The 57,671-nt window shown below is 44.2% G+C and carries 50 protein-coding genes and 1 pseudogene (2 of these 51 only partly in view); 27 read left to right on the forward strand and 24 right to left on the reverse strand.

The genetic code is table 11. The features are described from left to right. Positions 1-633 carry the 5' portion of a DUF3334 family protein gene (locus OCV29_RS07960; protein ID WP_073605888.1) on the reverse strand. Its footprint begins 48 nt before the window's first position, so only the first 633 of its 681 coding nucleotides appear in the window; it begins with the start codon at positions 631-633; its stop codon lies beyond the left edge, outside the window. Positions 634-927: 294 nt separating this feature from the next. On the opposite strand from OCV29_RS07960, the gene ydiJ reads away from it, so the two are divergent. The 4 genes from ydiJ (at position 928) to OCV29_RS07980 (ending at position 7,370) form a co-directional block, all read left to right on the forward strand. Beyond that, the gene (gene ydiJ / locus OCV29_RS07965) at positions 928-3,969 is read left to right on the forward strand and encodes a D-2-hydroxyglutarate dehydrogenase YdiJ (RefSeq protein ID WP_073605889.1); all 3,042 of its coding nucleotides are present in this window, start codon (positions 928-930) and stop codon (positions 3,967-3,969) included. Positions 3,970-4,788: 819 nt separating this feature from the next. Further along, positions 4,789-6,690 carry a glycoside hydrolase family 44 protein gene (locus OCV29_RS07970; RefSeq protein WP_073605891.1) on the forward strand — a complete coding sequence of 634 codons (1,902 nt, stop codon included), beginning with the start codon at positions 4,789-4,791 and terminating at the stop codon, positions 6,688-6,690. A gap of 53 nt (positions 6,691-6,743) precedes the next feature. After that, positions 6,744-6,902 carry a hypothetical protein gene (locus tag OCV29_RS07975; RefSeq protein WP_175561607.1) on the forward strand — a complete coding sequence of 53 codons (159 nt, stop codon included), beginning with the start codon at positions 6,744-6,746 and terminating at the stop codon, positions 6,900-6,902. A gap of 6 nt (positions 6,903-6,908) precedes the next feature. Then, positions 6,909-7,370, forward strand: a complete 462-nt coding sequence (locus OCV29_RS07980; protein ID WP_073605892.1) for a methyltransferase family protein — start codon at positions 6,909-6,911, stop codon at positions 7,368-7,370. Positions 7,371-7,458: 88 nt separating this feature from the next. Here the strand turns inward: OCV29_RS07980 and OCV29_RS07985 are convergent, their stop codons facing one another. The 3 genes from OCV29_RS07985 to efpL all read right to left on the reverse strand — a co-directional run bounded on the left by OCV29_RS07985 (position 7,459) and on the right by efpL (position 9,246). Then, on the reverse strand, positions 7,459-8,187 hold the full coding sequence (locus OCV29_RS07985) for a DUF3581 domain-containing protein (RefSeq protein WP_073605893.1): 729 nt from the start codon (positions 8,185-8,187) through the stop codon (positions 7,459-7,461). Positions 8,188-8,355: 168 nt separating this feature from the next. Continuing rightward, positions 8,356-8,676 carry an HI1450 family dsDNA-mimic protein gene (locus tag OCV29_RS07990; protein WP_073605894.1) on the reverse strand — a complete coding sequence of 107 codons (321 nt, stop codon included), beginning with the start codon at positions 8,674-8,676 and terminating at the stop codon, positions 8,356-8,358. A gap of 3 nt (positions 8,677-8,679) precedes the next feature. Then, a complete protein-coding gene (gene efpL / locus OCV29_RS07995) occupies positions 8,680-9,246 on the reverse strand; it encodes an elongation factor P-like protein EfpL (protein ID WP_073605895.1) in 567 nt (188 codons plus the stop codon). Positions 9,247-9,358: 112 nt separating this feature from the next. On the opposite strand from efpL, the gene OCV29_RS08000 reads away from it, so the two are divergent. Next, on the forward strand, positions 9,359-10,126 hold the full coding sequence (locus tag OCV29_RS08000; protein ID WP_073605896.1) for a nucleotidyltransferase domain-containing protein: 768 nt from the start codon (positions 9,359-9,361) through the stop codon (positions 10,124-10,126). A gap of 12 nt (positions 10,127-10,138) precedes the next feature. Here the strand turns inward: OCV29_RS08000 and OCV29_RS08005 are convergent, their stop codons facing one another. Next, positions 10,139-12,517 carry a DNA polymerase II gene (locus OCV29_RS08005; RefSeq protein ID WP_073605897.1) on the reverse strand — a complete coding sequence of 793 codons (2,379 nt, stop codon included), beginning with the start codon at positions 12,515-12,517 and terminating at the stop codon, positions 10,139-10,141. A gap of 154 nt (positions 12,518-12,671) precedes the next feature. On the opposite strand from OCV29_RS08005, the gene OCV29_RS08010 reads away from it, so the two are divergent. From OCV29_RS08010 to pgsA, 4 genes are all read left to right on the forward strand, one after another. Continuing rightward, on the forward strand, positions 12,672-12,965 hold the full coding sequence (locus OCV29_RS08010; RefSeq protein WP_073605898.1) for a hypothetical protein: 294 nt from the start codon (positions 12,672-12,674) through the stop codon (positions 12,963-12,965). A 484-nt stretch (positions 12,966-13,449) separates the two neighbouring features. Continuing rightward, positions 13,450-14,094, forward strand: a complete 645-nt coding sequence (gene uvrY, locus OCV29_RS08015; RefSeq protein WP_073605899.1) for a UvrY/SirA/GacA family response regulator transcription factor — start codon at positions 13,450-13,452, stop codon at positions 14,092-14,094. Then, positions 14,094-15,929 carry an excinuclease ABC subunit UvrC gene (gene uvrC / locus OCV29_RS08020; protein WP_073605900.1) on the forward strand — a complete coding sequence of 612 codons (1,836 nt, stop codon included), beginning with the start codon at positions 14,094-14,096 and terminating at the stop codon, positions 15,927-15,929. The genes uvrY and uvrC overlap by 1 nt, the downstream gene beginning before the upstream one ends. Before the next feature lie 47 nt (positions 15,930-15,976). Then, entirely contained in the window at positions 15,977-16,534 is a 558-nt protein-coding gene (gene pgsA, locus OCV29_RS08025; protein ID WP_073605901.1) for a CDP-diacylglycerol--glycerol-3-phosphate 3-phosphatidyltransferase, read from the forward strand. A gap of 168 nt (positions 16,535-16,702) precedes the next feature. Here pgsA and OCV29_RS08030 read toward each other — a convergent pair whose 3' ends face one another. The 7 genes from OCV29_RS08030 to pspF form a co-directional block, all read right to left on the reverse strand. Next, positions 16,703-17,497: an ABC transporter permease gene (locus tag OCV29_RS08030; protein ID WP_073605902.1), complete on the reverse strand. Its 795-nt coding sequence runs from the start codon at positions 17,495-17,497 to the stop codon at positions 16,703-16,705. A gap of 12 nt (positions 17,498-17,509) precedes the next feature. Further along, entirely contained in the window at positions 17,510-18,307 is a 798-nt protein-coding gene (locus tag OCV29_RS08035; RefSeq protein ID WP_073605903.1) for a peptide ABC transporter ATP-binding protein, read from the reverse strand. Between the two features lie 2 nt (positions 18,308-18,309). Next, entirely contained in the window at positions 18,310-19,299 is a 990-nt protein-coding gene (locus OCV29_RS08040; protein ID WP_073605904.1) for a peptide ABC transporter ATP-binding protein, read from the reverse strand. A gap of 1 nt (position 19,300) precedes the next feature. After that, positions 19,301-20,188 (reverse strand): ABC transporter permease subunit, encoded by an 888-nt coding sequence (locus OCV29_RS08045; protein WP_073605905.1) that lies wholly within the window; start codon positions 20,186-20,188, stop codon positions 19,301-19,303. Beyond that, a complete protein-coding gene (locus OCV29_RS08050) occupies positions 20,175-21,137 on the reverse strand; it encodes an ABC transporter permease (RefSeq protein WP_073605906.1) in 963 nt (320 codons plus the stop codon). Before OCV29_RS08050 ends, OCV29_RS08045 begins: the two co-directional genes overlap by 14 nt. Further along, positions 21,137-22,759 (reverse strand): ABC transporter substrate-binding protein SapA, encoded by a 1,623-nt coding sequence (gene sapA, locus OCV29_RS08055; protein ID WP_261887384.1) that lies wholly within the window; start codon positions 22,757-22,759, stop codon positions 21,137-21,139. Before sapA ends, OCV29_RS08050 begins: the two co-directional genes overlap by 1 nt. Before the next feature lie 311 nt (positions 22,760-23,070). Then, positions 23,071-24,084: a phage shock protein operon transcriptional activator gene (gene pspF / locus OCV29_RS08060; protein WP_073605909.1), complete on the reverse strand. Its 1,014-nt coding sequence runs from the start codon at positions 24,082-24,084 to the stop codon at positions 23,071-23,073. A gap of 211 nt (positions 24,085-24,295) precedes the next feature. Here pspF and pspA point away from each other — a divergent pair, with 211 nt between their 5' ends. From pspA to pspC, 3 genes are read left to right on the forward strand one after another with little or no spacing between them, the layout of a single operon-like run. Then, positions 24,296-24,964: a phage shock protein PspA gene (gene pspA, locus OCV29_RS08065; RefSeq protein WP_073605910.1), complete on the forward strand. Its 669-nt coding sequence runs from the start codon at positions 24,296-24,298 to the stop codon at positions 24,962-24,964. Positions 24,965-24,988: 24 nt separating this feature from the next. Next, entirely contained in the window at positions 24,989-25,219 is a 231-nt protein-coding gene (gene pspB / locus OCV29_RS08070; RefSeq protein WP_073605911.1) for an envelope stress response membrane protein PspB, read from the forward strand. Then, the gene (gene pspC, locus OCV29_RS08075) at positions 25,213-25,602 is read left to right on the forward strand and encodes an envelope stress response membrane protein PspC (RefSeq protein WP_139281705.1); all 390 of its coding nucleotides are present in this window, start codon (positions 25,213-25,215) and stop codon (positions 25,600-25,602) included. Before pspB ends, pspC begins: the two co-directional genes overlap by 7 nt. 70 nt (positions 25,603-25,672) lie before the next feature. Here pspC and OCV29_RS08080 read toward each other — a convergent pair whose 3' ends face one another. Next, entirely contained in the window at positions 25,673-26,872 is a 1,200-nt protein-coding gene (locus tag OCV29_RS08080) for a cystathionine beta-lyase (protein WP_073605913.1), read from the reverse strand. A 203-nt stretch (positions 26,873-27,075) separates the two neighbouring features. Then, on the reverse strand, positions 27,076-28,530 hold the full coding sequence (cls, locus tag OCV29_RS08085; protein WP_073605914.1) for a cardiolipin synthase: 1,455 nt from the start codon (positions 28,528-28,530) through the stop codon (positions 27,076-27,078). A gap of 409 nt (positions 28,531-28,939) precedes the next feature. Here cls and OCV29_RS08090 point away from each other — a divergent pair, with 409 nt between their 5' ends. The 3 genes from OCV29_RS08090 to OCV29_RS08100 all read left to right on the forward strand — a co-directional run bounded on the left by OCV29_RS08090 (position 28,940) and on the right by OCV29_RS08100 (position 32,081). Next, positions 28,940-30,283 (forward strand): sodium-dependent transporter, encoded by a 1,344-nt coding sequence (locus OCV29_RS08090; protein ID WP_073605916.1) that lies wholly within the window; start codon positions 28,940-28,942, stop codon positions 30,281-30,283. Between the two features lie 105 nt (positions 30,284-30,388). Beyond that, entirely contained in the window at positions 30,389-31,078 is a 690-nt protein-coding gene (locus OCV29_RS08095) for a TIGR01621 family pseudouridine synthase (protein WP_073605917.1), read from the forward strand. 70 nt (positions 31,079-31,148) lie between these two features. Further along, on the forward strand, positions 31,149-32,081 hold the full coding sequence (locus OCV29_RS08100; protein WP_073605986.1) for a class I SAM-dependent methyltransferase: 933 nt from the start codon (positions 31,149-31,151) through the stop codon (positions 32,079-32,081). Between the two features lie 66 nt (positions 32,082-32,147). Here the strand turns inward: OCV29_RS08100 and OCV29_RS08105 are convergent, their stop codons facing one another. Further along, complete coding sequence (locus OCV29_RS08105; protein ID WP_073605918.1) at positions 32,148-32,588, reverse strand: META domain-containing protein; 441 nt, start codon at positions 32,586-32,588, stop codon at positions 32,148-32,150. A gap of 144 nt (positions 32,589-32,732) precedes the next feature. Between OCV29_RS08105 and OCV29_RS08110 the strand changes: the two genes are divergently transcribed. Further along, complete coding sequence (locus OCV29_RS08110) at positions 32,733-32,981, forward strand: DUF1289 domain-containing protein (RefSeq protein ID WP_073605919.1); 249 nt, start codon at positions 32,733-32,735, stop codon at positions 32,979-32,981. A 15-nt stretch (positions 32,982-32,996) separates the two neighbouring features. Here the strand turns inward: OCV29_RS08110 and OCV29_RS08115 are convergent, their stop codons facing one another. The 3 genes from OCV29_RS08115 to OCV29_RS08125 form a co-directional block, all read right to left on the reverse strand. Then, the gene (locus tag OCV29_RS08115; RefSeq protein WP_073605987.1) at positions 32,997-33,230 is read right to left on the reverse strand and encodes a hypothetical protein; all 234 of its coding nucleotides are present in this window, start codon (positions 33,228-33,230) and stop codon (positions 32,997-32,999) included. A gap of 645 nt (positions 33,231-33,875) precedes the next feature. Further along, positions 33,876-34,154 (reverse strand): 50S ribosomal protein L25, encoded by a 279-nt coding sequence (gene rplY / locus OCV29_RS08120; RefSeq protein WP_073605920.1) that lies wholly within the window; start codon positions 34,152-34,154, stop codon positions 33,876-33,878. A 114-nt stretch (positions 34,155-34,268) separates the two neighbouring features. Beyond that, positions 34,269-36,038: a DEAD/DEAH box helicase gene (locus tag OCV29_RS08125; RefSeq protein WP_073605921.1), complete on the reverse strand. Its 1,770-nt coding sequence runs from the start codon at positions 36,036-36,038 to the stop codon at positions 34,269-34,271. Between the two features lie 86 nt (positions 36,039-36,124). On the opposite strand from OCV29_RS08125, the gene rsuA reads away from it, so the two are divergent. The 3 genes from rsuA to OCV29_RS08140 are packed head-to-tail and all read left to right on the forward strand — an operon-like array spanning position 36,125 to position 38,694. After that, a complete protein-coding gene (gene rsuA / locus OCV29_RS08130) occupies positions 36,125-36,820 on the forward strand; it encodes a 16S rRNA pseudouridine(516) synthase RsuA (protein WP_073605922.1) in 696 nt (231 codons plus the stop codon). A gap of 14 nt (positions 36,821-36,834) precedes the next feature. Then, the gene (locus OCV29_RS08135; RefSeq protein ID WP_073605923.1) at positions 36,835-38,040 is read left to right on the forward strand and encodes a Bcr/CflA family multidrug efflux MFS transporter; all 1,206 of its coding nucleotides are present in this window, start codon (positions 36,835-36,837) and stop codon (positions 38,038-38,040) included. Then, the gene (locus OCV29_RS08140; protein ID WP_073605924.1) at positions 38,041-38,694 is read left to right on the forward strand and encodes a DUF2913 family protein; all 654 of its coding nucleotides are present in this window, start codon (positions 38,041-38,043) and stop codon (positions 38,692-38,694) included. 14 nt (positions 38,695-38,708) lie between these two features. Here OCV29_RS08140 and OCV29_RS08145 read toward each other — a convergent pair whose 3' ends face one another. Then, complete coding sequence (locus tag OCV29_RS08145; RefSeq protein ID WP_073605925.1) at positions 38,709-40,157, reverse strand: DUF2867 domain-containing protein; 1,449 nt, start codon at positions 40,155-40,157, stop codon at positions 38,709-38,711. Between the two features lie 338 nt (positions 40,158-40,495). On the opposite strand from OCV29_RS08145, the gene OCV29_RS08150 reads away from it, so the two are divergent. The 6 genes and pseudogenes from OCV29_RS08150 (at position 40,496) to nspC (ending at position 50,941) form a co-directional block, all read left to right on the forward strand. Continuing rightward, positions 40,496-41,167: an ABC transporter ATP-binding protein gene (locus OCV29_RS08150; protein WP_073605926.1), complete on the forward strand. Its 672-nt coding sequence runs from the start codon at positions 40,496-40,498 to the stop codon at positions 41,165-41,167. After that, positions 41,148-43,568 carry an FtsX-like permease family protein gene (locus OCV29_RS08155; protein ID WP_073605927.1) on the forward strand — a complete coding sequence of 807 codons (2,421 nt, stop codon included), beginning with the start codon at positions 41,148-41,150 and terminating at the stop codon, positions 43,566-43,568. The genes OCV29_RS08150 and OCV29_RS08155 overlap by 20 nt, the downstream gene beginning before the upstream one ends. A gap of 386 nt (positions 43,569-43,954) precedes the next feature. Further along, positions 43,955-45,105 (forward strand): annotated as a pseudogene (nhaA, locus tag OCV29_RS08160) (Na+/H+ antiporter NhaA). Between the two features lie 454 nt (positions 45,106-45,559). Next, on the forward strand, positions 45,560-48,433 hold the full coding sequence (locus tag OCV29_RS08165; RefSeq protein WP_073605928.1) for a pyridoxal phosphate-dependent class III aminotransferase: 2,874 nt from the start codon (positions 45,560-45,562) through the stop codon (positions 48,431-48,433). 16 nt (positions 48,434-48,449) lie between these two features. Next, on the forward strand, positions 48,450-49,694 hold the full coding sequence (locus OCV29_RS08170; protein WP_073605929.1) for a carboxynorspermidine synthase: 1,245 nt from the start codon (positions 48,450-48,452) through the stop codon (positions 49,692-49,694). A gap of 113 nt (positions 49,695-49,807) precedes the next feature. After that, a complete protein-coding gene (gene nspC, locus OCV29_RS08175) occupies positions 49,808-50,941 on the forward strand; it encodes a carboxynorspermidine decarboxylase (protein ID WP_073605988.1) in 1,134 nt (377 codons plus the stop codon). A 71-nt stretch (positions 50,942-51,012) separates the two neighbouring features. Here the strand turns inward: nspC and OCV29_RS08180 are convergent, their stop codons facing one another. Further along, positions 51,013-52,623 carry a methyl-accepting chemotaxis protein gene (locus OCV29_RS08180; RefSeq protein ID WP_073605930.1) on the reverse strand — a complete coding sequence of 537 codons (1,611 nt, stop codon included), beginning with the start codon at positions 52,621-52,623 and terminating at the stop codon, positions 51,013-51,015. Between the two features lie 203 nt (positions 52,624-52,826). Further along, a complete protein-coding gene (locus OCV29_RS08185; protein ID WP_073605931.1) occupies positions 52,827-53,339 on the reverse strand; it encodes a glycine cleavage system protein R in 513 nt (170 codons plus the stop codon). Positions 53,340-53,710: 371 nt separating this feature from the next. On the opposite strand from OCV29_RS08185, the gene OCV29_RS08190 reads away from it, so the two are divergent. Together OCV29_RS08190 and OCV29_RS08195 are read left to right on the forward strand one after the other, a co-directional pair. Next, positions 53,711-54,952 (forward strand): CinA family nicotinamide mononucleotide deamidase-related protein, encoded by a 1,242-nt coding sequence (locus OCV29_RS08190; protein WP_073605932.1) that lies wholly within the window; start codon positions 53,711-53,713, stop codon positions 54,950-54,952. 245 nt (positions 54,953-55,197) lie between these two features. Further along, the gene (locus OCV29_RS08195; RefSeq protein WP_073605933.1) at positions 55,198-55,452 is read left to right on the forward strand and encodes a 30S ribosomal protein S6 modification protein; all 255 of its coding nucleotides are present in this window, start codon (positions 55,198-55,200) and stop codon (positions 55,450-55,452) included. A 67-nt stretch (positions 55,453-55,519) separates the two neighbouring features. Here OCV29_RS08195 and yfaE read toward each other — a convergent pair whose 3' ends face one another. The 3 genes from yfaE to nrdA form a co-directional block, all read right to left on the reverse strand. Continuing rightward, complete coding sequence (gene yfaE, locus OCV29_RS08200; protein WP_073605934.1) at positions 55,520-55,804, reverse strand: class I ribonucleotide reductase maintenance protein YfaE; 285 nt, start codon at positions 55,802-55,804, stop codon at positions 55,520-55,522. Then, positions 55,804-56,937, reverse strand: a complete 1,134-nt coding sequence (gene nrdB / locus OCV29_RS08205; RefSeq protein WP_073605989.1) for a class Ia ribonucleoside-diphosphate reductase subunit beta — start codon at positions 56,935-56,937, stop codon at positions 55,804-55,806. Before nrdB ends, yfaE begins: the two co-directional genes overlap by 1 nt. Positions 56,938-57,045: 108 nt before the next feature. Continuing rightward, positions 57,046-57,671: the end of a class 1a ribonucleoside-diphosphate reductase subunit alpha gene (gene nrdA / locus OCV29_RS08210; protein WP_073605935.1), read on the reverse strand. The gene runs 1,657 nt beyond the window's last position; 626 of the gene's 2,283 nt are visible here — the last part of the coding sequence; its start codon lies off the right edge, out of view; its stop codon occupies positions 57,046-57,048.

A 57,671-nucleotide genomic window follows, 5' to 3' on the forward strand; every position in this document is an offset into this window, starting at 1 on the left:
TTCACTTTCAGGCGCCGGACCTGCTAATTCTTTTCTCGCCGACTCCAGAATTGAATCCGGGCTTTCATCTTCTGAAATTTCGAATTCTTCTAGCTGGATAAACTCTGTTTTATCCATAGCAAGCTCCAGATAAAAGATATTATTTTTCGCTGTGGAAAATGTCACCCGACGGGCCTGTGGACGATCAAGGTTGGTATCCACGGAGAGGAGGACCTGTTTATTCAGGGATAACATTTTAGGTTGATTCTGGGTAATATTCGTCTGCAACTCTTTACGGATTTTGTTTGTAAAATCACCTACCAGCTGGTTCATGAGTTCTCCAAGCACATCGCCAACCTCATCTGAGGTATGCAGGACGGCAAGTTCATCCTCGGGCATCCCCATATTTTTCATATAACTGCTGTAGAGCTCAAGCGCGGCTTTCGAGGTAAAGTTGATAACGACCAAACCTGAGAAGCCGCCGTCAAAAAGCACAAAACAACCGAAATCGGGTTTGAGTGATGTCTTGTTAATCTTTTGTACCATTGCAGAATAAGTGACCTGCGTTGACGTTGCTGCACTCAGAACGCCGGAAACGGACTGACAAAGTTTCAGTAATATATCTTCGGTGGTGATAACTCGGTTTTTTTTCATGTGCTCGTCCATTAAAGAATTGGCTGTCAGGCATACTTCATCATGAAGTACCCATGTGTACAAATTATACGGAGATAATATCCGTATTGACATCCGGTCATCTGTTTTTTATTGACAGTTTATCCGGTGCCAGAACCTGAGTTCAAACAACAACACTTGCTTTATTGTTGCACTGAGATTCTGTTTTGAACACTCTCCTAAATGTTGTAAAGTGACTTCAATCAAAGATCAAGAATAAAAATATGAATTCACTCAGTTGATGCAGCGGGGTGAGTCCAGATAAGCAGGAAGCACATGTTACCAAAACTTCAATTTCAATCAGATATTGAACCAGTGGTTTTAGATTATTTAAAAGAACTTGAATCACAAGGGTTTACCGGAGATATAGAAACGTCTTATTCCAGCCGGCATGCAGTCTCTACTGATAACAGTGTTTATCAGCAGCTCCCTCAGGCCGTAGTTCATCCTAAATGTACTGAGGATGTTGTTCTTATCGGAAAAGTGAGCGCCAACCCGGCTTACCAATCGGTCACTTTTTCTCCCAGAGGAGGAGGAACCGGCACCAATGGACAGTCATTAACCAGAGGAATTGTGGTTGATTTGTCCCGGCATATGAATCAGGTGTTAGAAATTAATTCTGAAGAAGGCTGGGTACGTGTTCAGGCGGGGGTGATTAAAGATCAGCTGAATGATGCGGTCCGTCCGTATGGTTTCTTCTTTTCTCCTGAACTTTCAACCAGTAACCGGGCTACACTTGGCGGAATGATCAACACGGATGCCTCCGGTCAGGGGTCATTGAAGTACGGGAAAACATCCGATCATGTTTTATCACTTCAGGCTGTGTTTGCTGATGGCTCCCTGCTCGAATCGGATATGTCCGCCGGAGAGCCTGCGGCCGGTACTTATGCGGCGCAGGCGATGACGGTGACAGAGGCCGTCTGCCGTGATAACCGTCAGCAAATTTTGGATAAATTCCCGCCATTGAACCGCTTTCTGACGGGTTACGATATCAAGAATGCGCTGAATGAAGATGACGGCTCGTTCAATATAACCCGGGTATTATGTGGTGCGGAAGGCTCTCTGGCTTTTATTACTGAAGCCAAACTCAACCTGACGCCCATACCGGCTGTCCGGGTTTTGGTCAATGTAAAATACGACAGTTTTGATGCGGCACTGCGAAATGCACCTTTGATGGTAGAAGCTGACGCATTATCAGTCGAAACCGTGGATTCCCGGGTGTTGAATCTGGCGAAAGAAGATATTGTCTGGCATAGCGTGAAGTCATTACTGACTGATGTCCCTGGCAGAGAGATGCAGGGAATTAATATTGTTGAATATGCAGGCCAGGACTCAGAAGAAATTAGTGCGAAAGTTCAGGCACTGACCGCCAGACTCGATGTCATGATGGATCAGTCCGAAGCCGGAATTATTGGCTATCAGGTTTGTGAAGATTTATCTGGTATTCAGCGTATTTATAATATGCGAAAAAAAGCAGTTGGATTACTTGGGGCAGCTAAAGGGCATGCAAAACCGGTCCCGTTTTCGGAAGATACCTGCGTTCCTCCGGAAAATCTGGCCGACTTTATTGCTGAATTTCGTGCTTTACTGGATTCCCGGTCTTTGGATTACGGCATGTTTGGACATGTCGATGCGGGGGTGCTGCATGTTCGTCCGGCGCTTGATCTGTGTGATCCAAATCAGGAAATTCTGATGCAGGAAATTTCCGATGAGGTGGTGAAGCTGGTAGCAAAATACGGCGGCCTGATGTGGGGAGAACATGGTAAAGGTTACCGCTCAGAATATGGTCCTGAATTCTTTGGTGACGGGCTTTTCACGGAGCTAAGGCGGATTAAGGCGGCATTTGACCCAAATAATAAAATGAATCCGGGGAAGATCTGTACGCCGCTCGGAAGCGATTTTGAACTGGTTAAAGTTTCAGATGTGAAACGCGGTTATTTTGATCGTCAGATTGATGTGGAAGTCCGCGACAGTTTTAAGCAGGCGATGGAATGTAACGGAAATGGTCTGTGTTTCAACTATGACGCCAGTTCTCCGATGTGCCCGTCGATGAAAGTGACTGCTGACCGGCGTCATTCTCCTAAAGGTCGGGCAGGTCTGGTTCGTGAATGGCTGCGTCAACTGACGGAGCAGGGGATTGATATTCTGGATATAGAGCATCAGACACTGAGTTCGGCTTTACCTGTGAAGGCTTTGATTGACCGGATTCGCCATACATGGAATAAAAAACATGAGTATGATTTTTCTCATGAAGTGTATGAAGCGATGAATGGTTGTCTGGCTTGTAAAGCTTGTGCCAGCCAGTGCCCGATTAAAGTCGATGTGCCCAGTTTCCGGGCTCGTTTTCTGAATTTGTACCACACGCGTTATCAGCGCCCGGCAAAAGATTATCTGGTTGCTAACATTGAGACGATGTTGCCTGTGATGGCTAAAATGCCGGTTATCGTCAATGGGATACTGGCACAGAAATGGACGCAAAGTCTGACTCAATCGCTTCTGGGATATATCGACACACCACTGCTCAGTGTTCCGACACTTGCAAAAAGAGTGACAAAGAAAGCTTTGATTCCGTTTAGTCTGGAAGGCTTGGCTGAAGTTCCGGCAGCACAAAAGCAAAAATATGTCATTATTGTTCAGGATCCTTTTACATCATATTACGATGCGGGTGTGGTTGACGATTTCATTTCACTGGTCGTGAAGCTGGGGATGCATCCGGTGTTGTTGCCATTTAAACCGAATGGTAAAGCTCAGCATATCAAAGGCTTTTTGAAGCAGTTTTCATCCACTGCAAAATCAACCGCTTCATTTTTGAAAGCAGTTGCTTCACTGAATATTCCGATGGTAGGTGTAGACCCGGCGACAGTGCTGTGCTATCGCGATGAATATCAGGAAATGCTGGGTGATGAGAGAGGGGACTTTGATGTGCTGTCGGTGCATGAATGGTTACTTCCAAGGTTGTCTGATACAGACTTTTCTGAAGTGGTTGCGGATGAATCTCCCTGGTACTTGTTTGCTCATTGTACCGAAAAAACGAAATTGCCCAATTCTGAAAAAGAGTGGTGTGAAATTTTTGAGCACTTTGGTGCCCGTCTAAAACCGGTTTCTGTTGGCTGTTGCGGTATGGCAGGGACATTTGGTCATGAAGCGGATAAGTACCAGATGTCGGAAGACATTTATGCATTAAGCTGGCGCGGAAACCTCGCCCAACTGCCGGCGGAACGCTGTCTGATCACCGGTTATTCTTGCCGGAGTCAGGTCAAAAGGTTTGAAAAGATTCAACCAAAACATCCGTTACAGGCATTGCTTTCATTATTTTAGAAAAAAATTCAGAATAAATTCAATGTGGGTGAAGTCATCTGGCTGAGCCCTGTTGACCATGGGGGCACGGATAACTTTCAACGCAGAGCTGCGATGTTAGCCAATCGGTGCCTGACTCAATTATCAACTCTCGCTGCATCTCTGTTCTGGCTCCGTATGAGGTGAGTCTGTTCCCTGAAGATAAATACGCTCTGGTGCCGCGTGCTCTTCTTTCTCCGTTATTGATTCATAAACCTTCAAAAATCATTGTCTTGTTATGATCAGACAAAATATTACCATTCTATTATTGCAACTTATCAATTGAAAAATGATCGAAATGAGAGCAGTTAAACAGATTGAAAAGAATTATGTTGTTTGCTTTATGAACAATTTTAATGTGCAATTTGTTGTATTACTATGATGCATGTTTATTTCTGTTTGTGTCATATAACATGCGTGATAACGGCAAGGTAACTAAAACAGGTTTGATTAAGATGTGTGCAAGACGGGTCGTCTTTTTCGGTCATCTGACCCTGATAATATCTGTATACCCGAACAAACTCACCCGCTGGGCGTCAGCCGAAACGCACATTTTTGCGTCAGGTGAATTTGACAGGAGTTTACATGCCAGCATTCACCGCCCTTGAATTGCACGTTTCGGCTGGCGCTGAATCATGCATTTTCAGGTCGTTTGATGAGTGAAGCAAAAATAAATAAAAAATGAAACCGCCATATCAAGCTGATTTTGTAGCGGAGATTTTGTGCCTGAGTCACAGGGAAGCGTGAGTGACTGTAAGCCCGTGGCGGTAAAAGAATAAATTTAAAAGGGGACTACCTGTTATGAATGGATTAAGCCGCTTCAGTTTTTTGGCAAAACCCAACACTTTATCATTGTTCATCAGTGCAGCGCTGATGAGTTGTGGTGCTTATGCGCAAATCAGCGTTGATTATTCAATTTCTCCCGATGAACAGAATCATGCCATCAGTGATTTGATCTATGGAACAAATCACCGGATGAAAATGACCGGGAATGAAAACTTTGGTTTTTACCGGTTAGGCGGGAACAGAACAACTGGCTATAACTGGGAAAATAATTACTCGAATGCCGGTGAAGACTGGAAACACTCCAGTGACACCTATATGGTCCCGGATGGTGCAGATGAAACCGTTCCCGGTATCACCATGACTGATTTTATCGACAATGATGTTGCTGCTGGTGCCAAAGCCATGGTCACTTTGCAGATGGCTGGATATGTTTCAGCAGATAAGAATGGTACGGTGGAAGAAGGCGAGGTTGCACCATCCGCGCGATGGATTCCTGTTGTTGCCAAAAAGGCCGGAGATTTTTCATTAACTCCGGATTTAACGGACAATGCCGTTTATATGGATGAAATGGTGAATTTTCTTGTGAAACGATATGGCAAAGCTGAAGATGGTGGTGTTTTTGCCTACTCACTCGATAATGAACCTGCTTTGTGGTCACATACACATCCCCGTATTCATCCGGAACAGGTCAAAGCAAAAGAGTTAGTGGATCGCTCTGTGGCACTTGCATCTGCTGTGAAAAGTGTCGACCCGGGTGCAAAAATATTCGGGCCGGCATTATACGGTTTCAGTGCTTATGTTTCTTTACAGTCCGCACCTGACTGGTCAGATTATTCTGATACCTATCACTGGTTTATTGATTATTATCTGGCTCAGATGAAAGCTGCACAGTCTGAATCAGGTCAAAGGTTACTTGACGTGCTGGATCTGCACTGGTACTCATCAGCAACTGGTGGTACAGGTATCACCTCAAATGATGCGACTTCGGATAAGGATAAAGTCGCCCGTATGCAGGCACCCAGAACGTTATGGGATGCTGATTATAAAGAAAACAGCTGGATTGCTCAGTGGAATTCTGCTGAATTACCATTGATTCCGCATATTCAAAAGTCGGTTGATACTTATTACCCCGATACGAAAATAGCTTTTACCGAATATAGTCATGGTGGGGGAGATGATATCTCCGGCGGGATTGCTCAGGCAGATACCTTAGGTATTTTTGGTAAGTATGATATCTATGCGGCAAACAGCTGGATATTGAATAACGCAGATGATTATCTTGCCAGTGCCTACCGGCTTTACCGGAACTACGACGGCAGCAATAGTACATTTGGTGATACCAGTGTAAAAGCAACCATGAGCGATAAAGAGAATAGTTCTGTTTACGCGTCTGTCGATTCAAAAACCGGAGATTTACATGTCATTGTATTGAATAAAAATATGAGTGATGCCATCAGTGGCTCATTCACTATTGATTCTTCCAGGGTTTATCAATCAGGTCAGGCATATGCGATGACATCTGCATCCACTGATATTAAGCCGGTTGGCGGGGTCGATATCTCAAATAACCAGCTTCAGTATGATATTCCTGCTTTATCTGCCTATCACTTTGTGTTGACTACCTCGGGTTCAGGCGGGGAAACGCCTGAACCCGGAGAAGAAACCGGCGTGACAGCCAGCGTTGATATCCCTCAAGATGGAAACACTTCCTATTGCACCAATGTTGTGGTGACAAATAACGGCACTGAGGCGATTGAATGGAAAGTCTCAGTAGATATCGAAGGCACTGTCAGTAAGCTCTGGAATGCTGAATGGACACAGGAAGGCAGCAAGTTGACACTTCAGGGCGTTGAATGGAATAAAACACTGCAACCCGGAAAAAGTACGGATTCCATTGGTTTTTGTGCGAACCGGTAGTCGTCAATTTTTTAATGATGAAATCAATCCCTCAGCTATCTGAGGGATTTTTTATGGTTGAACATGTGTGTCAAAGGCCGGTGACACAAAAATACCCTGATAAAGTACATTTATTCTTGTTTGTCTGTATATTCTTAATCCACGGTGAATTAAAACATGGTGAATTAAAAGATGTCGAATCAACGGATATCGATCCTGTCCGGGTCGTGTAAAAGAATATGAATAAACTATTTTTCAGGGTGACACCAGTTGCGGTTTTCCTCACCGCTGCCGGGTTGATTTGGGGATGCTCAGTGTGTTGTGTCTGGGCTGCGATTGATTTACCTTTCCGGATTTATGTTGCCGCATTGAGTTTGCTGTCATCCGGATATTTCGGATTAAGTGCGTTATATCGGTTTTTCAGAGCCAAAACAACAATCAATCCGCTACAACCAGAAAGAGCCAGTGCCTTTGTTTGTGAGGGTGTTTATAAAGTATCCCGTAATCCTATGTATTTGGGGTTGTGTATTTTACTGGTGGGGTTTGCATACTGGCAGGAAAACCTTGTCGGCTTTGTTTTTGTGCCCGGCTTTGTGATTTATATGAATCACTTTCAGATTCGGCCTGAAGAGCAGGCACTGAAAACTTTATTTGGTGAGGAATATCTTATTTATAAAGCTCAGGTCCGTCGCTGGCTCTGAAGGAAACATGTATCTAATCATGTGAAATCAGGGATTTCACATGGAAGATTCAGGAGTTTGGAGCAGTAAATAAAAAAACAAATAGTGCTCAGGCAACTTCCGGAGCGAACTGAGCCATAAATCGGGTTTTGTGATCATCCAGCTTTTGTATCAGTGCGTCTATCGACGATTGGTTATATGGACGAAGACCGCTGACAACCATACGTTTCACGCCTTTACCAACGAGTTGTCCTTCGTTCTTAAACTGAAAGTTCAGTTCAACAGCTCCGCGTTTGCCCTCAACATCAAATGTTGTATCAGCAAGTTCTACTTCAGGCCGGGACAGATCCAGATGCTCAAGGTCAATATCCATACTCTCATAGATGACGAGAGGGCGTTCACAGTTAATCATGACCTGTTCTTTTTGCATGAGCGGCACAAGAATATACGGGAAATTCATTCCGGAAAACTGAACATAGCTGGTCACCAGATGCTGAATGAGTTCCTGATTTTGGGTCATTTCACCTTCTCTGCGCATATGCAGATATTCTTTGCCATTTTCATCAATCACAGCACTCTCTTTATCGTTTTTTTTCTCGATTTTAAGCGCAGTGTTTGCATTCACCATACCGGAAAAGTTGAATGACATCCTCTGACTGATCCCTTCTTTCTTGAGTAAGACTGCGAATAGCAAATCTCCGGGTACACAAAAGCGTTTATTATCTTCATCGTGAATAGGATTAAAATCACCCGCGATTCTTTTAGCAAAGTGGCTTGCCTGCTGTCGTGTGAATTGAAACTGATGTTGAGAAGTTGAGAAATAGGGCGCTAAAAACATATAAGGTCTGTTGTCTGATAGAAAATTTTGAACGATATTATAACGAACATTCTTCAGTAAATGGTCGATCCAGTCTGAAGAAATATCCGGGTTTCATTTATAACCTGGTTAATAACAAATAATCTGGTAAATAATAAACTGGCCTCTGCAAATCAGGCCAGTTTGACTTTAGTCTCTTTTCCAGAATATATGGCAAAATTTCTGCGATGGATCCCGGCTGACAAGCATCCGTGCAAAAATATCATCGAGTGCGTCACTTTCTTCATTGACAAGGCCAATGTGAATTTCAGCATACGTCGTTTTGTCAACGTCAAAGCCAACTTCGGATGACCAGTCATCCGCCACTTCGACCAGTTCAGCTGCACCCCGATCATCAAATTGCGCAGTAAAAATCAGGACATCAGCTGGTTCAAGGTTATCGGCGGCCATTTCGAGAAAAATATCGTAGGCAGTGTCGATGGTTTCATCATAGGAAAGAAGCTGCGTCATAGTTTACGCCCGGCTCATAAATTTACGTTCAGTCGTATTGATAATAACGCGCTCACCTGTTGCAATATACTCAGGTACCTGGACAACCAACCCCGTGGCGAAGTGAGCGGGTTTTGTTCTTGCAGAAGCTGACGCGCCTTTAATTGACGGATCGGTTTCTGAGATAACCAGTTCGACCGACGCAGGCAATTCGATTGCGGCAGCATTATCGTTGATCAAAATAACATGAAGCCCCTGAGTTTCTTCATTAATGAAAAGCAGGTCATCTTTGATATCTTCTTCTTTGAATGTATATTGATCAAAATTTTCAGAATCCATAAAGATATAGCTGTCACCATCAATATATGAAAATGTCACAGCGCGCTTGGTCATCGCAACAGTTTCCATAACATCATCTGATTTGAAACGCTCATCGACTCTGGAGCCGGTTGCTAAATCAGAACAACGGAATTTGTAGATTTTAGCGCCACCTCTGCCACCTGGAGTTGTAATTTCAATATCTTTCACCAATAGAGTCTTACCATTAGATTCAATTGCAAAACCTTTTTTTATTTCACTTGCCTTTGGCATCTACTATATCCTTTGTTGTAAATCTTCGTGTATTATACCGAAAGCATTCAAAGAAAAGGAATATTTTGAAGTATTCTCGGAGAGAAAGGTTCCATTTCAATAACGGTTGTCTATGCAATTACCTGTAATTAATCCAAAAACACCATTTCAGAATCATTATCAGCCCGCAATCAAATCTTTGGTTGCCTATCTGACGGCAGGGCTGGGTGATAATTTACACAGTATCTATGTTTATGGCAGTGTTGCCCGGAAGACAGCGCGACCTGAGTATTCTAATCTGGATATTGTTGTTGTATGCCATCAACCATTTGATGACCGGAAAACAACCGTTTTCAATACACTGCGCTGGCGGTTTCAGAAGTCATTTCCTTTTATCACAGATATCGATATTAAGTCGGCCTTAGTCAGTGAGGTTGCATCGCTGGACAGCCTTTTTTCATGGGGTTTTTTGCTACGCCACTGTGCTGTTTGTATATACGGCGAAAATCTTTCAGAGTGCTTTGGTAATTATGAAACCAGCTGGGAGATCGCAAAATACTGGAATATGGATATTGAAGAGCGGATTGTCTATTTCAGAGACCGTCTGGCAAAAGCGGGACAAGAGTCTGAACAGATGAAGATTCAGACGATGCTGGCAAAAAAGCTCTTGCGGGCAAGCTACGGTTTGATTATGTACAAGGATAAATGGTGGTTTGATGATCCGGTTGAGTGTGGGCAGCATTTTCTGAAGTATCATCCGGAAAAAGAACAGGATGTTGCCCGTCTGAGCATCCTGCTCAGACAGAAAGTGATTCCTAAGCGCTCCGTGATTGGTCTGCTGGATGATTATGGCCCATGGCTTGCGAAGCAATATAAAAAAACAGAGTTTCGCATTGGTTAAATGGTCAGAATATCAGAACAGACCCAGCTGCGGCTTTGTCAAATCGTCAAACTGACAACCGATAAAAGGCAGAATTGCATCTGCGACCGGTTTGAGCTGTTTATCAATATAGTGTTGGTAGTCTAATAAGCTGACCCGGAACTCCAATGGTTCCGGGCCATTTATTGTCATGACATATTCAATCGTACCTCTGTTTTGGTAGCGCAGTGGTTTTCCCATGCGCCGGTGTTGCTCGTCAGCAAGTCTCGCAGCCCGGACCTGAGGCGGAATATTTTTCTTATATTCATTCAACCGGCGTCTGAGCCGCTTTCGGTAGACCAATTCATGGTCAAATTCACCTGCGAGTGTTTTCTCAACAAAAGTCCGGACATAGTCTGACGGGTTTTCATCATGAAATATCCGGTGATAGAGTTGTTTCTGAAAGCGCTGTGCCAGCGGTGTCCAATCGGTTCTGACACTCTCAAGCCCTTTAAATATCATCTGCTCTTTATCTCCGGAGCCTGTTAGCCCGGCGTAACGTTTTTTGGAGCCGGTTTCTGAGCCCCGGATAGTTGGCATGAAAAATTTTCTGTAATGGGTTTCGTATTCGATTTCCAGACAACTTTCCAGGCGATATGTCTCTTTCAGATGTTGTTTCCACCATTGATTAATCGAGTCGGTCAACAGGCGACCGGTTTCATCCGCTTCCGCTGCTGTGTAGTTTTTTTCCAGAGAAACGAATGTTGAGTCGGTATCACCGTAAATAACCTTATAACCACTCGCTTCAATGAGTTGCCTTGTCTGTTTCATGATCTCATGGCCGCGCATGGTAATACTGGATGCTAAACGCGTATCAAAGAAACGACATCCTGAAGATCCAAGGACACCATAAAATGAATTCATAATGATTTTGATTGCCTGAGAAAATGCCGCTTCCCGGTTTTTTTTTGCAATATCTCTGGCCTGCCAGAGGGACTCAATCATTTTTGGCAGAAAGTGGCGGGTTCGGTGGAACTGGCCGCCACGAAATCCGGGGACCGCCTGATCATCTTCTTTTCCGGCAGTCAGTTTCAGGCCTTCGATCAGTCCAAGTGGATCAATCAGGAAGGTTCGGATAATGGATGGATACAGGCTTTTAAAATCAAGGACAATCACTGAATCATACAGGCCCGGGACGGAGTCCATCACATAACCACCCGGACTGGCTTGCCAGTTTTCAGAAACAAGACTGGGTGCAATGTAACCTGCACGATGTAGTTGTGGCAGATAAAGGTTGGTAAAGGCGGCGACTGAGCCCCCGATACGATCTAACTCCAACCCTGTTAGCTTCGAGCGCTGAATCATAAAATCTAACAGGTGAGTGTGAGCAAAAATGCGCCGGACTAACTGGCAATCTTTCAGGTTATAAATGGCCAGACTAATCTTGTCATGTTTGAACATGGTGTTAATTTCTTCCATCCGGTTGTGAACATTGTGAATGGCTTTCCCTTCATTCAGTAAGGCTTGAGAGACGGATTCCAGTGACCATGAACTGAAATGATAAGTTGCTGTTTTCAAAGCGTCAATACCGTCTAAAACGACCCGGCCGGGTATGTAGACGAAGCTTTTTTGTGACTGACCTGATGTGCGAAAAGACATGGTTTGCTGATCTCTGCCCAGTCGCAGTTTTAGATGATGTTTTTCAGCGCGCTGGTTTAATAGCCGTAAATCGAAATCAACCACATTCCAGCCAATGATGATATCGGGGTCATAGATGTTGAACCAGTGGTTCAGCGCCTGCAAAAGTTCTGCTTCATCTGAGACCCATTCGATATGAAAGTCACAGGGAACCTGAGAGATTTCACCCGGAGAGCCAATCATAATCACCCGTGCATCATTATCACAGTCCAGGCCAACGGAGTAGAGTTCCCCTTTTTCTGAACATTCAATGTCTAAAGAAACCGATCGTAAATCCGGATGGAAATCACCTTTCCGGCATTTTGCCTGAGTGACCATCCGGTGTGACGCTTTCTGTGTGATTGTGCCGGTAAATTCCAGACTGCCACAGATAAAACGTTCCATCAAGTAACGATCAGGAAGACGAATATCATTTTCTAAAACTTCAATATTTTCCTGCCGGCATTGTTCACAGAAGTTTTGCGCTGCCCTGAGTGTAGGCAGATAACATGCGGTTACAGGCGCTGAATTAAAGTCTCTGAGCGGCAGGTCTTTGTATGTGACATTGTCACATTGATTTGAAAGCGCCTGCTGAAGTCTGTCCTTGTCAGATCGGGTGATGAAACATACGGGTTGCTCATCATCAATTAAAATCCGGACGGGACCCTGCGTAGTAGAAACCCAAAGCTCGATGCGCGTTTTGTCGCCATAATCTCTGGAATGGCGGGTAAGAAGAAAGCCCTTTTCTATCGTCAAGGTGAAGTACTCGTTTTACTTTTTTTTGTTGAGGTTATTTCATCAATTAATCTAATCCAGATCAATCTTCATGATAGTTTTGCCACTAATACCGCCTCCGTTATCTACACTATAGGTGGGAGTCTGAAGTAAGTAAGCATGTCTGGAGGGCAGTATGATCACAGTTCACAGAAACTACTTTATGCATGATCAAAATCATAATAAGGCACATTTTCAGGTGAATCCGGTTGGTCATCTTGATATTGATATTATAGGTCGTAATAAGTTCTATCACTGTGAATTAGAGAATGTTTTCTTTGAATCACAGGGCGAAAGGACAAAAGTGACCGGACGTGAACCAGGTAAAAGAACCTGGCATGTTATGTTATCAACTCGGGATGCCGCTGAGCTGACACATCTGATTGAAGATGCTCATGAACAATTTGAAGTTTTAATGAAAGATTTGTAGTGTCTGACCACTGTGACAGTTTTACTGTATAATAATAGTTGGCTGGTTATCATGCGATGATTTGTGATAGCTCGGTTTTTCGGGTAAATCTGCCGCGTTTGTGGTTTAGCATTATAAAGTTTCTTAAACCAATTGAAAATGTTACTTTTATCATCCGGATTGACAGCCAGTTGATAAAAGTACTTTCGTTTTGACGCCTGTGTCTCTGCCATTATTTCAGATTCATGGGCGATTTATTTTTTGTCTGCTTTTTAAACATATTGATAAACGATATATTTGTTTTTATGTAAAATGAGAGCCTTAATGATAATTTATGTCGGGAAAATCTTGTAACTGAATGAATTATCTTATAAAACGTCTATCCGGAAAGAAATACTTGCGAAAGTTTTTATTTAGGCTCATAGTCAGAGGATAGTCAAAATTTAGACTTGAGTGAAGACTCGGCGAGAGTCGTGTTGAGCCAATTGATTGTGGAGATACAAGTTTGATTAGTGTATTCCTTGTAGATGATCATGAGCTGGTTCGCACAGGGATTCGGCGTATTATTGAAGACGTCCGTGGAATGAATGTAGCAGGGGAAGCTGACAGCGGTGAAGAAGCTGTAAAGTGGTGTCGTAATCATCATGTTGATGTTGTTTTGATGGATATGAACATGCCGGGAATCGGTGGTTTGGAAGCAACAAAAAAAATATTACGATACAATCCTGACATTCGTATCATCGTATTAACTGTACATACTGAAAATCCATTTCCGACGAAAGTGATGCAGGCCGGAGCCGTTGGTTATTTATCTAAAGGTGCAGGGCCTGATGAGATGGTCAATGCTATTCGGGTTGTGAATAGCGGTCAGCGTTATATTTCACCCGAGATAGCGCAGCAAATGGCTTTAAGCCAATTTTCTTCTGCTTCTGAAAATCCATTCGCTGATTTGTCTGAACGTGAGCTGCAGATCATGATGATGATTACGAAAGGACAAAAAGTAACGGATATTTCGGAGCAACTGAATTTAAGCCCCAAAACAGTGAATAGCTATAGATATCGCTTATTTGCAAAGTTAGATATTAATGGTGATGTCGAGTTAACCCATTTAGCCATCCGGCATGGAATGTTAGATACTGAGACTTTGTAGTGGTATCAACAACATTTGACTCTTCTGCTTTTTTAGCAACAGTAACGAATCAGCCTGGCGTTTATCGCATGTATAACGTTGAGGCTGAAGTCATTTATGTGGGAAAAGCAAAAGATTTAAAGAAGCGTTTATCCAGTTACTTCCGAAAAAAGCTTGATAATGAGAAAACCAGAGCGCTGGTAAGTCATATTTGCCGGATTGATGTGACGGTCACTCATACTGAAACTGAAGCATTAATCCTGGAACATAACTACATTAAGCAGTACCTCCCGAAGTATAATGTACTTCTGCGGGACGATAAGTCCTATCCATATATCTTTATGAGTGCCCATCAGCATCCCCGGATCTCTGTCTATCGCGGTTCTAAAAAGAAAAAAGGTGAATATTTTGGTCCTTATCCCGATGCCAGCGCTGTCCGGGAAACGCTGCACCTGATACAGAAAATATTTCCGGTCAGGCAGTGTGAAGATTCTGTCTATGCACACCGGACACGCCCGTGTCTGATGTATCAGATTGGTCGTTGTGCCGGACCTTGTGTCAAAGGCATTATTTCTGACGGGGATTATAAAGAGCTTGTCGATTATCTGAGGCTTTTTTTGCAAGGGAAAGATCAACAGGTTGTTTCAACCATGGTTGAGAAAATGGAACAGGCCAGCCAGGCATTAAGATTTGAAGATGCTGCGAAATATCGTGACCAAATCCAGGCGATTCGCAGGGTTCAGGAACAGCAGTTTGTCTCTGAAGATAGTGATGATGATATTGATATTCTGGGATTTGCCCAGGAAAACGGTATCGCCTGTATTCATATTCTGATGGTCCGGCATGGCAAAGTATTGGGAAGCCGGAGCTTTTTTCCAAAAATACCCGGAAATACAACGCATCAGGAAGTTTTTGAGAGTTTTGTTAAGCAATATTATTTGTCTCATAACGGTTCGCAGGCATTACCTTCCCGGGTGATAGTGAATCAGGGGATGATTGAGGATAAATCGCTGTTTCAGTCTCTGTTAAGTGATTTAGCAGGCAGAAAAGTGTTGTTTATGGTTGAACCATCTGGTTCAAGAGGACGTTACCTGAAGTTGGCAAATACCAATGCCCTGACAGCAATTACCACGAAACAAAATCATAAAATGACTGTTTTTCAGAGGGTTAAAGAATTACAGGAATTACTTGACCTTTCTGTATTACAGAGAATGGAATGCTTCGATATTTCCCATACGATGGGGGAGAATACGATCGCTTCCTGTGTCGTATTTAATCAGGAAGGTCCGGTAAAAGCTGAATACCGGCGATATAATATTTCAGGTATTACCGGTGGGGATGACTATGCAGCAATGGCTCAGGTTTTAGAGCGGCGCTATTCGAAACAACTCGATGCAGATAAGATTCCTGATATTATTTTTATTGATGGTGGAAAGGGGCAGCTGTCCAGAGCGTTTGAAATTGTTTCTCAATACTGGGACAACTGGCCTAAAGTGCCGGTTATGATTGGTGTGGCAAAAGGGGTGACCCGAAAGCCTGGTTTAGAAACATTAATTATGACAGACGGTGAAGAGTTTCACCTCGAGAGTGATGCTCCGGCTTTACATCTGATTCAGCATATCCGTGATGAAAGTCATAACCATGCAATTACCGGACATCGTAAAAAACGGGGAAAGGCTCGCAGAACCAGTGCACTTGAAGGCATAGAAGGCATTGGCCCCAAGCGTCGGCAAGCATTATTGAAATACATGGGAGGACTTCAGGAATTAAAGCGGGCAACTGTCGAAGATATCGCCAGAGTGCCGGGAATCAGCTATTCATTAGCAGAAAATATTTATCAGGCATTGAAACAATAAAAAAAATACAGCAACATAGTCACGCGACCTACAAGAGCGAATCACATATGCGTTTAAATATTCCTAATATTCTTTCCCTTATCAGACTTTTTTTAATCCCTGTTTTTGTGATTGCTTTTTACTTGCCTTACAGCTGGTCCCCATTTGCTGCTGCCGTTGTATTTTGGGTTGCCGGTGTGACAGATTGGCTGGATGGAATGCTTGCCAGAAAGCTGAAGCAGACTTCACGTTTCGGAGCATTTATTGATCCTGTTGCTGATAAAGTACTTGTTGCAACAGCTTTAATCCTCATTACTGAGCATTTTCATAGCTTTTGGATTACTGTGCCTGCGGTGACGATGATTGCCAGGGAAATTATTATTTCTGCGCTGCGTGAGTGGATGGCTGAAATTGGTAAAAGGGCTAGTGTCGCCGTATCCTGGGTTGGCAAAGTGAAAACAATGACACAAATGCTGGCTTTGTTTGCTTTGATCTGGCGCTATGATGACTGGATGATCTGGCTGGGTTATGTTGCTATTTACATTGCAACGGTTCTGACTTACTGGTCAATGGGGCAGTACCTGATTGCTGCGAAAAGTGATTTACTCAGCGCTGATAACCAATAATATCTCCAAAACTTACACGAATTTTCAGGTCGTTTGGGCATGCCAGAATCATTCGGCTGGATAAAAATCAGTGTCGTATCAGTAAAAGAATCAAACTTTCCGCAACTTATCCACATTTTCTGTGGATAAGGTGTTTTAAATTCGGTGAGTAATCAACGTGATGCCTTCTCAGTTGTGAGATTTAAACCGCGTCAGAACACGTCCTTCCTGATTAACAATGACTTTAAACAGGTACTCCACAGAGAATACCATTGAAAGATTAAGCACAACGAAAATTGCAATCATCATGACAAACTGATATTTGATCGCAATGATAGGAGAGGTTCCTCCGAGAATTTGTCCTGTCATCATACCGGGAAGTGTGACTAGTCCAATTGTTGTCATGGACGCAAGAATAGGAGCACTGGCTTTTTGCATAGCACTTTTGATAAATGGTCTGGCAGCATACCGGGGGGAAGCGCCCAGCGAAATAGCCGCTTCATATTCGTCCTTTCTTTCCTCAAATGCAGTGAAAAGATTCTGCAGTACAATAATATTTCCGCTTAATGAATTACCCATCAACATTCCTGCCACGGGAATCATATACTGGGCACTGTACAAAGGAACGGGTTTGACAATAAACACGCAAAATATGAGCAGAACGGGTAGCAGTCCCTGAAGAAGCGCAAGAAACAGTGGAAGTATGAGACGTGAATGGGGAAGCTGTGCTCTGGATAAAATTGAGCTGGCACCAATGAAAACAATCAGAATGAGCCAGAGCGTATTGACCACCAAATTATTCAGGCCAAACAGATATTCCAGATATAACCCAACAAGAAATAATTGTATCCCCATTCTTATCAGAGCAATGATAATTTCTTTTCCGAGATATAAACGATAGTGTGAACTGATATAGAGCGGGATCAGAGCCATCAGACTAAACATACCAAGCTGAAGCCATCCAATATCAATGACACTATTCATGTCAATATTCCTTCAGGTGTTTGTTTTAAAAACAGGTGTCTGATGAAAATGACTTTCCACCATGCGTTGTGTGACCGGGTGAGCGGGAGAAGATAAAACTTCTTCTGTATGACCTGATTCAACGACCGATCCTTCATGCATGACGATGATTTTGTCAGTGATGTGTTTAATGACCCCAAGGTGTTGAGAAACATAGATAAAAGAAACGCCCATTTCTTCCTGTAATTCCAGGATCAAATTAATAATCTGCGAGCGCATCGCCATATCAAGACCATTCAAAGCTTCATCAGCAACGATAATCGATGGCTGAAGTACCATGGCACGCGCGAGACAAACTCTCTGCTTTTGACCTGTTGCCAGCATTTGAGGATAAAAATAGGCATGCTCTGGCAGTAAGCCAACCCGGACCAATGTATCTTTTACCCTTCGTTGCCGCTCTTCAGGTGTCATTTCGGTATTTCTTTTCAGGGGACCTTCAAGAATACGACCAATCTGGATTCTTGGATTCAGTGAGGTATTCGGGTCCTGAAAAATCATCCGGATTAATTTGCACCGGGTTGCGTAATCTTTATGCTCCAGTTTTTCACCATTGACTTTGATCTCTCCGGTGGTTGGTTCGATGACACCCGCTAACATTTTGGCAAGTGTTGATTTACCAGAACCATTTTGTCCGATGAAGCCAAGTGTTTCTCCTGTTTCAAGATGAAAGCTGACCGGCTTTACTGCGGATGTCAGCTTTTTTTTGAACAGGCTTGCCCGGTTGACAAACGTTTTTGATAGATCGGTTACTTCTAAAAGAGAAACACTCACGATTATCCCTCCATATTCAGTGGATAGTGGCAGGAAAATTTGTGATTTTTAATCCGGCATGAACGGGGTACTTCCACACATTGTCTTTGTGCATAAGGACATCTGGGACCCAGGCGGCAGCCAATGGGAAGATGTTGTAACGGCGGAATAGAGCCGGGCAGTGACAGTAATTTTTGTTTATGAGGTATTGAGGAGCTGAAATCCGGAATAGCGGTCAGCAATGCTGATGTATATGGATGTTTTGGTGCTTTCAGAATATTTTCTGTTGGTGCTGATTCAACTGACTGTCCACAATACATCACCGTAATCCGATTGGCCCATTGAGTGATCATTGTCAGGTCATGTCCAATTAAAAGGACCGTGGTGTTGTTAAGTTGATTTAACCTGCTGATTAACCGGAAAATCTGTGATTGGGTAATTGGATCCAAATCATTTGTCGGCTCATCTGCGATCAGCAGCTTCGGTTTGGCTGCAATCGCCATAGCAATCATGACTTTCTGACATTCTCCATCTGTAATTTCATATGGATAACTGTTCATAATACGTTGGTGATCTTTAATGCCGACTTTGTGCAGCAAAGCAATTGCCTGTTTTTTTCGCCAGGAAAATCTTTGCCACCATGCCCCCTTAAATGAGTGAGCCGGAATAGCTTCAATCAGCTGCTCACCCACTTCATCGGATGGATCAAGACAAGTGGAAGGTTCCTGAAATATCATTGCAATATCCCGTGCAATGATACGCCGGCGTTCTCTGGCCGTTAGCTGGAGCAGGTCAACATTACCAAGTCTCAGCCTGTCAGCCGTGATTTTCCAGTTCTCTTTACAAACTCCGACAATGGCTTTGGCAACCAGGCTCTTTCCTGAGCCGGATTCACCAACAAGACCGCGGATTTCGCCTTCTGTCATTGTCAGATTCATCCGATCGACTGCTTTTACAAGTCCTTGAGGGGTATCGATTTCAATCGTCAGATGACGGATATCAAGCATCGGCATATTATTCGATTCCTGCGTTTAAGGCCTGTCTTGCACCTTCGCCAACAAAATTAATGGTAATCACAGTGAACATAATGGTTAATCCCGGCAGGGTCACAGTCCACGGCGCCAGGTAGAGAAGCTCCAGTGAGTCACCAAGAATAGCCCCCCATTCTGAGCTGGAGGACTGGGCACCCAGTCCAAGGAACCCAAGTGCGGTTATATCCAGAATCGCAATGGTCAGGGCAAATGTCACTTCTGCAACAATAACCGTCAAAATATTAGGCAGAATCGAATTCCATAACAAATAGATGTCTCTGGCACCATCAAGCCGGGCTGCAATGATGTAATCCTTCTCCATTTCCGTATTGACAGCTGTGTAGACGGAGCGAATAAAGCGGGGAGTGAGTGCAAGACATATTGCAATCAGAACGTTGAATTCACCCGTTCCGAGAAACGCAACAAAGATGATAGCCAGAAGCAGTGAAGGAATTGACATGACTGTATCGAGCAGGTGATTCAGGGTGCTTGAAAGTAGTCCGGAAGTCATGCCTGCCAGTACACCGATCGAGCAACCGGTTGTCATCGCCAGAAATGTAACAATCAGGGCATAACCAAATGAGTGCCGGGTACCGTCAATTAAACGAGAGAGAATATCCCTGCCTAAATCATCAGTACCAAAGAAGAAATCGACACTGCCGGATGGATCCCATGAAGGCGGTAAGAGTAAATTTCCTGAATGTTCCAATGGATTATATGGCATCAACCATGGAGAAAGAATGGTAATCAGTGTGAGAAAACCAAGGCACCATAATCCAAACATGGCCAGATTGTTGGTTCTGAAACTGCGCCAGAAGCGTTCAAACTGGGTTGGAATACGCTCTTCCTGATAGACACTATTCGTGAGCATACCAAGTTTTCCTTACTAATGGGTTAACCATGGCACCAATCAGATCCGAAAAAATATTGGCTGTCAGTACCAGAGACGCAACGACGATGACACCAGCCTGTATTGATACCAGATCCTGTTTTGCCAGCGCATCAAGCAGCCAGCGGCCAATACCAGGCCAGTTAAAAATCGATTCAGTGATAATGGCACAGGTAAACATCGTGGACAGCTGTACACCAAATTTGGGAATGATGGGTGGGATTGCGTTGCGTAACACATGTTGTGCAATGATCTGATAGTGAGACAGACCTCTGATACGTGCCACCCGAATGTAGTTTTGATTAATCACTTCAGCAACTGAAGCCCGCATCAGCCGGATAACCTGAGTGGTCGGGGAGAGTGCCAGTACAATACAGGGTAAAATCAGATGTTCGACAACACTTTGTAAAATCTGTGTCCGGTATGGACTGTTTGACAAAAAGGCATCCAGAAGAGCAAAACCAGTGACGGGTTTGAGTTCATACAAAAGGTCATATCTGCCCGAAACAGGAAAAAGCTGATACTTCAGGGACAGAACCAGAATCAGGATTAAAGCGACCCAATAAATTGGAGCAGAGTAACCACACATGGATACAAATGAAATCAGCGTATCAGACCATTTTCCCTGTTTCATGCCCGCTATGGTACCAATCGGAATCCCTACAATCAGAGAAATAAGAAAAGCGAACAGACAGACTTCAAGGGTTGCCGGAAAGACAACCATTAACTCATCAGCGACAGGAATACCCAGCCGGTTTACCCCAAAGTTTAAATGGGTGAGATTCCGGACATAGCTAATCCAGCCCGTCCAGAAACTTTCCATCGCCCAGTGTGAGCTGGGATCAAACCTGAGAATGTTATATCCGACTAATGTCAATATAAGCAATGTAATGATAAACAGATTAAATTTACGAATCGCATAGATAAACATTAATGTGTCCTCTCAACCGTATTGAAGGGTTGAACATTAAACGGACTCAGCCGGAATCCCGTCAAACTGTCACTGAAGGCTTTAAATTGCATGCCATGTGCAACCGGAATTACAGGGAACTCCTGATTGATAATATTCTGTGCCTGTTTATACAGATTTAACCGATAACGTTGCCGGTCAACTTCGAGTGCCAGATCCAGCAGAAAATCAAAATCTTCATTACACCAGTTTGACAGATTAATGCCTTCACGAACGGCATCGCAGGACAGGATGGGGCGTAAAAAACTATCAGGATCGCCTGAACGGCCTGACCACCCAGTCAGATATAAATCGACATCCATCCGGGATAATTTATTCTGCCTTTCGATTTTTTCTTCGGGTATCAGATGGAGCTTAACCCCGATATCTTTAAAATTCGCCTGAATTAACTCAGCGGTTTTATGTGGGCTGGGGTTATAAGCCGTTGGTTCCAGAGGCACCAGCATCGAAAGCTCCAGACCATTTCTGAAGCCTGCATCCCGCAGCAAGCCCAGTGCATAGTTTTTGTCATAACGAACCTGAACCGGATCTTTCTGATAAGCCCAGGAAGTGGGTGGCAATACATTGTAAGCAATGCTGCCGGTCCCATAGTAAACCGAGTTGAGGATATTTTTTCGGTTGATGGCAAAACTAAGCGCGCGGCGAATCCGTGTATCGCTAATCACCGGATGAGCGGTGTTTACAGCAATGAAGGAGACATTCATTGCGGGCGTTGACTTCAGAACGATATGCTCATGCTGTTCAATAATGGGGATTTGACTTGATATCGGTGTACTCAGAACATCACATTCATTCCTGAGTAATTTTGCCAGTGTTCCGGTTCCCCTTTGCGCAATATCAAAGACAACCTGTGATAATTTGGGGCGACCTTTCCAATAATTGTCATTTCTTTTGAGGCGGATAAAGTCGCCTGCCTGCATTTCATCTAAATAAAATGGTCCGGTGCCGACAGGGTGACTGTCCAGCATCGATTTATCACCGGCAAGAATGAGTTGATCTGCATATTCTTTAGACAGGATGACAGAATGTGTTGTGGCGATATTTGCCAGAAAACTGTTATCAGGCCGGTTTAATACAAACTGAATGGTATAGTCGTCGGTGGCTTTTATGTCCCGAATCAAGTGTCCGAAATTGATACCGGCAAACCACGGATAACTGCTGTAACCGGTATTATGAAAAGGATTTTCCGGGTTAATGATACGATCAAAGCTGAAAACCACATCCCGTGCATTTAAGGTGCGGGACGGTGTAAACCATGCGGTTTTTTGAAAAGCAATATCTTTGCGCAGATGCAGCGTATAACGGGTACCCTGATTATTTACTTCCCAGCGGGTGGCAGGATTAGGTGACGGGCGTTGCGTTTTTGGATCGAGTATCAACAGCGTGTCAAAAATTTGTGGGCCGAGCGCTTCAGCCACAAGTCCGCTATCGACTAGTTGTGGATTAAACGTATCCGGGTTTCCCTGACCACAATAGACAAAACCAGTCTTTCTGATTTCATTGTGAGCCGATGAATTGTCATTGCAGCCAACAATAAAAGGCAGGCAACCAAGACCCAGAATAAGTTGTTTCAGTATCTTCATATAGAAAGCGAAATCTGCAGCGAGGTATTAAGTATGTCTGTTCACCCCAATAACGCGCTAATTTATCATTTTTAAATTAGTGAACCAATGGAAAACACTATTTAAATAATTATTTATACTCAGGCAGCCTGAAAATTTGGTGTTCAGTGATATTTGTCCGGGCCTGAGACAACCCCGACTGTCAGGTGTCTGCCGAAACACGTATTTCTGCGTCAGGTGAATTTGACATGTTTTTACCATACCGGCATCCACTTTTCCCGGAATGAACCTTTCGGCTGATGCTGAATCATGCATCTTCTGATCGTTTGGGGTTATCCGGGTTTATTGATTAAAATCTGATACTTTCTGATCAAACCTCTTAACTGATGATAGCTCAACCCCAGTAATTCGGCCGCATTTCTCTGATTATATTTTGCTTGTTGAAGTGCCTGATGAATGAGTTGTTGCTCCTGCGAATCGAGCCAGTCTTTGAGGTTTACCGGGAGTGTTGGTTGTTCCTTTTCTCCGTTGTCAACATTTTCCGGCTCAGGGCTTTGCTGTGATGTTTTGTCATCTGCCCAAATGGATTCAAAAGGATTTAAAATCAGTCCGGGAATCGGTTCCTGCTCAGACTGGTGCTGGCATACGGCTCTTTCCACGACATTTTTCAGTTCCCTGATGTTACCTGGCCAGTGATAACTGAACAGTTGTCGTAAAGCGTTATCACTGAAGCCCGGAAAACAGGAGAGCTGCATTTCGCGGGACATACGAATGGCATAATGCTCTGCCAGCGGAAGGATATCTTCATGACGGGCTCTGAGTGGAGGCAAATGAATTACATCAAAAGCCAGCCGGTCAAGTAAATCAGCACGGAATTTTTGTTGTTCAGCCAGTTTTAATAAATTTTCATTGGTTGCACAAATCATCCGGACATTGGCTTTCAGTGTTTGACTGCCACCTACGCGTTCATATTCGCCATACTCAATGACTCTTAACAGCTTTTCCTGAACATTCAGCGGTGCATTTGCCAGTTCATCTAAAAATAAGCTGCCGCTTTCAGCCCGCTCAAATCGTCCGCGATGGCGTCCTTTTGAGCCGGTAAATGCGCCGGATTCATGGCCAAACAATTCAGAATCGATGACACCTTCAGAAAGAGCACCACAGTTCATGGTTATCATGGGCTTTTCCCATCTGGATGATAAGTAGTGTAGCCGTTGAGCAATGAGTTCCTTCCCTGTTCCTCTTTCTCCGGTAATCAGAACAGGGCGTTCTATCGGTGCAAGCAGGGAAACTTTGTCCAGCACAGCCAGAAATTCAGCTGATTCGCCAATAAGGTCATTTTTCATACAATGTGTTCCGGGGCTCTATTGGGTTGGTTAAATTAACCAAATAATGGCTAAAAATACAAATTCATCACCAGTGAATTGAAAGTTTATTTTTTAACTTATTGATTTTTAATGAATAAAAAACTTGGTATGGAACTTGTTATACATCATACATAGCATGTCATTATCACACATTGTTTTTATCAAATTGTTTATATAAAGGAGTCATGTGATGGGTATTTTTTCTCGGTTTGCAGATATTGTGAATTCCAACATTAGCGCATTACTGGATAAAGCAGAAGATCCGGAAAAGATGATTCGGTTAATCATTCAGGAAATGGAGGATACGCTGGTTGAAGTCCGGAGTCAGTCAGCTAAAGTGATTGCAGATAAAAAAGAACTTTCAAGGAAAATTGAGTCACTGGAACATCAGCAGCAGGACTGGGCTGAAAAGGCAACGCTGGCTTTGTCCAGACAAAGGGAAGACCTGGCTCGTGCTGCACTGATCGAAAAACAGAAAGTTCAGAGTATCGTTCAGAGCCTGAAAGAAGAGTATGCTTTAGTTGAAGAAACGATCGGTAAGCTGACGGGGGAGATTGCCAAACTTGAATCTAAAATTACGGAAACCCGCGCAAAGCAAAAAGCCATGATGATCCGGACTGAAACCGCCGGTAACCGGCGTAATGTGCAACGTCATTTACACCGCGCCCGTACCGAGGAAACTGTGGCAAAATTCGAGCAGTTTTCCCGGAAAGTGGATGAACTTGAAGCGGAGGCTGATCTGTTTGAAAAAACCGGAGCAGGGAAATCACTGGAGCAGGAGTTTATGGATCTTAAAGCTCAGGATGAAGTCGAACAAGAACTTGAGAAATTAAAAAAACAACTTGAAGAACGTCAGTAATGGTAAGCAACAAGGAGGGCATCAATGTCGGTTATGCTTATTACAGTTCCGCTAATTATTTTTATGGTCGTTGTTGCACCGTTGTGGCTGGTTCTCCACTATCGAAGCAAGCGACACTCAGATCATGGATTGAGTGAGGATGATTTTGAGCGGCTTCAGTCGCTTTCGGCAAAGGCTGAAGCACTGCAGGAGAGGATTCATACTCTGGAGAAAATCCTGGATGCTGAAACACCGACCTGGAGGTCAAAATCATGAGTCGTCATCTATACCGGGCAACAGAGAATAAGCGGATTACGGGTGTCTGTGCAGGTCTGGCAAATTATTTTGGCTGGGAAGCATGGCTGGTCAGAATGATTGTTGTATCAGCAACACTGCTTGGTGCCGGCGGACTGACCATCATGGCTTATATTGCTTTGAGTCTGATGCTGGATAAGCAGCCCGAGAGTTATGAGCAGACTGTGGAGAAACAAAGGGCGCATAAACTGAAAAGCCGTCCCTGGGAACAGGGACAAGCCCCCGGACAGTTACTGGCACATATTGAGCAGGAGTTTTCGGCGCTCGAAAGTCAGGTGTGCAGGATGGAAGCTTATGTGACGTCAGAATCATTCCGGGTAAACAAAGCATTCAGAGATCTGTAACGGTGGAAAACAAGACAAGTGGTGATTGCCGCCACTTATCTTGTTTGGGGTGTTTAAAGAGAAAGAATGATTATTTTTCCTCTTCTTTCAGTATTTCCTGATAGCGTTGCAGGCCTTGTTCCAGATCTTCAATCAAATCATTGACATCTTCCAGACCGGTGTGAAGCCTGATCAGCGTGCCCTGAAAGCCGGGATTTGATACGGTCCGGAGGGCATTAAAACTTTTTGGTTCATTCGCCAGAATCAGACTTTCAAATCCGCCCCAGGAATATCCCATACTAAAATGTTTCATGCCATCAAGCAGCGCCGTTGTTGCCCGTGGACAGCTATGTTTCAGAACAAAAGAAAACAGGCCATTGCCACCTGTGAAATCACGTTTGAAAAATGTATGTCCCGGACAACTTTCGAGTTCGGGGTGACGCACATGATCGACCAGAGGATGTTTTTCCAGCCATCTGGCAATGAGCAGACTGCTTTCCGCATGTTGTTTTAAGCGGACATCCAGCGTCCTCAATCCCCGAAGGCCGAGATAGGCATCGTCTGGAGAGACGCATTGTCCCATCAGGTAACTTTGTTCCCGGAGTTGATCCCAGTATTTTTCATGCGTAACAGCTGTGCCAAGCATGACATCACTATGCCCGACAATATATTTGGTTGCTGCCTGCACAGAAATATCGACGCCATGTTCGAATGGAGAAAAGTTGACTCCGGCACTCCAGGTATTATCCAGCATCACAATGATGTTATGTTCATGGGCGATAGTGGCAAGTGTCGGAATATCCTGAACTTCCATGGTGACCGAGCCAGGAGATTCGGTGAAGAGTATTTTTGTTTCAGGCCGGATCAGTGTCCGGATGTCTTCACCAATCAGGGGATCATAGTAAGTGGTTTCCACCCCCATTTTTTTCAGAATAATCTCGCAGAAATCTCGTGTTGGTTCATAACAGGTGTCAACCATAAGCAGATGATCGCCTGCCTCAACAAAAGACAAAATGGCATTGGTAATTGCGGCTGTTCCGCATGGATAAAGTGCACAACCAACTCCACCTTCTGTTTGTGTCATCGCATCCTGAAATGCAAAATGTGTTGTTGTACCTCTGCGGCCATAAAACAGTGTTTTGTCTGTTCGCTTTAGCATGGCCTGGTGTTTGTCTGCGACGGTATCAAATACGATGGTTGATGCTCTCTGGACCGGTGGATTCACGCTGCCGTGTGTCCACTCTTTGTTACGTCCTGCATGTATGAGCGTCGTCTTTTTATTTTCTGACATAATTGGTCCTTGTAAACAGATACATTCCCTGTATGAACAATGTACGGGTAGGGAATCTCCATACATCATGATGGATATTACAGATTGCTTAGATTGTGGTGCATATACTGGCGCTCAACGTTATCAAAGGGACGCGTCGAACGCAATTGTATCCGAACGCAATTGTATCCGAACGCGATTGTATCTTTGCGCAGCGGGGTTGCTCAGAGCAAAGGATTAAACAGATAGTACATCCGTTCCAGTGCCCGGTTATAAATCGGACGCATTTGCCATGACTGATAATCTATTTTTATTGCCTGCTGAATATATTTTTGCTGAAGCTCATACAACTGCTGTGTAAATTCAATATCGTCAACTGCCAGTGTGACTTCAAAATTCAGCCAGAGACTTCTCATATCCAAATTCACGGTTCCGACCAGACAGAACTGTTCATCGATCACCACTGATTTCGTATGAAGCAGACCGCCGTAAAATTCGTAAATGGCAACACCAGCATCGAGTAAGTCGCCATAGAATGACCGGGAAGCCCATTTGACCATCAGTGAATCATTTTTCTGTGGAATGATTAAATCAATATGAATACCACGTTGTGCCGCTGTTTTTAATGCGGAGAGTAAATCAGCACTGGGGACAAAGTAGGGGGTTGTTATGCGGATAGAATGGTTGGCCTGATGGATCGCCAGTATTAATGCCTGAGATATCATGTTCTCTGGCATTCCCGGGCCAGATGGTACCACCTGAATCGGATGTTTGGGTAATTCATCTTCTGGATTACATAACGGAACAAGAGGAAGTTCCCTTTCTCCGGTTTCAAATTCCCAGTCCCAGCTGTGAATGGCCGCCAAAACATTCACTGTCGGGCCAACAATCCGGACCATGATATCAATCCACTGTCCGACGCCGGAATCCCGCTTAAAATACTCAGGATCGACCATGTTCATCGAGCCGGTATAGGCAACAGAATCATCGATGACAATAATTTTTCTGTGCTGACGAAGATCAAGCCGGCGCAGAAATATCCGCCATGGACGAACTTCCAAAGCCTGCACCACATGAACACCTGAATTCACCATCAGGGTATACCAGTGACTTTTCATAAATTTGTTACTGCCCGCTGAGTCAAGCAGCAATTTGACATTGACGCCCCGGTTTGCCGCTTTGATCAGGCTGGAGGCGACTGAATCTGCCAGCCCGCCCGGGTGCCAGATATAAAAGACCATCCGGATTGAGTAGCGGGCTTGTTCTATGTCCCGGATGATTGATTGCAGAATTTGCTGAGGGGAGTATTGCAACGAGAGCTGGTTACCGCTTAAAGCCGGAATTCCCATCCGGTGGTTGCAAAGCTGATCAATTTTATAAATGTGAGCGCCCATTGTTTCCGTGATATGAGCCTGACAGTGATTGAGCTGGGTAAACCAGTCTGTAAAAGAGGTTAACATCTGTTTTGCTCTTTCTGCTCTCCTTCTGCCAAGATTTAATTCACCAAACAGGAAATAACAGAATACACCTAAAACCGGGAGGATATAGATAATCATTAACCATGCAAGGGAGACACTGACGGCTCTTTTCTTAAATACAACCCGGAAAGTGACTGTCGCAACGAGCAGCCAGTAAAGTCCGATACTGACCAGAGTGAGAATATGATAGATTTTATCCATATGATTGATGACGAATACCTGACTGATCTCTGACTGATGTTAATGCCAAACAGATATTTAGGGAAGTTTATTTGAAATCATGAAACCGGGATGTTGACGCCTGGCAGCGCTTTATTTCAAACAATGGTTTGAATTTAGCCTCAAAATCCATTTTATCCTGCGGTTTTACCCTGTTTTAGTGATTTTAATGTAAATATAGGGTTGTCTATTTGTTATGTATTTTTGAAAAAATCTACTTTTGAGTTACATAGACAATTTTTAACTCCTGATGTCGATTTTTTTGATAAAAAACATGGTAAAAACTTTCAATTTTTCCCGCAAACTGGTTTACTTGCCCGCCTTGAATCAACCATATCTTATGAGTTGTTTCAGGACTATTTATGCAAATACAACATCGGTAATAAAAAATATGGTAAGTAATACAAGAGGCCAGTTTTCATCAAAATTCGGCTTTATTATGGCGGCTGCCGGTTCAGCCGTTGGATTAGGAAATGTATGGGGGTTTCCGACTAAAACGGCAAGTAACGGTGGTGGTGCTTTTCTGGTGATATATCTTGTCATGGTATTTCTCCTTGCATTTCCTATGCTGGTTGCCGAACTCACTCTCGGGCGGTATGGCCAGGCAAATCCCGTCTCAACGCTTCGTTCAGTCTGGACTAAGAATAAAGCGGTTGCCGGAGTGATGGGGCTGATCGCGATGGTTACATCATCATTTATTCTGAGCTTTTATGCGATTGTAGCCGGCTGGCTTGTCGCTTATGCGTTTATCCCGGTTTTTGATGTCGCTGGTTTTCATGCAGTTTCTGAGTGGCTGGTAAATTTCAGCAGTGAGAGGAACGTTGTACTGGCGGTTATCTTCTCGTTAATGAATATTCTGGTGGTTCAGAAGGGGATCTCAAATGGTATTGAGCGTTGGTCAACCCGCCTGATGCCACTGCTGTTTATCCTTTTTGCAGTGATGATCATCTATATTTTCACCCAACCCGGTGCGATTGAAGGGCTGAAAATGTATCTGGTTCCTGATTTTTCTCAGATACACGGAGGCCTGATGGTTGATGCGATGGGGCAGGCTTTTTTCTCTCTGTCTCTTGGCTGTAGTACCATGATGGTGTATGGCTCTTACCTGCAGAAAGATGTCAATATCCCCAAAACAGCAGCACAGGTGGCCTCAATTGATACAGGTGTTGCGTTTGCTGCCGGATTGCTCATCCTGCCTGCGATGTTTGTAGCAAAAAATCATGGTGTTGACATTTTCACTGATGATGGTGTGCTGAAAAGTTCAGGCGATTTGGTCTTCAAAGTGTTACCAGCGATGTTCGATTCAATGGGTGGCGTTGGTGCTGTACTTAGTTTTGGTTTTTTTGTGCTGATGGTGATTGCTGCACTGACTTCATCGATTTCTTTGCTTGAAGTACCGGTATCCTGTGCACAGGATGAGCTGAAAATGAACAGAACGCCAGCAACATGGGTGATTGGCGGTGTGATCATGCTGATCAGTATTGTCATTTGTCTGAACTTTGGCACTCTGTTTGGCCTCGTAGCCGATGTAACAACCGTGTATATGCAGCCTTTACTTGGTGCGGTCTGGGCGGTTGTTGTGGGTTGGATTTGGCACAGGAATAAACTATTACAGGAGCTGAAGCACGGTTATCCCGATATAGAATCCGGCCTGTTCTGGAAAATCTGGCCCTGGTATGTACGTTTTATTTGTCCGGTAGCCATTGTGATGGTTTTCCTTTATCCCATGTTTTAATGAATTGCCATAAAGCCTTCTGAGAAGAAGGCTTTATTCTTTACACAAGATTCTCGTGGCGCTCAGCATTTTTTGTTACTTTCAGGAGAAAACCGAAGGTTATCTATGTTCCGGATTATTCATCTTCATCCCGATTTTGTGGTCATTAATAAGTATCCCGGCGTTTCTGTTCATAAAGATGACCAGGATGTCATGCTGGTGCAGGAAGTCTGCAAAAGTGTCAATGAAATGCAGCTCTATCTGGTACACCGTCTGGATAAGATGACTTCAGGGTTATTGCTGCTGGCCCGCTCTCCTGAGGCGGCTCGTTTGCTGTCTGATGCATTTGCACAACGTCAGGTCGAAAAATACTATCTGGCGATTGGTACGAAAAAGCCAAAGAAAAAGCAGGGGCTTGTCTGTGGTGATATGGTCCGTAGCCGTCGCTCAGCATGGAAACTGACGTCAGGAAAAGAGAACCCCGCTGTGACTCAGTTTTTTTCTGCTGCAGGAGAGAACGGGCAACGGGTTTTTCTGTGTCGTCCACGAACCGGGAAGACACATCAGATCCGGGTTGCATTAAAATCGGTTGGTTCCCCCATTCTGGGTGATGCTATCTATAATCCTGCCAGTGATGCCGACCGGGGATATTTACATGCGTTTGCACTGCGCTTTGATTATCAGGAGGCCGCTTTCAGCTTTGTCTGTGATCCGCGTGAGTATGATTTCACTGGTAGTCAATGGCATCAGACAACGGTTTCAAATGCGATTGATCAATGGTTATCGCCATGGTCGTTGTCCTGGCCAGAGCGATAACAGCCTTTGGTACATGAAAATGAATCTGACCAAACATACAACAGACTTTTACAAACAAAATCAAACTGATATGGATTACAATCAACTGAAAACTTTTATCCGGCATATTGAATCACAACTGACTCCTCAGCTTGTGTCCGTCAAGCGCTTATTTCATGGTCGTGGAAGGCGGTGGCCCGGATTAGAACAACTGACTGCTGACTGGCTGGGTGAGCAGTTAGTGATTTGCCTGTTCAAACAGCCTGAACCTATTTTTATGGAACGACTGATCTCTGAGTTAGTCTCATTGACCGAAGGGGAAATATGGCATGCTTCCGGGGCAAAATGTATTGCACTTCAGCATCGATATCGACAGCATCAGCAGATGGATGTGATATGGGGAAATTTGGAAGAAAATCCGGTTGTTGATGAGAGCGGACTGAAGTTTCAGCTGGATATCGGAAAAAATCAGAATTTCGGATTGTTTCTTGATATGTCGCAAGGTCGTGAGTGGGTGCGGCAGAATGTGTCTGGCCAACGGGTTTTAAATTTGTTTGCATATACCTGTGGTTTTTCTGTTGCAGCCATTGCCGGTGGTGCAAAGCACGTTGTGAATGTTGATATGGCAAAAGCATCCTTGTCTAAAGGACGGGAGAATCATAAGCTGAATCAGCATGACTTAAACCGGGTGCAGTTTATGGGGCATGACATTTTTAAATCATGGGGAAAAATCAGAAAATCCGGCCCCTACGATTTGATCATTATTGATCCGCCAAGTTTTCAGAAAGGAAGCTTCGCATTAACCAGAGATTACAGAAAGATTCTGAGACGTATGAATGAATTACTGACAGAAAAGGGAAGCGTTTTAGCATGTGTGAACTCCCCGGAGGTTGATTGTGATTTTCTGATTGAAACGATGAGAGATGAAGCACCATTTCTGAATTTTCAGCAGCGTCTGGAAAATCCGCCGGAGTTTGAGGATCTTAACCCCCAGGCCAGCCTGAAAGCACTTATTTTCCGGTAAAACTTGTTTTTTCGATAAACTAATTGTTCCGGTAATAAGTGCTCAGGTAAAAGTAGTCTGGATTGATTATTGACGTTTAGCTTCAAAGATAAGTGTATGTTTTTTATTTTTTAACGTCATTTTACCTTTCTGTATTTGTATATGGGTCTGCTGGGTTAAAGTCTGAACGATTACTTTTTCCAGCGCGACCTGCTCTTTCAGGCATAGTTTTTGAGACGAGATCATCTTGATAATCTTAAATTCATGGTCATCCGTATCAAGCACTGCCTGCCCCAGATAATCATTACATCCGGAAAAGCCGGTGGCAGTCATCCGGTTGTCTATTTTGAGACTGGGTGTTCTGTTATCCGTGGCAGGTTTGATCTCTTTTCCATCGAGATTGATCAAATGCCATACCGGGTTTTTTAAGTCCTCGACCTTGACTGCGGGTTCTTCATTACTTGCGCAGGCTGCCAGTAGGGTTGTTAAAATGATTGCTGAAAGCGTATTTTTTACACTAAGCTTCATATAATTAACCTTAGATTGGTTTGAAACGTCACCACATTACGTTTCATTGATTGAATATAAAAGGGATTGTAAAGCAAGATTTTGATATTTCAATCGCTTGCTTAAAGAGCCTGAACCGACTTCTTGTTGTCAAAGAGGTAATGTATGGAGCAGTTAGAGTTTTTTGATGTCCCCAGCCCCTGTATCGGGGTTTGTCGTGTGAATGAAAGGGGCTATTGTCAGGGATGTCTGAGAAACAGGGATGAGCGATTCCGGTGGATGGAGATGACGCCGGCAGAAAAATTATATGTGATTAAGTTGTGCCGGATGCGGTTTCGTCGTCAGATAACGAAAGACAACAAAACCTCAAAAACCGTGCAACAGGATATTCATCCACAGCAGAATCTTTTTTAAATTGAGTTGAATGACTTAGCTCTTCAGGCCCCATTGATCACTGATCCAGCCTCCGGCCTGTTCATCAAAGTGTTTGCCACTGAAACTAAGGTTTGTATCCTGGCTTTTCTTCGTCGCTGGTTTTTCCGTCAGTAGCTGATGAATGTAGTCCGCCATTGGATCCGGAGAAGCTGCTGCCGTTGCATCTTGTTTTTTCATCGCGACTTCTTTAATCATTTGCAGACGATATGTTGAGCTTGAACGTTTCATCATTTAACCTCCATAGAAATAATAAACATGCTCAAAAAATAGACAGCTCCGTTTTGCGCGTCAACAGACGTATTCAGAAACTTTTTAAGATTTGATCAGTCACAAATTCTCTGTCTCAGACATGTTGATATCAGAGCTCATTCTGTGATTTTGCATTATGAAACCAGAAAAATCACATGAGCAGGTGGTGGTCAGCAGCTGGTGACGGGCTTGTCTGTGTATTAAAGTTGAAGTGTTCAGCAGATGTTGTGTCGGAGGTCGGGGCTCATTTCCTGATGTATTGTATAGCGAGATAAATCTTCATCTTATTATCTGGTCATTACTTCTGACTGGAATATCACGTGTGACTGGAAGCTTTCTCTCTGTCAGGAAATGGGATTATACCGCACTGGTGAGCGTTTACAGGACTCCGTCTCTTCATCGAACAGAATGAACATGGACAAACTCTGATGAACAATCCGGTGGATCAGTATATCGTGGGATTATTTTTTATACAACGGTTGTGTGATGGTCTGTGTGCATATCATTTTGTGTGAATACAAAAAACCCCGTGTTGGTAGCACAGGGTTATTTTTAATTTAAAATCCGGTTGGTAAGGCCAGATTTTTCAATATGCAAAAGGTGAAAGATTAACAGGTAATCTTATCAGATACGGATGAAATCCATATGAGTGACTTTTGGTTTGAACGCATGACGCTGAACATCCTGAGGTTTGACTTTAACCTCAGCACCGTCAATCACCAGAGTGATTTCTTCGTAGAATTCTGGCTTATCCATTTGGTTGATGATTTCATCGTGAGTCAATGCGATTGACACAGGCGCTGCTTCACCACCGTAAACGATAGCCGGGAACTGACCCGCGTGACGTAGGCGGCGGCTCGCACCTTTACCTAGTTCAGTACGTAATACTGCTTCAAATTTCATATTATTTACTCTCAATTAGTAAATTGTAAATGTTGATACCGGACAATGCGACCTTGTCCGGTGTCGTACTTGATTCGTTCTACGTGCAATACATAAAAACGAGCGCGGATACTATCATTCTCTGTGCTTAAGAGCAATATCTTCAGGCAATTGGGTCAGTTCATCTGCAAATATTTTATCCCTGATTTTCCAGAATCGTCCGGTTTTACAGGCGATGACAAACAGCGGGAATCGGAAGCGATGTTGAGACGCGACAATTTTTTGGGCGCTTTGTTCATGAAAAGGCCGGTGTTTATCCGCCAGATGAGGTCTGACAAAACGCTGGTGAAAAACCGATTTTTGTTTTTTAGTGATGACAGACCAGAATTCATGCACCTGTGCCTGCTTATCTCCCTGATAAGTCACTTTGATTTGTGACCGGTTTTGGCTGTCTTTGTGAATCATCATCTCCATATGATGGCACTCAAAAACCAGTGCATCTTTTAAATTGAGTGCTTCTTTGAGTTTTTTGTCCGGATCGACAAGTGTTGCCTGACATTCATGACATATACGGGCTGCGATATCATTATCTGCCCCACATTCATGACAATATTTCGCCCGGAAGCGATAGCCACAGATTTCCCGCTCATGTGTTTCTTCATCGGTGAAATATCCCTGGCAACGTCGTCCATAATGTTCGATTAAAATGCCCTGACTATCCAGCTTCCCCCAGAAATTATTATTGAATCCACAGGCAGGGCAGGGAATGGTCACGATTTCACAATCCTGTGATGGTTTGGCTTCGCCAACTTCAGGCTGTTCCAGATCATATCTGTTCCCGGCATAATCAAGCACCAGACATTCTTGCTTTCCGGGAGCCAGCCTTAATCCCCGGCCGACGATTTGCTGATAGAGGCTGACGGACTCTGTCGGGCGGAGAATGGCAATCAGATCAACATGTGGTGCGTCAAATCCTGTTGTCAGCACTGACACGTTGACCAGATATTTCAGCTGTTTTTGTTTAAAACGCTGAATGATATCATCGCGTTCAGCTTGCGGTGTCTCACCGGTAATGATGGCTGATGATGAAGGCAGCAGGGCATGAATCTCCTGTGCATGACGAACTGTTGCAGCAAATATCATCACCCCCTGCTTTTCTTCTGACTGCCCGACAATTTGATGGATAATCTGCGGGGTTACCCGTTGTGCATCAGAAATCACCATGTCCAGATCAGAAGCTTTATAGCTCCCGGTCGGCATCGGATGAATTTGGGAGAAGTCGTAGCTTAATACTGGTGCATCAACAATATTGGCCGGCGTCAGAAAATTTTCATCGAGAAGAAAATGAATTGGCAGCTCAAAAATGCAGTCACGGAAAAACCGGGGCGTTGTGCTGCGGACTTGTCCGCGGGTGTGGTACTGATAGATCCATCCCAACCCAAGCCGGTATGGTGTCGCAGTTAATCCGAGGACTTTCAGGTTCGGATTTTTTTCCCGGAGATGAGAAATAACCTTTTGATAACTGCTGTCTTTTTTGTCTGGTACCCGGTGGCATTCATCAATAATTAATAATGAAAACTCATTGGTGAACTGCGCTAAATGACGAACAACGGACTGAACTGATGCGAAGATAACCTGTTCCCCGGTCTCTTTTCTGCCCAAACCCGCAGAAAAAACAGAGCCGGTTAAACCATATCCTTCGTATTTTTGATGATTCTGCTCGACCAGCTCTTTCACATGGGCCAGAACCAGAACCCGGCCTTTTGCCAGCCTCGCCAGTTCGGCAATGACCAGACTTTTTCCGGCACCGGTTGGTAAAACAATCACAGCCGGATCATCGTGTTGTCTGAAGTAGTGAATGACCGATCGGACAGCATCAGCCTGGTATGGACGAAGTTTATACATAAATTATTTTTTCAATAAATGTGAAATAGCTCAACTAATGGAACATGGATGGTTATAATAACTCACTTCAACTTCATGAGGTATGCATGCGTCTGGATAAATTTTTATGTGATGCTTTGGGTATTACACGTAAACAAGCAACAAAAATAATTAAAAGTGGTGAGGTGGTTGTTAATGAACAACCTGAATCACGTGGTGCCAGAAAGCTGGCGGAAACGGATGAAGTTTTCTGGCAGAGTCAGCGGCTTTCCGCTCGCGGCCCTGTTTATATCATGCTGTACAAGCCGGATGGTTTTGTCTGTTCTCATACGGATGATTTTAATCAGACTGCATTCCTTTTACTTGATGAGCCTAATATGAAGCATCTGCATTTTGCCGGGCGGCTGGATGTTGACACGACGGGACTGGTTCTGATTACCGATGATGGTCAATGGTCACACCGGATAACTTCGCCAAAGCACCATTGTGAAAAGACATACAGGGTCTGGCTGGCTGATCCGGTTAAGCCTGACTATGCTGATCAATTCAGGGGCGGCATCCAGCTGAATCAGGAGCGGGATTTAACCAAGCCTGCCAGGCTCGATGTCATCAGTGAGACAGAAGTTCGTCTGACGATTCATGAAGGAAAGTATCACCAGGTCAAACGCATGTTTGCCGCATTAGGCAATAAAGTGGTTGCTTTGCACCGGGAAAGTATTGGAAACATTGCTCTGGACGAAACACTTGAACCCGGTGAATACCGTTATTTAAACGATAAAGAAATTCAGTCTGTCTGGTCGTAAAAGATTGAGGAAATATGAGCGAAAAACAACATGCAAATGCTGAACAGGCACCATCAGTCAGCCTTCTTTTATTAATCATTTTGGGTGCTATCGGCGCGGTGACGCCGCTTGCAATTGATATGTATTTACCTGCGATGCCTGTGATTGCGCAAAATCTTGGTGTCAGTGACGGCTTGGTGCAGATGACACTGACCGCTTACATGGCAGGGTTTGCTATCGGGCAATTATTACACGGTCCGCTCTCTGATACTTTTGGTCGTAAGCCTGTCATGTTGATCGGGCTGATCCTGTTTAGTGTAGGGGCATTTATCTGTGCCACGGTGACCAGTATTGAAGCGCTGTCCTGGGTCAGAGCTGCTCAGGGTTTTGCAGGTGCGGCCGCAGCGGTTGTGATACAGGCAGTTGTCCGTGATATGTTTGAACGGGAAGATTTCGCCAGAGTGATGTCGTTTATTACCATTGTGATTATTATTGCACCACTGATCGCACCGGTACTGGGGGGCAATCTGGCTGTTTGGTTTGGATGGCGTTCCATTTTCTGGTTTTTGGTCATTTTTTCAATCATCGTGATTGGGATGGTCATCTGGTTGATTCCGGAAACACTTTCTGCGGAAAACCGTCAGTCATTTCATGTCCTGAATATCTTAAAAAACTATGCTGAATTATGTCGCTCTGCCAGAGTTCTCGGCCTGATCTTTTGCGGAGCCTTTTCTTTCTCCGGTCTGTTTTCATTTTTAACCGCCGGTTCGTTTGTTTATGTCAATATCTTTGGTGTTAGTCCGGATATGTTCGGTTATCTATTTGGACTGAATATATTGACGATGATGGGAATGACCACACTGAACAGTCGCCTTGTGAAGCGCCTTGGTTCACGTTTCATGCTGCATTTTGGTTTAACTGTCCAGTTAATTTCCGGGTGTGGGTTGTTTCTGTGTTGGCTGCTGGATAGTGGATTGTGGGGCATCGTTCCTTGTGTGATGTTCTATATTGGCTCTATTTCAACCATTGGCAGTAATTCTATGGGACTGCTGATGAGTCATTATCCGAGAATGGCCGGGACCGCCTCTTCATTGGCCGGTACATTGCGTTTTGGTACCGGAGCCGGAATCGGAGCGATTGTCGCTTCACTGCCTTCAGGTGAAGTCTGGCCAATGTTAATCAGTATGGCGCTGTGTTCTGTTGCTGCCTGTGTTTTTTATTGGATATTGGGAAGAAAATAGATGTCACTTTATTCTCAGGAGATCTGTTCATCAGTTCAGACAGCGCTTGAAGAACTGGCTCAGGCGCATCAGCAGGGAAAGCTTGCTGATGCGCCTTTGCCAAATCAGTTTTACCTGGTCCGGTGGATTACAAAGTCTCTCAAGCAGCAGCGATTCCCGCGCTGTGTTTCAGATGACTTTGTTCGCTGGCAGAAAGCCGGGCGTTCAAAGGGAAATCAAATCATGCTTGAGCCTTTGTTCAGAAAGATTCTTGCGTATTACGATGATTTTTTTCAATCTGAACGGTGTAACCAGATCACGGACAAGCGAATTGAATTGTTTCTCGATGAAATGGAAGCAGCGGGTTGGGAAGTGTCAACGTCAGAAGCTCTGGTTGGGTGCGGCAAAGTTCAATTATTTACAGAACAGCCGGATTCTTTGGCGATTTGCTCTGGGCAGTGTGAATCATGCTTTGATGGTGAGTTACTGGTTCATCCGATGAGCTTGTTTGTCCGGGGAAACCATGCCCGGTTTGTCGAACTGGCATGGCGGTCGGGTTTTATGGTTCACAAGCGCACTGATTATAAATCGAATGTGAAATATCACGGTGAATATCTGATTTATCCCGGAAACCGGGGAGAGCAGCTTGCAGAACTCCCTTCCGGATTTGAGTGATTCAAAATAGTGCCTTATTTTTTGTCGTCAGGTGGATTTTGTTCTGCATGGCGACAAATAACCCGAACCATTCCCCTGAAGATAAACAGATGGGCGGGCATCATCACAAACCAGTAAAGCAGTCCTCTGAATCCTTGTGGATGCCACCATGCACAGACCTGAAGTGTTCTCTTGTCGCCGTGATCGGTTATCGTAAACTCCAGCCTGCCTAATCCGGGCGCTTTCATGCCAAAAAGCAGCGAAAGAAATTTATCTTTCTCACAGCGAATGATTTTCCACGAGTCAATATAATCTCCGACGCTGAGCTCAGACAGTACTGGCTTTCGTCTGACGGGCTTGCTGCCACCGGCCAGAAAATCCAGCCACTCCCTTAAACGCCAGAGAGAGTTCGCATAGAAATAGCCTTCCGGTTCCTGGCCGATTCTCCGGATGGTTTGCCATAGTTGTCCGGCGGTTGCCTTGGTTGTATATTTTGCTCCGGCTTGTTTTGCATAATAGCCAAATCCGGGTTGCCATCTTTTCTGTGCATAAGGGTCAAAGCCCCAAACCTGAGTGCGGATAAAGGTGCCTTCTTCGGCAATCGTTTTTTTGACCGCATCCTCGTAGTGGATGAGTTGCTGTGGATATAAGCGACAGATTTCTCTGTTATCAGCGATATAGTCATGTTTAAGTCCGGCAAGCAGGGCTTTGCCGATACTGGCCGGAACAGATGTAATCATTCCCAGCCAGTAAGAAGCCATCTTTGGCGTTAAGAGAGCGGTGGACCAGAGCCTGAATGGTTTATTGGCTGCCTGACATATGACCCGAAATTGTTCGCGATATGAAAGTGTGTCCGGGCCTCCGGCTTCCAGCATCTGGTGCGAAACAGGCACTTCTTCTGCCAGAGCAAGCAAATAATTATTTAAGTTGTCCAGCGCAATGGGATTCGAACAGGAATCGACCCATTTAGGTGTAATTAACAGGGGCAGATTATAGACAAAATCTCTCATGATTTCGAAAGCGGCAGAACCGGGACCGATGACAACTCCCGCCCGAAGTTCTGTCACTGGGATGGATAATTTTCTCAGAGACTCGCCAGTCATTTTCCGGGCCCGGACATGTAATGATGGGTTCGCACCTGGCTGAATCGCACTGAGATATATAATGTGCTTTGCCTGACTGTCTGACAGGGAACGCCGGAAGTTTTCCGCCAGTGAGAGTTCGTAACCAATAAAATCTTCGCCATAAGCCATGCCGTGAACCAGAAAATAGATAAGGTCAAAGTCAGGGACTGCAGATTGTGTTGCCTGGAAATCAGCTAAATCAAGATAAATGATGCGAAGGTTGATATGGGGTGACAGGCGGTCTTTCAGCTGTTCTGTCTGACGGGTTGCGGCTGTGACGCTGTAACCCTTTTCTAAAAGTAATGGAACAAGCTGTGATCCAATATAACCAGATGCGCCTAGCACGAGTACTTTTTTCATAATAGTCCTGGTAAGAGTGTTTAAATGGTATCCAAAGACCGGCAGAACCCCGTTATTCCGGCAGAATGTCCGTCATATGAGCCATGCTTTTAAGATAACCTGTCTCAAGTCTGTTGTATATCCGGGTTAAGATACTTTGAGTTCAGTTGAGAGATTCTGGTCTTTCTCAGGCTGCTCTCGCCATGAAAAATTTTAGCTGATAACGGCGTGTTTTCAGGTTGTTCTGAATGACTTAACCTGAGCAGGGTAAACAGTGAAATCATTGAAAATACTTCCTCAATAAAGGGATTTGGTGTAGATTCACATTCCGTTGGGGAGAATTAGATTAGGGCGATTTGATGTTAGAGCTGACAGACCTCTGTAAAGGTTATCTGGATGGGGGAGAATTTCATCCTGTTCTGCAAGGGGCTGCGCTCAAATTAAGTCAGGGTGAGCAGGTTGCTCTGATGGGAGAGAGTGGTTCAGGTAAAAGTACCCTGTTAAATTTGATTGCCGGCATTGATACATCTGATTCCGGTGAGATTTGGTTCCCTGATTTTCCCATGCACAGCACTTCTGAACATGCCCGGGCCGATTACAGGCGGCATTTTATCGGACATGTTTTCCAACAGTTTAATTTATTACCCACATTAAATGTCGCTGATAACATTCGCTTTTGCCGCCAGCTCAGGGGCATCCCAGAAGACAGGGGACTATGGCGACAAATTTTATCAGCACTGGATTTGATGCCATTGCTTGGGCGTTATCCGGAAGAAGTCTCCGGAGGTCAGCAGCAAAGGGCGGCTATTGCGCGCGCGCTTTATATGGAGCCTCAGATTTTACTTGCCGATGAACCAACCGGTAGCCTGGATGAAAAAGATGCGGAAGCGGTGATGCGTTTGCTGACGACACTGTCAAAGCAGCTGGAGTGTACATTATTACTGGTTACACACAGTGAAAAAGTTGCGAATCATATGGAAAGATGTGTTCGTTTGCAGGGAGGGCAACTGCATGCTGTGCCCCGTAGTTAAAGCACTACTGGGACATTATCGCCGGTATCCGCTGCAACTGATTCTTGTCTGGCTGGGGTTAACGCTTGGTGTATCTTTATTCGTAGGGGTGACTGCGATTGCAGAACACACCCGGAAAAGTTACGAACATGGTGAAAAATTTTTTGCGAATCCACTGCCGTACCACATCCGCTCAGATAATATTGATCAACCTGTCCCGTTTAGTCTTTATATCCAGCTCAGACGTTCAGGCTTCTCTCAGTGTGCACCTTTCGCCAGTTACCGGACAACGACACTGCGTGGTCTGAATCTGTTGATTATCGGGGTTGATCCGATTCTTTCTCTTTCCCGGCCTGCCAGTATTCCGGGGCATTCTTATCTGGTGATTATCAGTCAGGAACTGGCAAAGCGTGAAAAGCTTAAAAATGGCGACTGGATGAAAACAGATTCGGGGGTACAGCTCGGTCCGATTCAGATCGATCAGAAAAATCTGGTCTATGGGTCAAAAGTGATTACAGCGCTACCTCTGGTTCAGGCTTTGAAAGGAAATGCTTCTCTGTCGGTCATTGCGTGCGCTGATATGCCCTATGTTCAGCTGAAACACCTGAAGTCTATGCTCCCTGAAGGTATTAATATCAGCCGGGGACATCGCTCTGATATTGGCTCGTTGACCAAAGCCTTTTTATTGAACCTCAATGCTATGGGGATGCTTTCGTTCATGGTGGGGTTGTTCATTTTTTATCAGGCAATTTCTCTGTCTTTTATCCAGCGTCAGCCTTTAGTCGGAATGTTGAGACAGGCTGGTGTCTCCGGGCTTGAGCTGGCAAAGTCATTAACGATCGAAATTGCTCTGCTTATTTTGGTGTCTTGTATTTCAGGTAATATACTCGGCATGATTCTGGCCAATCAATTTATTCCGGTTGTTTACAGCTCTCTGGCACATGAAAGTTCTGAAACGTATCTGTGGGTTGCCTGGAACTGGCGTTGGGGTGTCTCCAGTTTGGTACTTGCGACGGTCAGTGCGTCATGTGCTTGTGTCTGGCCTTTGATTCGTCTGCTTAAATCTCCTTCCATCCGCTTAACTCCCAAAGTATCCCTGATCCGTTTTGCGGGTGCAGAATTTGCCATTCAGGCTGTGTTGGCGGTGATTCTGTTACTGGTGGCCATTGCTGTCTATTTTTTGATTAAGGCCGCCTGTGCCGGTTTTATTGTTCCGGCTCTTATTTTGGTGAGTGTCGGGCTGATAACACCTTATATTGTCTGGAAAGTTTTTGACCTGTTGTCTTATACGCTAAAAGATGTAAAACGCCGGTGGTTTTTTTCCGATGCAGCGGCGAGTATGGGGTATCGTGGTATTGCAACGATGGCTTTTTTAATCGCTCTGACGGCCAATATTGGTGTTGAAACCCTTGTTGGTAGTTTTCGGGAAACGACCGACAGGTGGCTGAATGAACGACTTGCTGCAGACCTCTATGTGTATTCATCGCCCTCATCACAGAGCGAGATGACTGACTGGCTGCTCAGGCAAGCGCCTGTTCAGTCATTATGGAAACGCTGGGAGCGGGATATTCCTTCTGATCAGGGGTTATTACAAATTGTCAGTACCGGTCAAAGCCATGAAGAACTGGATACGCTAACCGTGAAAGTCGCTGTACCAAATTTCTGGGAGCTGCTGCATAGCCAGAAAAGCGTGATGATCAGTGAGTCGATGTCTTTGAAGCTTGATATCCGGCCGGGAGATGTGATTCAGCTACCGCCACCTCTGGGATTAGACTGGAAAGTCGCCGGGATCTATTATGATTACGGAAACCCGTTTTATCAGGTCATGATATCAGAACCCCTCTGGCACAGGTTGTTTGGATACAATGGTAATATTGTCTTGAATGTGACGGCAAAGCAGGATACTTCTCTGGATAGACTCAGAAACAAGTTTGAGCAGGCGTTTCATTTAGATGAAGAGCGTGTGTTTGATAATAAGACGATTCATCAGGCGTTGATGCAAACGTTTGACCGGACGTTTGCTATTGCCGGTAAGCTGGGGCGTCTGACTTTATTTATTGCTGTTGTCGGTATATTTTTTGCCACTCTGGCGGGTGAAGCGACCAGGCAAAAGCATATGACCTTACTCCGGTGCCTGGGCGTTTCAGGAAAAGAGCTGGTTGTGATTGGCAGTATTCAGCTCTGTATTTTTGGTATGATATCTCTGCTAATCGCTATACCTTTGGGGATTGCACTGGCATCTTTGGTGATTGATATTGTGATTAAACAAGCCTTTGGCTGGTCGATTCAGCTCTATCTGATTCCTCAGGGGTATCTGGAAACTGCTTTCTGGTCATTGACTGCGCTTGTCGCAGCCGGCTCAATTCCTATTTTAAAACTGGTTTTACAGGCACCGATGCGCTCTTTTCGCGATTCTCTGTAATCAGTAGTCCGTTGCTCTCAGGTGAACCCTTTGCGGCAAGCATTTGCTTTAAAAAAACGTCATCAAAGTACAACAGACGACTGATCATATTTTGTTGGGTCTTAGTGCTGTGTTTTTGAGAAAGACCCTGCCAGAAATAAGTTGTTGCAAATAACTCAACCCTTTATCCGGAAAATAAGTTACCTTCGTCGAATATTGCCGGAGTTTGGTGCGATGATTTGCTGTGACGAATCCGTTCCTTCGGCTCACTTACAGAGATATAACCTGAATAATATTTTTAGATTTAAGTCAGATCCTTACTACAATTTAGTAGTGAATTTTATGTAATCAAATGATTACTTTGTCTCTTCTTCTTTGAGAAGGTGATGTGGAATGGGAGAACAAGTATGAAAAAAGTAATTCCAAAAAGTTTCAATATAGATGCAGTCAGTGGTGTTCTGTTGGTTGTGGCAGCAATTCTGGCGATGATTATCGCAAACTCTGCGCTTCAGACATTTTATGAAAATGTACTGCATACCTATGTATTGGGAATGTCGTTTCGCCACTGGATAAATGATGGTTTGATGGCTGTTTTTTTCTGTCTATTGGCCTGGAAGTGAAACGGGAATTGCTTGAGGGGGCACTCAAAGAAAGGGAAACAGCGGTTTTTCCTGCAATTGCAGCAATTGGCGGCATGGTTGTGCCTGCGCTTGTTTATATGCTTTTTAATTATCATGATGCGTCTGCCATTGATGGATGGGCTATTCCGGCTGCGACCGATATTGCATTTGCAATTGGGATTTTGTCGCTGTTAGGTGATCGGGTGCCGGTCAGCCTGAAAGTCTTCCTGCTTGCGCTGGCGATCATCGATGATTTAGGTGTGATTATTATCATTGCTCTGTTCTATAGCAGTGAGTTATCAACGCTGGCTCTGACTATCGGTTTCTGTATGGTTGCCGTTTTGCTGGTGATGAATTTTATGGGGGTAACGAGGTTACTGCCTTATCTGTTAGTTGGGGCCGTTTTATGGGCTGCAGTCCTTAAATCTGGTGTACATGCAACACTTGCCGGTGTTGTATTGGGTTTATCGATTCCTCTGAAAGGACAAGGGCAGCAAAAATCACCTTTAAAGACACTCGAGCATGATTTGCATATATTTGTGGCATTGGTGATTTTACCTGTATTTGCTTTTGCAAATGCCGGAATTGCACTTGATTCCTTCTCTGTTGGGGACCTGTTACATCACGTTCCAACGGGTGCGGCACTTGGATTGTTTCTCGGAAAGCCGATTGGTGTTTTTTGTTTCAGCTGGCTGGCTGTGAAGTTGAAAATTGCAAAGTTACCGGCTGATGTCGATATGAAAGAAATTTTTGGTGTTGCCATGCTGTGTGGGCTTGGATTTACGATGTCAATATTCATTTCATCACTGGCTTTTGGCGATGCAAATGCTCAGTATGATACGTATGCGAGAATTGGGGTACTGATTGGTTCTTCGTTATCGGCCATTGTTGGGTACATTGTTTTGTCAAAAACTTTACCTAAAAATCCGGCCAGATAAACTGAATTGTATATAAGTTCAACATTTCATCATAAATAAGAGGGGCGATGTAACAAATAGTTGCAAATGAATGTAACTTTGTGTTAATTTCGCCTCAATTCCGGAGCGGTTTTCCGGAGGATACGCACAGCGAACATTCGGGCTGATTGTGTCGCTGTGTAGGGTAGGTATCAGCAAGTCCTTTTGTTGATAGACGGGATACTCTGGTCGTGGGAGCGGCATAAACATGGGAAACCCAACATTGAATCCATATATTTCATCATTATTAATCAGCTTTATACTTCCCCAATGCCCTGTTCAGCAGGGGCGTAGTATTACTGAACCTTGATTTCCTGATCATTCCTTTTTTGATTTCAGATGCCTTTTTATATCGTTTGATATAAGAGGGATTTAGTTTGTTTCTGTCGTTTCCTTGTCTCAGGGAAATGGCTACAGGTTTTTGAGGTGGCTAATTATGACCACAGCTTTTGAAGTCGGGCATCATGCACCGGCGACTTCTTCAATGGTTCCGCAACTATCCGGAACTTACGATTTAACTCCGGATCAGGTTTTAATTGATCAAAGTGAAAATGAATCTGATGTCCGCTCGTATCCACGGCGATTACCGATAGCTATTAAAAAAGCTTATGGTGCACTGGTTGAAGATACCCGCGGACAAATCTTTCTTGATTGTCTTGCTGGCGCAGGCACGTTGGTTCTCGGGTATAACCATCCGGAAATTAATCAGGCTATCAAGGAACAACTCGATTCTGGTTTACCTTATCAAACGCTTGATATTACAACCCATGCAAAAAATCACTTTATTCACCAGGTAAAATCATTTTTACCCGATGAATTGAGTAATGACTGCGTGATTCAGTTTTGTGGCCCGTCCGGTGCGGATGCGGTTGAAGCTGCAATTAAACTGGCGAAACAAACGACCGGCCGCAACACCATGTTTGCTTTTCGTGGTGCTTACCATGGTATGACCAATGGCACGATGGGCTTGATGGGTAACCTTGGCACAAAAGCGCGCCGGACCGGATTAATGTCTGACGTCCATTTCATGCCTTTTCCTTACCATTTACGCTGTCCGTTTGGGTTGGGCGGAGACGAAGGTGCCCGTGCGAACATTCGCTACATTGAGCGCCTGTTAGGTGATGATGAGTCTGGCATGATGAAACCGGCAGCTATCATTGTTGAACCCGTGCAGGGTGAAGGTGGCGTAGTTCCTGCGCCTGCATTTTGGTTGCGTGAGTTACGCAGGCTCTGTGATGAACATGATATTTTACTGATTTTTGATGAAATTCAGTGTGGTATCGGTAAAACCGGTTATAACTTTGCTTTTGAGGAAGCTGGTATTGTGCCGGATATCTTGTGCTTATCAAAAGCGATTGGTGGTGGTTTACCCATGTCTCTGCTGGTCTTCAGAAAAGAGATCGATACATGGAAGGCAGGAGAGCATACCGGAACTTTCCGGGGGAATCAGTTGGCGATGGTCTCTGGTGCTAAAGCGCTGGAAATCATTCAACGGGATAATCTGACTGAACATGCCAATGTTGCGGGTCAGTATCTTCGTATGGGGCTGGAAAAAATCCAGGAGCGCGTCAATTGTATTGCTGAAGTCCGCGGGAAAGGATTAATGCTTGGCATTGAGATTCAAAACCCTGATGGTGAGCGGAATAAATATGGTGAACCCAAGGCTGATGGTGAATTAACGCTTAAAATTCAACGGGCTGCGCTTGAGCGGGGACTTATTGTTGAAAAAGGCGGACGGGAAGGTTCGGTGATTCGCTTTTTACCGCCGATTATTATTTCCTTTGAACAAATCGATTTTGCGCTGAGGACTTTAGAAGAAGCCATCATTGCTGCTGGTGGTGGTGTTAAAAATCCGGATTCAGAGGCAGAACAGTGGAAAGCTCATTTTATCCAAACAGGGGATGCTGGTAGCCGGGAATTCTCAGCGGTTATGAATCATACGACTGCAGCACTCAAAGCGGTGTTTGAATCTGTCAATGCCCCTTACTCGGGGATTGAGCCGTCAGCTCTGGAAGAGGCGATTCGTCAGGTGAACTTAGATCACCGCAATGCACCTTTAAAAGATATCATTACCGAAACTGCGGATCTGGTGGGTAAGAACTCAATCATTGTTCAGCACCCGGACTGTATTGCACATTTGCATACGCCGCCACTGCTTTCTTCAGTTGCAGCTGAGGTGATGATTGGTGCACTGAATCAATCGATGGATTCCTGGGATCAGGCATCGGCTGCGACTTATGTTGAGCAGCGGGTGATTGACTGGTTGTGTGGCCGCTTTGGTATGAGTGAACATTCTGACGGAGTAATGACCAGCGGTGGCACGCAAAGTAATCAAATGGGGTTATTGCTGGCACGGGACTGGATTGCAGATCAGCGAAGTGGTCATTCTGTTCAAAAACATGGTTTACCTGAATATGCGGGTAAGTTGCGGATTATTTGTTCTGAAAATGCGCATTTTACGGTACAGAAATCTGCGTCTCAGATGGGGTTAGGTGAACGGGCTGTGTTAACGGTTCCTGCAAACCCTGATGGAACAATGATCGTCCGTGAAGCTGAAGCTGTCATCAAAAAAGCACTGGACGATGGTCTGATTCCATTTACGATTGTTGCCACCGCCGGAACGACGGACCATGGTGCAATAGATGACCTGGCTGAGGTTGCAACAGTTGCTGAAAAATTTGGTTTGTGGATGCATGTTGACAGTGCGTACGGCGGGGCTTTGATTTTGAGTCAGTCAGCGGATCGTCTGGCTGGTATTGAACGGGCGAATTCAGTCTCTGTTGATTTCCATAAACTGTTTTACCAAACGATCAGCTGTGGTGCTTTGCTGGTCAACCATCAAGAAAACTTTAAGTATTTTCTTCATCACGCGGACTATCTGAACAGAGAGCACGATACATTGCCAAATCTGGTCGATAAGTCGATTGCAACCACAAAGCGTTTTGATGCACTGAAAGTTTATATGACGATGCAAAGTGTTGGTCCGGAGACATTAGGGAAAATGTATGACCACTTAATTGACCAGACACAGTCCGTTGCAGCTCTGATTGACAGCCATCCGGGGTTTGAATTGCTGGAAAAACCGTCATTGTCGACAGTCCTGTTCCGGGCCACAGGTCATGAGCCGGATGCTTTGAATCAAAAACTGCGTCTGGAGGCGTTAGTTCGTGGTGTGGCTGTGCTTGGAGAAACGACGGTAAACGGGAAAACAGCATTGAAGCTAACCATACTGAATCCATGTTTGAAGATGTCTGATTTTACATCTTTAATCGAAAAAATAGCGAATTTAGCCGCAGAGTTAATGAAATAGGTCAGGATTAGAAATTATGTCGATTTTACAGATTGGTGCCGGCGGTGTCGGCTGGGTTGTTGCACATAAAGCGGCGCAGAATAATGATATTCTGGGCGATATTACAATCGCATCCCGTACCATCTCAAAGTGTGAAAAGATAATTGAATCGATTCAGGGAAAAAATAACCTGAAAGATACAGCGAAGAAGCTGGAAGCGCGTGCGGTAAATGCTGATGATGTGGATGCTTTGGTTGCCCTGATTCATGATGTACAGCCTGATTTGGTCATTAATGTTGGTCCTCCGTGGGTTAACATGAATATTATGGAAGCTTGCTATCAGGCAAAAGTTTCTTATCTGGATACCTCCGTTGCGGTTGATTTATGCTCAGAGGGCCAGCAGGTGCCTCAGGCATATGACTGGCAGTGGGGTTATCGCGAGAAATTTAAACAAGCGGGCATTACCGGTATTTTAGGTGCTGGTTTTGATCCCGGTGTTGTGAGTGTATTTGCCGCTTATGCCGTCAAGCATCTGTTTGATGAGATTGATTCTATCGACGTCATGGATGTGAATGCTGGTGATCATGGTAAAAAGTTTGCCACTAACTTTGATCCGGAAACCAATATGCTGGAAATTCAGGGAGACTCTTTTTTCTGGGAAGATGGCGAGTGGAAGCAAGTCGGTTGTCATACCCGTATGCATGAATTTGATTTCCCTGTGGTTGGTAAGCACAAAGTCTATTCAATGGCTCATGATGAAGTTCGCTCACTCAAAGAGTTCATTCCGGCAAAAAGGATTGAGTTCTGGATGGGATTTGGTGATCGTTATCTGAACTATTTTAATGTGATGCGTGATATTGGTCTGCTGAGTCCGGATCCGGTGACTTTACCAGATGGATATGAAGTTCAACCGTTACATGTCCTGAAAGCCCTGTTACCTGATCCGACGTCTCTTGCCCCGGGATATACCGGTAATACTTGTATTGGTACCTGGGTTCAGGGAATGAAAGATGGTCAGCCGCGCAGCGTCTTCTTATACAATATCGCCGATCACGAAGTGGCGTATAAAGATGTTGAGCATCAGGCTATCTCATATACAACCGGCGTTCCTGCAATTACTGCTGCAATTCAGTATTTCAAAGGCAAATGGGCTGAAGCGGGTGTCTTCAATATGGAGCAGCTTGACCCGGATCCTTTCCTGAAAACGATGCCTGACATCGGTCTTGACTGGGATTATCAGGAACTGGAAGTTGGCCAGCCGGATATTCAGATTCTGAAATAATTATCCGCAGTACCAGAGCCTGAAAACAGCCATCCGTTACTGGTGGCTGTTTTTTCATTGGCAGTATTCGATACACTGCCCGAAAGCGACTAAATGATAGTTGAGTGATGATGATGCAAAAAAGTGAACTAAAAACACCATATTTCATGATTGATGAGACAAAACTGATTCATAACCTTGAGATTGCCAGGAAACTGAAAGAACTCTCTGGTGTGAAATTGGTGCTGGCCCTGAAATGTTTCTCGACCTGGGGTGTTTTTGACATTATCAAGCCTTATCTTGATGGAACGACCAGCTCCGGTCCGTTTGAAGTTCAGCTTGGCCATGAAACCTTTGGTGGTGAAACCCATGCATACAGTGTTGGGTACAGTGAAGAAGATGTTAAGGCGGTTGCTGATCTATGCAATAAGATGATTTTTAACTCTCAGCATCAACTTGCCACGTATCGCCATCTTGTTGAAGGAAAGGCTTCACTCGGTTTACGTTTAAATCCCGGGGTTAGTTATGCCGGGCAGGATTTAGCCAATCCGGCTCGTCAGTATTCCCGTCTCGGGGTTCAGGCCAGCCAGATTGATGCTGCTGTATTTGATACCATCGATGGCGTGATGTTTCATATGAATTGTGAAAATAAGGATGTCGATGCCTTTATTCGTTTGCTGGATAATATTTCAGCAAATTTTGGGGCTTATCTGAATCAACTCGAGTGGGTAAGTCTGGGCGGTGGAGTCTTTTTCACCTGGCCAGGATACGATATTGAGAAGCTGGGAGCGGCACTAAAACAATTTTCTGAAAAGCATGGTGTGCAACTTTACCTCGAACCCGGTGAAGCCATTATTACCCAAACGACGGATTTAGTGGTCACGGTTGTTGATATTGTTGAGAATGAAATGAAAACCGCGATTGTTGACTCTGCGACAGAAGCACACCGGTTAGATACTTTGATTTATAACGAACCGGCTTCAATTGCTGAAGCGGATGAGCAGGGGAGTTATGAATATGTGATTGGCTCCTGTTCCTGCCTGGCTGGTGATCAATTTTGTACAGCCAGATTCAGGCAACCGTTAAAACATGGGCAACGGTTGCATATTCTCGATAGTGCCGGTTATACAATGGTGAAGTTAAACTGGTTTAACGGATTGAGAATGCCATCGGTTTATTGCCGTCGTTCAAATGGTGAGATTCAGCAGCTGAATGAATTTGACTACAGTGATTTTAAGCGTTCACTTTCACAATGGTCTGTTTGCTGACAGGCCGCGTTGAAACCTTACAGGTGAGGTCATCATCCCGTCCGGGGGGACGGGATGATGATTTGAGATATCTACAATTTAAATTGTGTCAGTTGCGTATCGAGTTGCTGAGACATACTTGCCAGATTTTCACTCTCTGTAGCTAAATCTTTTGTTGAATCAGACATTTCCATGGCAGCATCGTTGATACCGGAAATATTTTGGTTGATGTCTTCTGCAACAGCACTTTGTTCTTCTGCTGCAGTTGCTACCTGCGCAGACTTGTCGTTGATATGCTGGATATGCTCAACAATCTGCTTTAAATCATTACCGCTCCCTTCTGCGCGCTGGACGCTTTCACTGGCAAGTGTCTGACTTTTCTGCATGGTTTCAAAGGTATGAATTGCGAGCTGCTGAAGCCGGTTAATCGTATTCTGAATTTCTTCCGTTGATTCATTTGTCCTGCTGGCCAGATTACGGACTTCATCGGCAACCACCGCGAAACCACGGCCTTGTTCACCCGCTCTGGCTGCCTCAATTGCTGCATTTAAAGCAAGCAAATTGGTTTGCTCAGAAATACTGCTAATCACCGTTGTGACGTCGCCAATCTCCATCACACCTTCTTTCAGTTTATTGACCTGATTCGTTGCGACTTCAAGCTCATCCGATAAAACACTGATACTGTCAATACTGGATGAAACGTCTTTGTCGCCCAGTTCGGCTTCGTTCGTGGCTTCTAATGTGTCTTTCGCCATCGATTCAGCATGGTTTGCCACTTCAGCTACCGTTGTACTCATTTCATTCATTGCCGTTGCTATTTGTGTCAGCCGATCCCTTTGCATTGACACTGCCTGATTGTTGGCATCAGCTGATGTCGCAATACGCTTGGCGGCTTCAGCCAGATGTTTCGCTGAAGTGACTGATTCATTCAGTGCTGTATGGACGGCATGAATACTATCATTGATACACCGGGCCACAATGCCAATCTCATCTTTTCCCATGATAGGAACTTTCACCGTCAGATCACCTTTCACCATTTTCAGCATGGATTCCCGGATATTTTCTAAAGGAATCAGCATTGAGCGTGAAATAATCGAGCTTAGTGCTGTCATGACAATAATAATCAGCAGCGTATATCCCCCCATACTGAGCAACTGGGAGTTAACCTGTTCATCAATATTTTCCACTAACATTCCAGAACCAAGAACCCAACCCCATGGGGAATAGAGTTTGACATAGGAGAGCTTCTCGTTGATATTTCCGGCAGCATCTTTAAAAGGATACTGGACCACGCCGCCATCAGCTTCTTTGCTGATATCCATCATTTTAAACCAATGCTCATCATTGGGGTTATTCCGCGAGTGTCCCATTTGTTGTCCTTCTGAACCGGGAACCCCCGGATTCAGAAGAATTTTCCTTGAAGTATCCAGGACAAAAACATAGTTGTTATCATCGAATCTCATCGATCTGATCAGAGCTTTTGCCTGCTTCTCTGCTTCTTCTTCCGGTAAGGTCTGGTCCAGATAGGATAACTGGGTCATGATGGCATGAACAACGGCAGATAAACGCTGCTCTTTCTCATGAAGCAGGTTAGATTCCAGCGTGTGACTTGCAGTGAATAACAGAACCAGAAAACCGGCAATTGCGACAAAAATCATTGATGCGAGTTTCAGACTAACCTTGATATCTCTGAGTATCAGCATGACATATTCCTCCATGGCTCAAAGAGCGATTATCGGGGAGAGCTCATTCTTTAATCTGATTTAACATTCATAATGGTTCATAAAATTTACTTTGGTGAGATATATCAATGAATTTGCGATTGTTATCATTTTTATATGTAACTGACAGGATTGATTTTTTCACTGAAAAGCCGAATACTCAGAAAAATGCATTTGATAGTCTGTTATTTATCAAGCATCACTTTTGTATCTTCGCTTAATGATTTCAGCTCATTAACAATGTCATGAATATACAGATTCTGCGGCAGCCGGATGGAGATATGTGCAATAAAAAGATTTGAGTTCACACCATTCACATCTGACACAAATATTCTCTGACAATTCATATCGATCACCCGGATCCGCTGACTATCGAGTAAATGAGTGATATCATTTACAATTCCGGCACGATCATTGGCATCGATCCTGATACTGTATTCTGTGTTTCTTATCTCAGTCTGATTTTCACAATCTGTCAGATGTGTGAGCAGGTTTGGCTGAGCCAGAAAAGCTTCTTTAATGTATTGTGTTGTTTCTTCCGGCGCTTCAACTTTTATCAGTGCTGCTACTCTGTCTTCCAGGTAGTTAATTTTACTGGTCAGCCACCGGCCACCATTTTCGTGAGTAATTGTGGTGAGTCTGTGGATGTCTGCCGGGGTTGCATTTCCGATGAAGCTGACGATGAATGTTTGGGTCATTTGATTATCACCTCATCTGTTAAGTCACCTGATATTATCATTTTAGATGCTTGTGATATGTCTATGCCGCAAAATTATGATTTTGTTAGTTGGATCAAATAGTTGTTTATGTACAATTGTTAAATGGTTCTGATGAGGAATTCAATGAGGAAGCCACTTTGTAAAACGGTGGCGCCATAAAGAAAATATGACGGTGTTTGAGCAGATTATTCTGGTTGAATGTTTGATATTGATCGGTTTGTCATCAGTAGTAAAGAGTTATCAAAGATTAACTGACTTTCATGGAGAAAAAGCTTATTTTAAGTGTCTCTAATGGTAATCAGACCACTGTAATTGTTTTATCGGTATTCCGGGTAATATAGGTTTAAATAATGATTAAAGTAACAATGTTGAGTACGGGTGAAGAAGTGCTTCACGGGGATATTCAGGACACAAACTCAACGTGGTTGTCGCGTTTATTTTTTGAACGTGGTTATGCGCTGACGAAGCGCTCTACTGCAGGTGATAATCGTCGGGTTCTGCGTGAAGAACTGCTCATGCTTTCATTGAATTCAGATATATTAATTGTTAACGGCGGTTTGGGCCCGACTGGTGATGATCTTTCTGCAGAAATAGCGGCAGAGGTGTCAGAGCAGTCACTGGTCTTATTTCCTGAGTGGCTGGATCATATGAAGTCTTATTTCGAAGAAAGAAATCTGACGATGCCGCAAAATAATGTGAAGCAGGCTATGCTGCCTGAGCGTGCTGAGATAGTGGACAATCCAATTGGCACCGCTTGTGGTTTTAAAGTCGAGATTCATGGATGTCAGTGCTATTTTACGCCAGGGGTGCCGCGTGAGTTTAAGCGGATGATTGAAAAGGAAATACTTCCGGATATTGAAAAGCATTTTACAGATGTGAACAGTCTGGCATGTCACCGATTATACACATTAGGGTGTAGTGAGTCCGCACTGGAAGAAAAGCTGAATCAGGTCACTCTGCCTCAGGGATATTCTCTTGGTTTCCGTTCTTATTTACCTTTTATTGAAGTGAAGCTGTTTGGTCCGCGTGAAAACGAAAATGAAATGTATCAGCTGGTTGAGCAGTTATATATGAAAGTCTCGGACTATACGGTCAGTATTGACCAGCCAATGCTGGCTCAGTTGTCAGATAAAATGCAGGAACAGCAGAAGTCTCTGTCGCTTGCTGAGCAGTCAACACGGGGATGGCTGGCTAACTGGTTATTCGATGATAGCGAGATTTATGGGTTGAGTGGGAGTTCCTGGGTTCTGAGCCCGAAGGTTTCCGGAAAAATGTCCTCTCAGGATCCAATGGCTGCAGTATTAGCACTGGCAGCAGCAACCAAGGAAAAAAGTGCAACCGATTTGGCGTTGGCAACAGGAAGCTGTCACGGGAATGAATTTTCTGTCGGCTTATCCTCTCCTGAAGGTGAGTGGTCGCAGAAACTAAAATTTCGCCGGCAGTACACACCCGAAGAACAGCGTATGATTATTGGTACGATTGCTGCAGATATGTTATTGCGTTACTTATCCTCGAAACCTGTGTTCAGACAGTACAGCTCTGTGACACTGGAAAAGCAGTTGTATATCCCGGCTCAATCGCTTTCGGTTTAGATCGATATTGGCATGCATTCCAGAGAAACAAATGAGAATTGTTTCTCTGGAAAGTCTGTTTAATGCTATGAATTATAATCTTATTACAGACGATGAAATCTGCTTACTTCTTATGCGTAAATTATCTAATCTTTAATCTGCTGATTTCGCAGTAGTTCTCAATTTCGCCTGTTTTTTGGGGCTCCCAAACTATCAAATACACGCTAGAATCAAGGTTCATGGGGTCACTTCGGCAGGAGGCTGATATGCAGAGTCATTCAAAAATTCTTGTATGGTATAAGGTTGCAAGTCAACAGGTTGTTCTTGGAGAAGCTTGTCAGGATGTGTGTGATAATCTTGTTTCTCTTTGGGTTGATACACCAACAGAGGTCGCAGATGATTTGGGCTATCATATGTCGCTCTTTGGTGATGACGGAAGAAAAATTGCGGATAAACCAATTTCAATGTTAACAGCGGATCAGTTACTGGGAGCAAAAGACAATCTTGGTGCCCGTGTCTGATCAATGTTTTTCTTTTAATACACGAGATGAAGCTGCAAAAGCGGGCAGGGTGGTAAGTAAGATGCTATCACGCCCGCTTTACTTTTTTGTGCTGATATTTGACCTGATTAAGCGCTATATCTTCCTGTACTGATCGGCAGATACAAGGCAAAATTTCATTACCCTGCGTACAAGCCATAGCAAATCCTGTGTATTCCACATTGCCAGAAGCAAGCTGGCAACGACAGGCACCGCAGTGCCCGTCTCTGCATTGATACTCTACATCTAATCCTGCTTTTTCCATACTTTCAAGCAGTGTCTCTGAAGATGTAGTTTCAATGGTAATGGACTGATTAATTGTAATTTTTGTCATTACAATTCAAAATCCTTAAAGTCATCCTGACTGACTTCATTGTCAATCTGACCGACCAGATAGGAACTGATTTCTGCTTCCTGAGGGGCAACCTGAACATTATCCGAAGACAGCCATGCATTAATCCATGGGATTGGGTTGGTTGTTGCTTCTGGATAGGCAACAGGTAAACCAACGGCCTGCATCCGGATATTGGTAATGTATTCCACATACTGGCAAAGAATATCTTTATTCAGACCAATCATTGAACCGTCTTTAAACAGATATTCTGCCCACTCTTTTTCCTGTTCCGCAGCTTCTTTGAACAGGTCAAAACATTCTTGTTTACATTCTTCAGCAATCTGAATAAATGTGAAATCATCCTGACCGTTACGCAGCAGATTTATCATGTGTTGGGTACCGGTCAAATGCAGGGCTTCATCCCGGGCAATCAGCTTAATGATCTTCGCATTACCTTCCATTAGTTCTCTTTCGGCAAAAGCGAAAGAGCAGGCAAAACTGACATAGAAACGAATCGCTTCAAGCGCATTGACCGACATCAGACACAGATAAAGTTTACGCTTGAGTTCATTGAGACTGATAGCCACTGTCTGACCATTCAGTTCATGCTTTCCTTCTCCGAAACGGTGATAGTCATTGGTTAGCTGGATAAGGTCATCATAATAATGAGCAATATCTTTTGCCCGTTTCAGAATATGTTCATTTTCAACGATATCATCAAAAACAACAGAGGGGTCATTCACGATATTACGAATAATATGTGTATATGAGCGTGAGTGAATTGTCTCAGAAAATGACCAGGTTTCAATCCAGGTTTCTAATTCCGGTAAAGAGACCAGAGGAAGCAATGCAACATTCGGGCTGCGTCCCTGAATTGAATCCAGTAAAGTTTGATATTTTAAGTTCGAGATAAAAATATGTTTCTCATGTTCCGGTAAATTATTGTAATCAATCCGATCAGAGGAAATATCAACTTCCTCCGGGCGCCAGAAAAATGAGAGTTGTTTTTCGATCAGTTTTTCAAATATTTCATACTTTTGCTGGTCATAACGGGCAACATTCACCGGCTGCCCTAAGAACATGGGTTCTTTTAATTGATCATTCTTTTTTTGAGTAAAAGTACTATAAGCCATAATTTCCTCAATATTTACTGTTCCGTTCAGCACATCTGTGGTCTGAAGCTGGTTCTTTCTGCTTGCTGGTTCACTCAACAAATCGTTTTGATTGCACGAAACAGTGAATCAGATTTTACACGCACCACCGGCACAATCATCATCTGCTGTTTCTACAGCATCCTTTTGATCATCTTTGGCACCATCTCTGGTATTGTGGTAGTAGAGCGTTTTTACACCGAATTTATAAGCAGTAAGTAAGTCCTGCAGCAACTGCTTCATCGGTACTTTACCGGTTTGGTATTGTCCCGGATCATAATTCGTATTGGCGGAAATAGCCTGATCGAGGAACTTTTGCATAATTCCGACCAGATGCAGATAACCATTATTCGAGCCGATATCCCACAACAGTTCATAGTTGTCTTTCAATCGGGCGTACTCAGGAACAACCTGTTTCAAAATACCGTCTTTGGATGCTTTGACTGATATATAGCCGCGCGGTGGTTCGATCCCATTGGTTGCATTTGAGATTTGTGAAGATGTCTCAGAAGGCATTAAAGCGGTTAACGTCGAATTTCTCAGTCCGTGTTTCATGATGTCTTGGCGGAGTTCGTTCCAGTCATAATGGAGAGGCTCGTTGCAAATTAAGTCTACATCTTTCTTATATGTATCGATTGGAAGCAGACCTTTTGCATAATTTGTTTCATCAAATGAAGGACACTTACCTTGTTCTTTGGCCAGCTCCATGGACGCCT

The sequence above is a fragment of the Vibrio aerogenes genome (assembly GCF_024346755.1).
Classification (GTDB): Bacteria; Pseudomonadota; Gammaproteobacteria; order Enterobacterales; family Vibrionaceae; genus Vibrio; species Vibrio aerogenes.

What these genes read in the sequence shown, in the direction of transcription:
- ydiJ (WP_073605889.1), top strand. Translation starts at nt 928, where the DNA reads ATGTTACCAAAACTTCAATTTCAATCAGATATTGAACCAGTGGTTTTA.
- OCV29_RS07970 (WP_073605891.1), top strand. Translation starts at nt 4,789, where the DNA reads ATGAATGGATTAAGCCGCTTCAGTTTTTTGGCAAAACCCAACACTTTA.
- OCV29_RS07975 (WP_175561607.1), top strand. Translation starts at nt 6,744, where the DNA reads ATGGTTGAACATGTGTGTCAAAGGCCGGTGACACAAAAATACCCTGAT.
- OCV29_RS07980 (WP_073605892.1), top strand. Translation starts at nt 6,909, where the DNA reads ATGAATAAACTATTTTTCAGGGTGACACCAGTTGCGGTTTTCCTCACC.
- OCV29_RS07985 (WP_073605893.1), bottom strand. Translation starts at nt 8,187, where the DNA reads ATGTTTTTAGCGCCCTATTTCTCAACTTCTCAACATCAGTTTCAATTC.
- OCV29_RS07990 (WP_073605894.1), bottom strand. Translation starts at nt 8,676, where the DNA reads ATGACGCAGCTTCTTTCCTATGATGAAACCATCGACACTGCCTACGAT.
- efpL (WP_073605895.1), bottom strand. Translation starts at nt 9,246, where the DNA reads ATGCCAAAGGCAAGTGAAATAAAAAAAGGTTTTGCAATTGAATCTAAT.
- OCV29_RS08000 (WP_073605896.1), top strand. Translation starts at nt 9,359, where the DNA reads ATGCAATTACCTGTAATTAATCCAAAAACACCATTTCAGAATCATTAT.
- OCV29_RS08010 (WP_073605898.1), top strand. Translation starts at nt 12,672, where the DNA reads ATGATCACAGTTCACAGAAACTACTTTATGCATGATCAAAATCATAAT.
- pgsA (WP_073605901.1), top strand. Translation starts at nt 15,977, where the DNA reads ATGCGTTTAAATATTCCTAATATTCTTTCCCTTATCAGACTTTTTTTA.
- OCV29_RS08030 (WP_073605902.1), bottom strand. Translation starts at nt 17,497, where the DNA reads ATGAATAGTGTCATTGATATTGGATGGCTTCAGCTTGGTATGTTTAGT.
- OCV29_RS08040 (WP_073605904.1), bottom strand. Translation starts at nt 19,299, where the DNA reads ATGCCGATGCTTGATATCCGTCATCTGACGATTGAAATCGATACCCCT.
- OCV29_RS08045 (WP_073605905.1), bottom strand. Translation starts at nt 20,188, where the DNA reads ATGCTCACGAATAGTGTCTATCAGGAAGAGCGTATTCCAACCCAGTTT.
- OCV29_RS08050 (WP_073605906.1), bottom strand. Translation starts at nt 21,137, where the DNA reads ATGTTTATCTATGCGATTCGTAAATTTAATCTGTTTATCATTACATTG.
- sapA (WP_261887384.1), bottom strand. Translation starts at nt 22,759, where the DNA reads ATGAAGATACTGAAACAACTTATTCTGGGTCTTGGTTGCCTGCCTTTT.
- pspF (WP_073605909.1), bottom strand. Translation starts at nt 24,084, where the DNA reads ATGAAAAATGACCTTATTGGCGAATCAGCTGAATTTCTGGCTGTGCTG.
- pspA (WP_073605910.1), top strand. Translation starts at nt 24,296, where the DNA reads ATGGGTATTTTTTCTCGGTTTGCAGATATTGTGAATTCCAACATTAGC.
- pspB (WP_073605911.1), top strand. Translation starts at nt 24,989, where the DNA reads ATGTCGGTTATGCTTATTACAGTTCCGCTAATTATTTTTATGGTCGTT.
- OCV29_RS08080 (WP_073605913.1), bottom strand. Translation starts at nt 26,872, where the DNA reads ATGTCAGAAAATAAAAAGACGACGCTCATACATGCAGGACGTAACAAA.
- cls (WP_073605914.1), bottom strand. Translation starts at nt 28,530, where the DNA reads ATGGATAAAATCTATCATATTCTCACTCTGGTCAGTATCGGACTTTAC.
- OCV29_RS08090 (WP_073605916.1), top strand. Translation starts at nt 28,940, where the DNA reads ATGGTAAGTAATACAAGAGGCCAGTTTTCATCAAAATTCGGCTTTATT.
- OCV29_RS08095 (WP_073605917.1), top strand. Translation starts at nt 30,389, where the DNA reads ATGTTCCGGATTATTCATCTTCATCCCGATTTTGTGGTCATTAATAAG.
- OCV29_RS08100 (WP_073605986.1), top strand. Translation starts at nt 31,149, where the DNA reads ATGGATTACAATCAACTGAAAACTTTTATCCGGCATATTGAATCACAA.
- OCV29_RS08105 (WP_073605918.1), bottom strand. Translation starts at nt 32,588, where the DNA reads ATGAAGCTTAGTGTAAAAAATACGCTTTCAGCAATCATTTTAACAACC.
- OCV29_RS08110 (WP_073605919.1), top strand. Translation starts at nt 32,733, where the DNA reads ATGGAGCAGTTAGAGTTTTTTGATGTCCCCAGCCCCTGTATCGGGGTT.
- OCV29_RS08115 (WP_073605987.1), bottom strand. Translation starts at nt 33,230, where the DNA reads ATGAAACGTTCAAGCTCAACATATCGTCTGCAAATGATTAAAGAAGTC.
- rplY (WP_073605920.1), bottom strand. Translation starts at nt 34,154, where the DNA reads ATGAAATTTGAAGCAGTATTACGTACTGAACTAGGTAAAGGTGCGAGC.
- OCV29_RS08125 (WP_073605921.1), bottom strand. Translation starts at nt 36,038, where the DNA reads ATGTATAAACTTCGTCCATACCAGGCTGATGCTGTCCGATCGGTCATT.
- rsuA (WP_073605922.1), top strand. Translation starts at nt 36,125, where the DNA reads ATGCGTCTGGATAAATTTTTATGTGATGCTTTGGGTATTACACGTAAA.
- OCV29_RS08135 (WP_073605923.1), top strand. Translation starts at nt 36,835, where the DNA reads ATGAGCGAAAAACAACATGCAAATGCTGAACAGGCACCATCAGTCAGC.
- OCV29_RS08140 (WP_073605924.1), top strand. Translation starts at nt 38,041, where the DNA reads ATGTCACTTTATTCTCAGGAGATCTGTTCATCAGTTCAGACAGCGCTT.
- OCV29_RS08145 (WP_073605925.1), bottom strand. Translation starts at nt 40,157, where the DNA reads ATGAAAAAAGTACTCGTGCTAGGCGCATCTGGTTATATTGGATCACAG.
- OCV29_RS08150 (WP_073605926.1), top strand. Translation starts at nt 40,496, where the DNA reads ATGTTAGAGCTGACAGACCTCTGTAAAGGTTATCTGGATGGGGGAGAA.
- OCV29_RS08155 (WP_073605927.1), top strand. Translation starts at nt 41,148, where the DNA reads ATGCTGTGCCCCGTAGTTAAAGCACTACTGGGACATTATCGCCGGTAT.
- OCV29_RS08165 (WP_073605928.1), top strand. Translation starts at nt 45,560, where the DNA reads ATGACCACAGCTTTTGAAGTCGGGCATCATGCACCGGCGACTTCTTCA.
- OCV29_RS08170 (WP_073605929.1), top strand. Translation starts at nt 48,450, where the DNA reads ATGTCGATTTTACAGATTGGTGCCGGCGGTGTCGGCTGGGTTGTTGCA.
- nspC (WP_073605988.1), top strand. Translation starts at nt 49,808, where the DNA reads ATGCAAAAAAGTGAACTAAAAACACCATATTTCATGATTGATGAGACA.
- OCV29_RS08180 (WP_073605930.1), bottom strand. Translation starts at nt 52,623, where the DNA reads ATGCTGATACTCAGAGATATCAAGGTTAGTCTGAAACTCGCATCAATG.
- OCV29_RS08185 (WP_073605931.1), bottom strand. Translation starts at nt 53,339, where the DNA reads ATGACCCAAACATTCATCGTCAGCTTCATCGGAAATGCAACCCCGGCA.
- OCV29_RS08190 (WP_073605932.1), top strand. Translation starts at nt 53,711, where the DNA reads ATGATTAAAGTAACAATGTTGAGTACGGGTGAAGAAGTGCTTCACGGG.
- OCV29_RS08195 (WP_073605933.1), top strand. Translation starts at nt 55,198, where the DNA reads ATGCAGAGTCATTCAAAAATTCTTGTATGGTATAAGGTTGCAAGTCAA.
- yfaE (WP_073605934.1), bottom strand. Translation starts at nt 55,804, where the DNA reads ATGACAAAAATTACAATTAATCAGTCCATTACCATTGAAACTACATCT.
- nrdB (WP_073605989.1), bottom strand. Translation starts at nt 56,937, where the DNA reads ATGGCTTATAGTACTTTTACTCAAAAAAAGAATGATCAATTAAAAGAA.